Raw genomic sequence first — 54,949 nt, 5'->3', positions numbered from 1 at the left:
ACCATGCTGACCAGATCCGGGGCAAATTCGAGGTGAACGTCGTCGAGGTCAAGGACGTCTCCGATGCCTTGTGTAGCCTTGGGCTCGGCGTCCGAAGCCGGCATATGTGCCGACTCTGTGGCAGCTGATTGTTTTTTGTGAACAACAAATGCCGCATAGCCCAGGATCACGCCGCCGAGAATGAACGGCAGAAAAGGCAGCCCGGGCACCAGCGCAAACAGCACCATCAGGATCGCAACGGTTGCCAGCGCAGCCGGATGACGCCCCAGTTGCGAGAACAAGGCAGTATCGGTTGCACCCTGCGTACCACCGCGGGCCAGCAACAGGGCGGATGCGATAGAGATGATGACCGCCGGTATCTGCGTGACCAACCCGTCACCAACGGTCAGGATCGCATAGGTTTCAAACGCCGAGGCGACCGGCATACTGTGCACGATCACCCCCATGATCAACCCCATCACCAGGTTGAGCAGGGTAATCAGCAGCCCGGCAATTGCGTCGCCCTTGACGAATTTGGATGCCCCGTCCAGCGACCCGAAAAAGGTGGTTTCCTGTTGCTCAAGCTCGCGCCGTTCCTTGGCTTGCTGATGGTCGATGGCGCCGGCAGACATGTCGCTGTCGATGGCAAGCTGTTTGCCCGGCATACCGTCAAGGGCAAAGCGGGCCCCGACCTCGGCCATGCGCGCCGCACCTTTGGTAATCACCATGAAATTCACGATCAGCAGCACGCCGAACACCACGAGGCCCAGGAAGATGCTGCCGCTCATGACGAATTGGGCAAAGCCCTCGATGACGTCACCGGCGGCGTTGGGCCCGGTATGACCCTGCCCGATGATCAGCTTTGTCGACGACACGTTGAGCGACAGGCGCAGCATCAGCGAAGCCAGCAGGATCGTTGGAAAGGACGAGAAATCCAACGGTCGCTCGATGAACAGGGTCAGGGTGAAAATCAGGATGGCCAGCGCGAACGAGGCCGCAAGGCCAATGTCCAGCACCCAGGATGGCATTGGCAGGATCATCATGACGATCACCGTCATCAAGGCCAACGCCAGTAGAACGGTGGGTGAAAACAGGGATCGGGCGTCAAGCTTTGGCACGCGTCACTCCTGATCGAACGCGATGAACGCAGCAGCAGCGGCGGAGGAGGGAACCAATGAGCCCAAGCGGCCCGTCCCGGTTCGGCCACGACCGGGCGGGATCAAAGGCGCGGCCGCCCGGGAAAAAGGATCGCGGCCCGGGGGTCCCGGTTGCGCCAGCCGCACGCCGTCGAGATTGGCGAGGATGGTTTCAAATCGGTCCGTATACGCCTGTGCAAGGCCGGGCGTACGCGAGTGATAGGCGCCAACCGCATGCCCCCACGAACCCTGTTCAGTAAAAAGCGACTTCAGGAACTGCGCCGCGTAGGCAGCGTTCAGATCCGGATCAAACATAGCGTCTATGGACCGGAAGGCTTTGCCATGCCAGCGGTAGTTGATCTGGAAACAGCCAATATCAAAACTGCGCGCACCCGCTTTGAACACGTCGAAGACAAAGGCCTTGGCCTCGGTCTCGGTGGCGAACCAGTACCCTTTGCCCTCGACATTGACGGTCCAGGGCCAGGGTGTCAGGCGGCCCCTCATGCTGCGCCCGGTCTCGGTTCGAGTGACGGCCAACAGGATATCCTGCGGCACACCTTCGGCCATAGCCGCCCGGCGCGCGGCCCGGTCGCAGACATCAGTCGCGTGGCCATCCGACCATGCCAGGGCGGCAGGCGCGGCGGCGGTTAGCCAAACGGCGATCGAGATGAAAAACTTGAGCTCTGGCATTCTGCCGGTCCGGGGATTCTTGTGTCCGGGCCAAGCTAGCCAGTTTTGGGTTTACAGAGGGTTATCGGGACCTCAGCCCCGATCGATGCGGCGGCCGAACACAACGCTGGTGTTGGTCCGCAGCACTCCCGGGATCGCCGCTAGCTCATCAACCAGAATGTCCAGATCCTCGATCCGCGGCGCTTCGGCGGACAGCAACAGATCGAATTCTCCATTGATCGACAGGCACAGCTTGACCTCTGGATAGGCTTCCAGCCGCTTGATAATGCGGGCGGTTTCTTTCTGCTGTACCTCCAGCAGGACAACGACCTGGACCTTGGGCGTGTCCTCGGCCTGGCGCAGGATCACCGAATATCCGGCGATCACACCGTTTCTCTCCATCCGGCTGATACGTTCATGCACCGTAGTCCGGGCCACCCCGAGCGTTGCCGCGATATGGGTGGTCGAGGCGCGCGCATTGTGTTGCAGCGCGGCAATGATGCGGCGATCAAGCTGGTCCATCTATGCTCCGTGCTCCGAAGGGATGGTTCGGGTGTATGCCAGTTTGGCGCCTGCGCTCAAGGCTGATGCGGGTAACGGGGGTGAAGGTCGTCGATGATGATCGGGTGGGCGTGCTCTGCCGATCCGGACAGGTGCGGATGGTCGACCGGCAGGTCCGGATGCTGGTGGATGACCGCGCCCGGCTCGGCGCGAGGCCATGCCAACAGAGCTCCTACCAGACCGCACAGTGACAGAACGGTCAACAAAGCCATGGCCACTGTCGCACCGAACGCTGTTATGACCCATCCGGCCAGCGGGTAGAGAACCAACCAGCAGGCATGCGACAGGGTGAATTGGGCGGCGAAGACGGCCGGGCGGTCTTCGGCGTGGGCCGACCGGGTCAGCAGGCGCCCCGACGGGGTCAGGGTTGCCGAGTATCCGAAGCCGACCAGTGTCCAGATTGCGGACAGCCCGGCAAGGCTCATGGGTACAGCTGCAGACAGGATCGCAGCAAACGCCATGGCCGCGGTGGCAATTGTCGCACCCGCCAGCATCACTTTGCGGTCCTCGAACCGCCGCAAAACCGCCGGCAAGGCAAATGCCGCCAGCATGGACCCGCTGCCGAATCCGGCCAGCGCGATGGCCACGGCACTATCGGACAGCCCCAGGCTTGCACGCACGATGACGACGGTATTGACCAAGACCATCGCGCTGAGCGCTGCGGCGCTCCAGCTCAAAGCCAGCAACCCCTGCAGGCGTGGTGTGGCCAGATAGATCCGCAGACCGCGGGTCGTGCGGTCGAAGATCCCGCGCGGCCGGACGGGCGTGGGTGAGGGAAGGGCAACCGACATGACCAACAAGGCCGAGGCGACGAAGCCGAGGCTTGTTCCCAGAAACAGGCTGTCGAAGCTGACGAAGATCAGTAGGAACGCGGCCAGCATCGGGCTCACCAGACTTTCCAGATCATAGGCCAGGCGCGACAGCGACAGCGCCTTGGTATAGTCCTGTTGGTCGGTCAGAACGTCTGGTATCGTGGCTTGGAACGCCGGGGTGAACCCGGCTGAGGCAGATTGCAGAACGAAGATCAGAACGTAGACCTGCCAGATGTCGGTCACGAACGGCAGGCACAGCGCCACTGCGGCGCGGACGAGGTCCAGCGTCACAAGGAGTTTTCGTCGGTTCAGCCGTTCCGCAAAGGCCGCCGCCACCGGCGCGACCGAAACATAGGCAACCATCTTTATCGTCAGTGCCGTACCCAGAACCAGGGCCGCAGAGCTTCCGGCCAGATCGTAGGCCAGAAGTCCCAAGGCCACCGTGGCAAGACCGGTGCCCGTCAAGGCCACGATTTGCGCAGCAAGCAGGTGACGATAGACCCGGTTTTGCAGAACGCTCAGCATCACAGGTACTTGGTGATGGCCTTGAAGGCGTCGACCGAGTCGGCGTCGCCCGAAGCAAGGCAATGGTCGACATGATCATGGATCAGTGTCCGCTTGGCATTCGTGATCGCCTTTTCCACGGCGAAAAGCTGCTGAGCGATGTCCGGACAGGGCTCCTGGTCGTCCAGCATGGCGATGACCTTGGCCAGATGCCCATGCGCGCGTTTCAGGCGCGCGATGATCTGCGGGTGTGTTGAATTCTTGTGAGGGTTCATGCATTAACCCTATCCTCCCCATGGGGATGCATCAAGCCTGCCTGAGATCAATCGCGGCATCGGTCCGGATGGCGTTGAGTTTGCAGGCCAAACACCCTATTTCGGGGACGATACCGAACGAAGGAAACACGTGTGGCGAACCATCTGTACAAGAACGACCTGCCCGATGGGCTGGATCTGGGCCCGATCGTGGCCATTGATTGTGAGACCATGGGTCTCAACCCGCACCGGGATCGTCTGTGCGTGATTCAGATGTCCGGGGGTGACGGCGATTGCCATATCGTGCAGGTCGAAAAGGGCCAAACCTCGGCGCCAAACCTGAGTGCCATGCTGGAAAACCCGGATGTGCTGAAGCTGTTTCATTTCGGGCGGTTCGACATTGCCGCGATGTATCATGCCTTCGGGGCGTTGGCCGCTCCGGTGTATTGCACCAAGATCGCCAGCCGCCTTGTGCGCACCTATACCGATCGTCATGGTCTCAAGAACCTGTGTCAGGAGTTGCTGGGCGTCGATATCTCGAAACAGCAACAGATGAGCGACTGGGGTGCGGAGACCCTGACCGAGGCCCAACTGGATTATGCGGCCTCCGACGTCCTGTATCTGCACCGTCTGCGTGATGCCTTGAACGCGCGGCTGGCGCGTGAAGGGCGCGCCGAGATGGCGCAGGCCTGTTTTGACTTCCTGCCGATGCGTGCCAGACTGGATCTGGCCGGATGGCCTGAAACGGATATTTTTGCGCACTCATGACAGACAATGAATCCTTTCTGAAGGTTGCCCGTCAGGTAATCACCGACGAAGCCGGGGCGTTGGATGTTTTGGCCGACAGCCTTGACGACCGGTTTGCCGAAGCCGTTCAGCTGATCCTGCAGGCCACAGGGCGGATCATCATCAGCGGCATCGGCAAGTCTGGACACATCGGTCACAAGATCGCCGCAACCCTGGCCAGCACCGGTACGCCGGCCTATTTCGTTCATCCGGCCGAGGCCAGCCACGGCGACCTGGGGATGGTGTCGAAAGGAGACGTGGTTCTGGCGATCTCCAATTCGGGCGAGGCGCCGGAACTGGCCAATCTTCTGGCCTTTACCCGGCGGTTCGGCATCCCTTTGATCGGCCTGTCCAGCAAGCCCGAAAGCTCGTTGATGAAACAGGCGGACGTGCATTTGCTGATCCCCTCTCTGGGCGAGGCCTGCGGCTATGGGATGGTGCCGTCGATTTCGACCACGCTGACGCTGGCCATGGGTGATGCGCTGGCGATTGCGCTGATGAAATATCGCGACTTCAAACCAGAGGATTTCCGCGCCTTTCATCCGGGCGGCAAACTGGGCGCGCAGCTGAGCGCAGTACGCGATCTGATGCACAGTGGCGATGCGGTGCCGCTGGTTTCTGCCGATACACCGATGAGCGACGCGTTGATCGAGATTAGCCAGAAAGGCTTTGGCGTGGTCGGGGTGACGGACGCGGACGGCAAGCTTGCTGGCATCATCACCGACGGCGACCTGCGGCGCCACATGGAGGGGCTGCTGGACAATACGGCCGCTCAGGTCATGACCCGCAATCCGACCACGATCGCACCAGATTCGCTGGCCGAAGAAGCCGTGGCGATCATGAACGCGCGCAAGATCACCTCGTTGTTCGTCGTCGACCCCGAACAACCGGGATTGGCGCAGGGCCTTCTGCATATTCACGATTGCCTGCGCGTCGGGCTGGGCTGACAGGAGGCGCAGGTGGACCGCTATTCCCGAATGGTGCAGTTCCTGAAGGTTCTGTTGCCGCTGGCGGCGATTCTGCTGCTGTCCACGGTATTCCTGCTGTCGCGCAGCATCGAAACAAACGTCTCGGGTCCGTTCACCCAGCAGGATATCGACGAACGGCTTGAGGGGCAGCTTGTGACCCGCCCGAACTATCGGGGGACCACCCGCAAGGGCGAAGATGTCCAGGTCGAGGCGGTGCGGGCCAGCCAGGGAACTGCCGACAGCGATCCAAGAGCAACCGAATTCCGTGGCCGGTTCGGCCTGCTGAACGGTGGGGTGATCACACTGGACTCCAACTCGGGGTCGATCCGACCGGACAAGGCGACGGCCACCTTCACGGGGGACGTGGTGATCACCACCACGGACGGTATCCGGGTGACGACAGACCTGTTGAATACTTCATTGGACGAGATCCGGGGCGATACGCCAGGTCAGGTGCAGGGAACAGGACCAATCGGCAATTTCTCGGCCGGGCGGATGACATTCGGCGCTGAAAAAGACGGTGGACCGGTCCATATTCTTTTTACAGATGGCGTTAAGCTGTTATATGAGCCGAAAAAAGCCGAAAGATAGACTGTGTTTGATTTTCGTTTCGTCCTCGTTTGTTTCGCCCTGGCCGTGGGTTCGGTACCAGCGTCCGCGCAGGAAGCGCAGGTGGCCTTTGGGTCGGTGAAAGCCGATCCCAGTCTGCCGGTCGAAGTGACATCCGAGACGCTGAACGTCAATCAAGAGGACGGTTCGGCCGAGTTTCTTGGCAACGTCATTGTCGTGCAGGGCGAAATGCGCCTGTCCGCCGGTCGCGTGTTGGTGATCTACAACCAGGATCGGTCGGGGATCGAACGCATGGAGGCATCGGAAAACGTCGTGCTTGTCAGCCCGCCGGATGCCGCCGAAGGGGACTGGGCGGAATACACCATCGACTCGGGTGTGATCGTGATGAAGGGCAACGTTCTGCTGACGCAGGGGCCCAGCACGATCAGCGGCGACCAGATGATTGCGAACCTGACAAGCGGAACCGCGACCATGTCGGGGCGGGTCAAGACGATCCTTCAGCAGGGCGGCAATTGATGGCGGGCCCGCAACTGTCCGTTGCCGAAGGGTCTCAGGGTCTGAAGATTCAGAAACTGCGCAAATCTTATCGCAAAAAGACCGTGATCCGGGACGTGTCGATGACGCTGGACCGGTCCGAGGTCGTTGCGTTGCTAGGGCCGAACGGCTCAGGCAAGACGACCACGTTCTATTCCGTTGCCGGGCTGGTGTTCCCCGAGGCCGGAACGGTGACGTTGGACGGTCAGAATGTGACCACGCTGCCGATGTATCGCCGGGCGCGCATGGGCATTGGGTATCTGCCGCAGGAAATGTCGATCTTTCGCGGCTTGAGTGTCGAGGACAATATCTCGGCCGTGCTCGACATTGCGGTGAAGCATGTGCACCGCCGCAAGGAACGTCTGGAAGAGCTGCTCTCGGATTTTTCGATCGAGCATTTGCGACGGGCGCCTGCCCTTGCATTGTCGGGCGGTGAGCGCCGTCGCGTCGAGATAGCCCGCTGTCTGGCCGCCGACCCCAAGTACCTGCTGCTGGACGAGCCATTTGCCGGCGTCGACCCGATCAGCGTGGGCGATATCCGGCATCTGGTGGCGGATCTGAAAAAGCGTGGAATCGGCGTACTGATCACCGACCACAACGTGCGGGAAACGCTGGAAATTGTGGACCGCGCCTATATCCTGCACGACGGGCAGGTGCTGATGTCCGGATCGCCCGACGAGGTGGTGGAAAACGAAAATGTCCGCCGCGTGTATTTGGGTGAAAACTTCAAGATTTCATAGGCTTAGCTGTGATTGCGCCAGGCGCATGACAGAATTCGCGTATATACACTCCTGTTTTGATTGACTCTTCTGCCGCCTCTTGGCTCAATTGGGACATGGCATTTTCGCGGTTCCAGACTGGATCTCGATCTCCCTTCTCCGAAGGGCCCTACCGAGGACAACCGCGAAACATGTCTCTACCCCCCACCCGATAAAAACAAGCATGTCACCTGACGTGACGTCATAATGGGTGTGAATTGTGAAGGAGATCACATGCGTTACCAAATCAGCGGCAAACAGATCGACATTGGTGCAGCCTTGCAGACACACGTGCAGGACGCATTGGGCGAGGTCGTGAGCAAATATGCTCAGCGACCGACGGATGCCAACGTCGTCTTTTCCCGTTCAGCGCATGAGTATGTGTGCGAAACCACCATACATATGTCCACGGGCCTGACAGCCCAGGCCAAGGCACATGCAACCGAAATCTATGCAGCATTCGAGGCGTGCTGCGAAAAGATGGAGAAACAGCTGCGTCGCTACAAGCGTCGCCTCAAGGACCACCATCGTGAACGGGCTCAGCCGGTTGAACTCTTCGGAGCGTCATCTTATATCCTCGCCTCGAACGAATCGGACGTGGCCGACGAACCCGACTCATTGCAGCCCATCATCGTGGCTGAGATGGAAACCAAGATCCCATCGTTGAGTGTCGGCGAAGCTGTCATGCAAATGGAATTGGCCGGCGCCCCGGTGCTGGTGTTCAGGAATGAAAACAAGGACGGATTGAACGTCGTGTATCGCCGGGATGACGGCAATATCGGCTGGATCGATCCGTAACAGGCAAGAATTGGGCGGGGCCCCCGGATTCTGGGGGCGTCGCCGTGGAGCAAAACATGGATTTGTCGAGCATACTGAAGCCCGAAGCGGTGCGCGTGCTATCTGCAGCGTCCAGCAAAAAACGGTTGTTTCAGGAAATCGGTGACGTCGCCGCGGGCGCACTCGGACTTGATCCGCAGACCATCGTAGACTGCCTGCTGGAGCGGGAAAGCCTTGGGCCGACCGGCGTTGGCCATGGTGTTGCCCTGCCACACGCCCGTTTGTCCGAGATCGATTCGGTTGCCGGCGTGTTCGTCATGCTGGAAAAGCCCATCGACTTCGGATCGGTCGACCGTCAGCCCGTGGATCTGGCCTTTGCGCTGTTCGCCCCGGAAGACGCCGGTGTCGAGCACCTCAAGGCCTTGGCGCTGGTATCGCGCACGCTGCGCGACGGCGCGGTCTGCTCGAAGCTTCGGGCCAACCCGGATCCGGTCAAGCTGTATGCGATCCTGACCACAGCCCAGTCCATGCAAGCTGCCTGAGACCTGTTAGAAAGAAAAAAGCCCCCGGTTTTCGGGGGCTTTTTTCGTCTGGGGCCATGCTTAACCGCCGGTTCCCATCTCGAGCGTCCACCAGATCTTCCCGCCGTTTTCCTGGTGCCACGCAAACCCCATCTGGGTTGCTTGCGGGTCCATGATCACCGATCGCGGACCCGGTTCCTGCATCCACGCGGCCAGGGTTTCGGTTTCGGTCTCGTAGGTCTCGGAAATCGCTTCACCCAGGAAACGCCCCGCATAACCGGCACGGGCCACCCGGTCGAGCGGCGAAGATCCGTCCGAGCCGAAATGCCAGGGCCGGTTCTGCCGCGACATGTCCTTGGCGTGCGTCGCCGCCGCTGCGTTCAACTGCGCGTTCAACTGCACCGACTGCAGTCCCGACGCCTGCCGCAGGGCGTTTACGGAATCAAGCATGCGGAACTGCAGTTTTTCGGGATTTCCCCGGATCTTGTAGGCTTTGGGCAGCGGGCGCCCATCCGCACCAAGGGTTGAAGTGCCGCTCACGTCGGTACATGCCGCCAGCGCGACAAGGCAAATCAAGAGCAGGGAAAATATGCGCGTCATGATGAGTCCGGTTTGCTTGTTTCCAATTGGCAATACCCTGCCAGCGGCCCATGAGCAAAGGCTCAAATGCACGAACCCGCATGATTCTGCCGGTTTGATTTGCGACTGAAGCATTCTGGCAATAACATAGAGCGGATTCTTGCACATCTTTCGCAGAGGACCTGTCACCATGGTCAAGAAACGCGTTTTCTCTTCGTCCCGCCGCGGATTCCTCGCAGGCGCATCGTCTTTGCTCGCCAGCCCGGCGATCGCCCAATACATCCCGGGCGACCCACTGCGCCCTGCACCCGAGCCTGAACCGGCCGTTCGCCGCAACGTGTCGGGGTTCAAGGCGCAGCAGTGGCAGCCCTACTTCTCGAATACCCGGAACGGGGCGATTCTGGTCGACACCGTTTCCCGCGCTTTGCACTACTGGTCGGAAGACCAAACCGTCTACAAGCTGTACCCGTCGTCGGTTCCGCTGACCGAAGAACTGACCCGCCGCGGTCGCACAAGTGTCATCCGCAAGGTCGAAGGGCCCAGCTGGTCGCCGACGCCGTCGATGAAGAAAAGAAACCCGGAATGGCCGGATTACATCCCTCCGGGGCCCGATAACCCGCTGGGAACGCACGCGTTGTATCTCAGCTGGAAGTATTACCGGATCCACGGAACCCACGATACGCGGAAAATCGGCCGCCGGTCGTCGAACGGGTGCATCGGGTTGTTCAACGAGAACATCGCAGAGCTGTACGCCATGGCGAAGGTCGGGACGCAAGTGTTGCTAATTTGACGACATTTTCGCGCGCCAACCCGCTTGCACTGCAAGTTGCAATTGCATTCGTTCTGCTTTGCTGATTAGAAAAAACCACGAGGTAAGTCTTAGGTGTGTGGTTCCGCAATTGGGATCGCGCAAACTCTGGAGGTTAATATGAAGAAACTTGTACTCGCTGCTGCACTGACCGCTGCTGCTTCGACCGCATATGCTGGCAACCTGGAAGAGCCGGTTGTTGAGGCACCTGTTGTCGTCGAAGAAACCCAGGGCTCGTCGCAGGGCATCATCCTGCCGCTGATCCTGCTGGTCGTTGTTGCCGCAGCTGTTGCCGCAGGCTAAGTCCAACGGACTACGACAAAAAAGAAAGGCGGTGGATTTCCACCGCCTTTTTTCGTGCTTGTTTCCGGGCCGGTTCAGTCCAGCCAGCCTTTGAGGTTGTCCTCGACAACCTTGCCCAAGGCCGCGATATGCGCGTCCTCGTCGTTGAGGCAGGGAATGTAGGTAAAGCTTTCGCCGCCGGCGTGCTCAAAGCTTTCGCGGATCTCTTCGTTGATCTCTTCCAGCGTTTCAATGCAGTCCGACGAAAATGCCGGGGCGATGACGGCTATGTTCTTTTTGCCCTGCCGAGCCAGTTCCGCGACGTGGTCGACGGTGTAGGGCTTCAGCCATTCCTCGGGCCCGAATCGTGACTGGAAGGTGGTCACCAGTTGATCATCCGCCCAGCCCAGCCGTTCTTTCAGCAGGCGTGACGTCTTGGCGCACTGGCAGTGGTACGGATCACCCTGCATCAGATAGCGTTCCGGCATGCCGTGATAGGAGCACACCAAAACGTCCGGCTTGGTCTCCATCGCGGCATAGGCCGTCTCGACCGACTGCGCGAGGGCGTCGATATAGGCCGGCTCGTCGAAATAGGCGGGCACCGTGCGGCTGGCGGGCTGCCAAGCCTCGTCCATCAGTGCGCGAAAGAACTGGTCGTTCGCGGTGGCGGTCGTAGCGCCGGCATATTGCGGATAGAGCGGGAAGAACAGGATGCGGTCGCAGCCCTCGGCCACCATCTGGCGGACCTTCGACTTGGTCGAGGGGTTTCCGTAACGCATGCAGAAATCCACCATGACCTTGTCGCCATACCGGTCCTGCATCGCCGCACGCATCTTGCCGGTCTGGTCCTTGGTGATGGTCATCAGCGGGCTTTCGCCCTTGTCGTGGTTCCAGATCGACTTGTACGCCGCGCCCGAGCTGAAGGGACGTTTGGTCAGGATGATCGCCTGCAGGATCGGCTGCCATTTCCAGGCCGGATAGTCGATCACCCGCCGGTCGGACAGGAACTCGTTCAGATAGCGGCGCATCGGCCAATAGCTGTAGTCGTCCGGGGTGCCGAGATTGGCCAGAAGAATGCCGACACGGCCCATCTTCACTTTTGGGTGGTCTGCCTGAGCGTGTTCCGGGCGGGTGGCATCGAACATGGTGAGCTTCCTGAATTCTGGTTTAGAGGCTGAAATAATCGGTTCGGTCAGCGGGTCAATCGGACAGTTTGCCTTCTTTCGTGCCTAGGGCGTCGGCCAGTCTCATCTGGGCCGAGCCGGGGCGCAGCGGCTTGGGCTGGCTGGCATCCGGCGCCCAGCCCGTCAGGCAGATCAGCTCGAACGTGGCACTCAGCCGGCCTTCGGGAGATGTGAAATGCGCGGCGTAAATCTCTTGGGCCCGGGAAAAGACCGCGCGGCGCGACGGGTGTTTCAACCGCTGGGTCATGGCGTTGGTTTCACCCATCGCGCGCAGGTCCCGCATCAGGTGCCACAGGTCGCGATACGTCGCCGTCAGGGGCACTTTGTCCGCAACAGGCAATGCAAAACCCGCACGCTGCAGCAGCGCGCCAAGATCTCGCAACTCGGCCATCGGCGCGACACGGGGGCTGAGACCGCCGGTCACCTCGACCTCGGCCTGACCCAGCGCGGCCCGCAATTCGTATAGCGTTTCACCGCCCAGACACACCACCAACAACAACCCGTCGGGCTGCAGCGCGCGGGCACATTGGATCAGCTGTCCCACCGGATCGTTGGCCCAATGCAGGGCCATCGCATGGACCACCAGATCATGCGCAGCGGGTTTGAGGTCCAGCACGTCGGCATCGGCCACGACCCGGGCGCCCGGCAGGACCGGCGCCCAAATCTCGGGGTAGGGGGCTACGATCGCTGGCGCAGTAAAGGATTTGTTAACCATGGAAAGGCGATCCTGCACCTCGTCCATGGCGGCGTGGTGCAGAAACAGGGCCTCGTTGCTGATCCGCGCGCGGTGTGCCGCAAGCGCTTTGCGATCGAACAGCGAGGGTGCATTGGGTGCTGGAAAATCCATAGGCCGCAATTATCGCATATGGCAGCGGATTCAAACCGCGATCGAGGTCGTGTATCCGCCACGCTGCATCGGCTGCGGCGAGATGGCGGCTTCGGATTTCGGCCTGTGCGGGCCGTGCTGGCGCGAGACCCCGTTCATCGGCGGGACGGTCTGCCACAGTTGCGGTGCGCCATTGCCTGGCAGCGATGATGGTCACCGAATCGACTGCGACGATTGCTTGCGCCGCCCGCAACCGTGGGCCGAAGGGCGCGCGGCATTGCTGTATCAGGGGCGGGCGCGGTCACTGGTTCTGGCCCTGAAGCACGGGGATCGTTCCGAACTGGCAAAACCTGCGGCGCGTTGGATGGCGCAGGCCGGTGGTACGCTATTTCGACCGGATACGGTGATCGCACCGGTGCCGCTGCATTGGTCGCGGCTGCTGAAGCGCCGATACAACCAGTCCGCGCTTTTGTCGCTCCAACTGGGAAAGGAGGCGGGCCTGCCGGTCTGTCCGGATCTGTTGATACGCAAGCGGCGCACCCCTCCGCTGGAAGGCAAAACGGCGGCCGAGCGTGCGGATACGCTGCGCGATGCGATCACCGTGCATCCGCGCCGGGCGGACCGCCTGACGGGGCGCCACGTGCTGCTGGTCGATGACGTGATGACATCGGGTGCAACCCTGGCGGCCTGCGCCCGCGCCTGCCGGGCGGCCGGGGCGGATGATATTTCCGTGTTGGTACTGGCGCGCGTTGCCAAGGATGCCTAATTCCCCCTAGATTGCGCGAAATCCAAGGGAACGGACCATGAAACCGGTTGTCATATATACCTCGCCGCTGTGCGGCTTTTGCCACGCGGCCAAACGGCTGCTGAATCAGAAAGGCGTCGCCTTCGAGGAAATCGACGTTTTGATGAACCCCAAACGCAAGCCCGAGATGATCCAGCGGGCGGGCGGGCGGCGCACGGTGCCTCAGATCTTCATCGGCGACACCCATGTCGGTGGCTGCGACGATCTGTACGAACTCGAACAGGCCGGCAAGCTGGACCCGCTGTTGGCCGCCTGATGAGAACCGCCCTGCTGCAGATCACCTCGTCGGACGACCCGGCCGCGAACTTGGACATGGTGCGCGCCATGATGGACGAGGCCGCGGGCAAGGGCGCGACGTTCATCCTGACGCCCGAGGTCACCAACTGCGTTTCGACCAGCGGAACGCGCCAACGCGAGGTGCTGCAGCACGAGGAAGACGACATCACACTGGCGGGCCTGCGCGAACAGGCGGCGGAATTGGGCGTGTGGCTGCTGATCGGATCGCTGGGGCTGAAGACTCATGACGCCGACGGGCGGTTCGCCAACCGGTCTTACATGATCGACCCGCAGGGCGGGATCGTCGCGCGCTATGACAAGATCCACATGTTCGACGTGCAGGTCACCGAGACCGAGACTTTTCGCGAATCGGCCAGCTATCGGCCCGGGTCGCGGGCGGTGATTGCCGAGACCGCCTTCGGCAAGGTCGGCATGACCATCTGCTATGACATCCGGTTCCCGCATCTGCACGCCGCGCTGGCACAGGGCGGGGCCACGATCCTGACGGTTCCGGCTGCGTTCTCTCCGGTGACCGGCGCGGCCCATTGGGAGCCGCTTCTGCGCGCCCGCGCCATCGAGACCGGCTGTTGGGTCATTGCCCCCGCGCAGACCGGGGAACACCCCAAGACCCGCGGCAAGACGCGCCATACCCACGGGTACAGCATGGTCGTGTCGCCCTGGGGCGAGGTGCTGATCGACGCAGGCACTCAGACCGGCATTCACTTTTTTGATCTGGATGATAGGTCTGTTACAGAGGCACGGCGGCGCGTGCCGTCCTTGACACATGTTCGCCCGTTCGACGGGCCCTGATCCAGAACCGGGTAATGACTGACGAAACCAACGCCCTGGCGGTCGCGCTGTTCAGCGAGATTCTGACCGCGGACCAATTGCTGCGGAACCGGCTGAGCCGGGTGCTGCCCAAGGGCATGGAAATCTCGCATTTCTCGGTGCTGAACCACCTGGTGTTCGTGGGGGGCGAGCGGACGCCTGCCCAACTGGCCAGCACATTCCACGTGACGCGCGGGGCGATGACCAACACCTTGGCCAAGCTGGAATGGGCCGGATACATCCACATCCGCCCCGATTGGGACGATGCCCGCCGCAAGATGGTGGCGATCAGCCCGGCCGGCCGCCGGGCGCGGGATCAGGCGATCTCGGCCATCGCGCCTCTGATCAACCGGGTCGTGGGCGAGCTGGGCCTTGAGCGTGTGCGCACGACCCTGCCGGTTCTACGCGACCTGCGCATGAAGCTGGAAGAGGAATAGACCTCAGCCCGGCTTCACGCTGGCGGTGACATAGTTCACGCTCAGATCCCGGTCCGAGATCGACCAGCTCCAGGTGATCGGGTTGAAGACGAATCCCTTGCGGTCCACCGGGTCCAGACCGGCCTGGCGCAGCAGATCGAACAGCTCGTCCGGGGTGATGAACTTGGACCATTCATGCGTGCCGCGCGGCAGCCAGCGCATGACGACCTCGGCCCCGAAAATCGCCATCGCATAGGATTTCGGGTTGCGGTTGATGGTCGAGCAGATTTCCAGCCCGCCGGGTTTCAGCAGCTGTTGTGTGGCGGTCAGATAGGCCAGCGGATCGGCCACATGCTCGACCACCTCCATGTTCAGGACCACGTCGAACTGTTCGCCCGCGTCGGCCATCGCCTCGGCGGTGGTGTGGCGATAGTCGATCTGAAGGCCGGATTGCTCGGCATGGATGCGGGCCACGGGCAGGTTGCGCTCGGCCGCGTCGGCGCCCACGACCTCGGCCCCCAGCCGCGCCATCGGCTCGCTCAGCAACCCGCCGCCGCAGCCGATATCCAGCAGGCGCAGGCCCGCGAACGGTTTCGCTGCCGTCAGGTCCCGGTCAAATTCGCCCGCGATCTGCTGTGTGATATAGTCCAGACGGCACGGATTGAGCATGTGCAGAGGTTTGAATTTCCCGTGCGGGTCCCACCATTCGGCGGCCATGGCCTCGAATTTTGCGATCTCGGACGGGTCAACCGTGTTCGGATGCGCTTGCATTCCTGTCTCCGTGTGCTCTTTTACGCTGTAGGACTATATAGGGCCATAATGGACAAGTACCCGGACCAAAAGCGCGCAGTGCAATATCTTTACCCGCCGGTCGATCCGTTCGACCAGCGCGTGGTGGATATGGGCGACGGGCACCGCATTTATGTGGAACAATGCGGCAATCCCGACGGGATTGCGGTGGTGGTTCTGCATGGCGGCCCAGGCGGCGGCTGCAGCCCGGCCATGCGGCGCTATTTCGATCCCGAGGTCTACCGGGTGATTCTGTTCGATCAGCGCGGCTGCGGCCGGTCGCGGCCCACGGCCTCGGTCGAGAACAACACGACCTGGCACCTGGTGGCCGATATCGAGCGCCTGCGGAAACTGTTCGAGATCGACGACTGGATCGTATTCGGCGGCAGCTGGGGCGCCACGCTGGCGCTGATCTATGCCCAAACCCACCCCGACCGGGTGACCCGCCTGGTTCTGCGCGGCGTGTTTCTGGCCACGCAGGCGGAGCTTGACTGGTTCTATGGCGGCGGGGCCGGCAAGTTCTGGCCCGAGCAATGGGCGCGCTTCACCTCCCTGCTGCGCGACTCGGAACTGTCCGACACAATCGGCGCCTACAACAAGCGGCTGTTTTCGGGCGATCGCGCGACTGAGATCCTGTACGCCCGCGCCTGGTCGCACTGGGAAAACGCGCTGGCCTCGATCCACACGAACGGGGCCGTCGGTGAAAGCCCCGGCGAATATGCGCGCACCTTCGCGCGGCTCGAGAATCACTATTTCATCAACAAGGCGTTTCTGGAACATGACGGCCAGATTCTGGACCGGATGGACCGGATCGCGCATATCCCCGGCCATATCGTGCAAGGTCGGTACGACATGATCTGCCCCCCGCAGGCGGCTTGGAGCCTGGCCGAGAAATGGCCCGAGGCCGAGCTGAAGATGGTGCGGCAGGCCGGTCACGCCCTGTCGGAGCCTGGGATCAGCGCCGAACTGGTGCGCATCATGGACCGAACCGCGCAGGAGGTTGCATGACCCGCATCGACCGCCGTGCTCTGTTCACCTCGGGTGCCGCCGCAGCCCTGCTGGCCGCGACGGGGGCCTCGCTGGCGGATACGCCGAAATCGGGCGGCGTGCTGCGCATCGCCGTGCCGCGCGATGACAGCCTGGACCGGCTGGCCCGGGGTGCGGTGTTCGACACCCTGACCGAGATCGCGCCGGACGGCACTCTGCGCAGCGAGCTGGCGACCGCATGGCAGACCGATTCCGAGGCCCGGGTCTGGACCTTCGACCTGCGTGCCGATGCGGTGTTTCACGACGGTGCGGCGCTGACGGCCGGGGATGTTCTGGCGGTCCTGTCCGAGGTCGGGCGCGCCGAAGCCCTGACGCCGGAGCGCATCCAAATCGAACTGGCCGAGGCCAATCCCGGTCTGCCTTTCCTGCTGGCCGATACCCGGTTCGTCATTACCCGCGACGGGCAGAGCGTTTCGCCGCTGCAGCAGGCAAACGGCACCGGGTGTTACCGGGTCGAACGGGCCGAGGACGGGCGCCATTTCCGCGGCCGCCGGGTCGCGGGCCATTACAAGGATGGACAGGCCGGCTGGCTGGAGGCGGTCGACATCATCGTGATCCCCGACCCGGCCGTGCGCGCCGAGGCGCTGCGTGACCGCTATGTGGACGTGTCGGTGCTGCCGGCGGCGCAAGGGCTGCGCGGTCTGGGTGGCGTGCGGTTCTTCCCCAACGAATCAGAGATGTCGCTGGCAATCTCCGGCACCGTGGGTCTGCCACGCCGGATCGGGCGGGGCGCGCCGTTGGACGATGGGCGCATCGCGGAACGCTGGTGGATGGCCTGAGACCGACCTGAAAACTGACGCGGATTGTCCGTTGGTTGACGGCAGGGGTTGCAGACTCGGGGCGTCCTGCGTATATGCAGTTGCAACAGCGGCGTGTCGGACTTCTGGTCCGAGGCTCCACCGGAAAATTCGACGGGCCGCGCGCCCGTTTTTTTGTGCCCGATTGAAGGGTAGAGCACCATATGACAAACGACCTGATAGCCAAGGCGGCGATCGACCGACGACTGGCCGAGATCATCACTCCGGTGATCGAGGATCTGGGGTATGAGTTGGTCCGCATCCGCCTGATGAGCGGCAAGCAGACTACGCTGCAGATCATGGCCGACAAGCCCGATGGCGGCATCGAGGTGGATGATTGCGCCGAGATCTCGAACGCGGTCAGCGCCACGCTGGACGTCGAGGACCCGATCCTTGACGCCTATACGCTGGAAGTGTCCAGCCCCGGCATCGACCGCCCGCTGACGCGGCTGAAGGATTTCGAGATGTTCGAGGGATACGAGGCCAAGCTGGAAACCACCGAACTGATCGACGGCCGCCGCCGCTTCAAGGGGGAACTGGCCGGTGTCGAAGGGGATGAGGTTCTGATCAACATCCCCAACGGCGAAGAGACCGTGACAATCGGCCTGCAATTCGACTGGCTGAGCGACGCCAAGCTGGTCCTGACCGATGACCTGATCAAGGAAATGCTGCGCCAGCGCAAGGATGCCGGCGCCCTGAACGAAAACGCTTTCGACGAGATTGAGACCGAAGGGTCCGAAGAGGAGACGAACTGATGGCAATCACCTCAGCAAACCAGCTTGAGCTGTTGCAGACCGCCGAGGCCGTGGCCCGCGAAAAGATGATCGACCCCGGTCTGGTCGTCGAAGCGATGGAGGAATCGCTCGCCCGTGCCGCCAAGAGCCGTTACGGCGCGGAAATGGACATCCGTGTGTCCATCGACCGCAAGACCGGCAAGGCGACCTTTACCCGGGTCCGCACCGTGGTCGCGGATGACGAGCTTGAGAACTATCAGGCCGAGATGACCGTCGAGCAGGCCAAGCAATACATGGAATCGCCCGAGATCGGTGACGTCTTCGTGGAAGAGGTCCCGCCGGTGGAAATGGGCCGGATCGCCGCTCAGTCGGCCAAGCAGGTGATCCTGCAGAAGGTTCGTGAGGCCGAGCGTGACCGCCAGTACGAAGACTTCAAGGATCGTGTCGGCACCATCATCAACGGAGCCGTCAAGCGCGAGGAATTCGGCAACGTGATCGTCGATCTGGGCGGGGCCGAGGCGGTTCTGCGCCGCAACGACAAGATCGGCCGCGAAAGCTATCGCCCCAACGACCGGGTGCGCGCCTACATCAAGGAAGTGCGCCGCGAAACGCGCGGTCACCAGATCTTCCTGTCGCGCACCGCGCCCGAGTTCATGGCCGAGCTGTTCAAGATGGAAGTGCCGGAAATCTATGACGGCATCATCGAGGTCAAGGCCGTGGCCCGTGACCCCGGTTCGCGTGCCAAGATCGCGGTCATCTCGTATGACAACTCGATCGACCCCGTCGGCGCCTGCGTTGGTATGCGCGGCAGCCGCGTGCAGGCCGTCGTGAACGAGCTGCAGGGCGAAAAGATCGACATCATCCCGTGGAACGAAGACCAGCCGACCTTCCTGGTGAATGCGCTGCAACCCGCCGAGGTTTCCAAGGTGGTTCTGGACGAGGAAGCAGGCAAGATCGAAGTCGTCGTGCCCGAGGAACAGCTGTCTCTGGCGATCGGTCGCCGTGGTCAGAACGTGCGTCTGGCCAGCCAGCTGACCGGTCTGGACATCGACATCATGACCGAGGCCGAAGAATCGGCGCGCCGTCAGAAGGAGTTCGAAGCCCGCACGCAGCTGTTCATGGACAGCCTGGACCTGGACGAATTCTTTGCCCAGCTGCTGGTCTCGGAAGGGTTCACCAACCTGGAAGAAGTGGCCTATGTCGAGTTGGACGAACTGCTGGTAATCGATGGCGTCGACGAAGGCACTGCAAACGAGCTGCAGGCCCGTGCGCGCGAATTCCTTGAGGCTCAGGCCAAGGCGGCGCTGGACAGCGCCCGCAGCCTGGGTGCCGAGGACAGCCTTATTGAATTTGAGGGTCTGACACCCCAAATGGTTGAGGCGCTTGCCAAGGACGGCGTCAAGACGCTGGAAGACTTTGCAACCTGCGCTGACTGGGAACTGGCCGGAGGCTGGACCACGGTTGATGGCCAGCGGGTCAAGGATGACGGTATTCTCGAACCCTTTGGCGTGACGCTGGAAGAGGCACAGGATCTGGTGATGACCGCCCGGGTCATGCTGGGCTGGGTCGACCCCGCCGATCTGGAGCAGCCCGAGGCGGACGTCGAGGACGAAGCAGCAGACGAGGAGGCCGAGGCCTGATTCCAGGCCTCGGGTGGCACACATGGGTCGCGGTGGCGTCCATAAGGAACGGTCCGAAGGGCCAGAGCGGAAATGCATCGCCACGGGCGAGGTACAGCCTCGGTACGGGCTGATCCGCTTTGTAACCGGCCCGGATGGGCAGGTTTTCCCGGATGTCGCGTCCAAGTTGCCGGGTCGGGGCGTTTATGTCACGGCGGATCGCAAGGCGCTGGACACGGCCGTCGGCAAGAAGCTGTTTGCACGCGGGTTCAAGGCGCAGGTGACTGTACCGCAGGACCTTGTGGACGAGGTGGAGCGTCAATTGTCGCGCCGCGTGATCGAATTGATCAGCCTGGCGCGAAAGTCCGGCGATGCGGTCGCCGGGTATGAAAAGGTCAAGTCCTGGCTTGACCGCGAAGAGGCCTGGGTTCTGATTCAGGCGGTCGATGGTTCCGGGCGCGGCAAGTCCAAGCTGAGCACGCCGCATTTCGGGAAATACATTGGCTGGCTGACCGCAGACGAGCTTGGGGCGGCATTTGGGCGCCAAACGGTGATTCATGCGGCGCTCGCCTCTGGCGGACTCGCCAAACGTGTTGTAGAGGAAGCGCAGCGCCTGCGTGGCTTGCGCGATATGGATGACGGCGGCAAGGGCCGCGCGGAAGGGTAAGAAGCTTTATGAGCGATAGTGACGGCAAAAAGACATTGGGTCTTCGTGGCGGGGCACGCCCCGGGAATGTGAAACAGAGTTTCAGCCACGGACGCACCAAGAATGTCGTGGTGGAAACCAAACGCAAGCGCGTGGTGGTTCCCAAGCCGGGAGCGTCCAAGCCCAGCGGTGGCGCTGCGCCGTCGGGTGATCCTTCGCGCCGGCCGGCCGGGATTTCCGATGCCGAGATGAATCGGCGCCTGAAGGCGTTGCAGGCGGCCAAGGCCCGTGAGGTCGAGGAAGCCGAACGCCGCGAGGCCGAGGAAAAGGCGCGCGCCGAAGAGCGTGAACGCCGCCGCGCCGAACAGGAGGCCAAAGAGCGCGAACAGCGCGAGGCCGAGGAGAAAGCCCGGCAGAAAGCCGAGGAAGAAGAGCGCAAGCAGAAAGAGGCCGAAGAAGCCGCTCAGCGCGCCGCAGCAGAAGCCGCGGCCGCGAAAGAGGCGCCCAAGGCCAAGGCCCCCGCGGCCAGCAAGCCTGCGCCAGCGGAAACGCCGCGCAAGGCGGATCGCGAACAGCGTCAGACGCGCGGCAAGGGCCGTGACGATGGCCGCCGTTCGGGCAAGCTGACCCTGAATCAGGCGCTGTCGGGCGGTGAAGGTGGTCGGCAGCGTTCGATGGCGTCGATGAAGCGCAAGCAGGAGCGTGCGCGGCAGAAAGCCATGGGCGGCTCGGTCGAGCGCGAAAAGGTGATCCGCGAGGTTCAACTGCCCGAGGCGATCGTCGTATCGGAACTGGCCAACCGTATGGCCGAACGCGTCGCCGATGTCGTCAAGTCGCTGATGAACATGGGTATGATGGTCACGCAGAACCAGACCATCGACGCCGACACTGCCGAACTGATCATCGAAGAATTCGGCCACAAGGTCGTGCGGGTTTCGGATGCGGATGTCGAGGATGTCATCTCGGATGTCGAGGACAAGGATGAAGACCTGCAGCCCCGTCCGCCGGTCATTACCATCATGGGTCACGTCGACCACGGCAAGACCTCGCTGTTGGACGCGATCCGCGACGCCAAAGTCGTTGCGGGCGAGGCCGGTGGCATTACCCAGCATATCGGCGCCTACCAGGTGAAAACCGATGGCGGCACCACGCTGACCTTCCTGGATACACCGGGCCACGCGGCCTTCACCTCGATGCGCTCGCGCGGTGCTCAGGTAACGGACATCGTGGTGCTGGTAGTCGCGGCGGATGACGCGGTGATGCCGCAGACGGTCGAGGCAATCAACCACGCCAAGGCCGCCGGTGTTCCGATGATCGTTGCGATCAACAAGGTCGACAAGCCCGAGGCCAACCCGGACAAGGTGCGCACCGACCTGCTGCAGCACGAGGTGATCGTCGAGAAAATGTCCGGCGAGGTTCAGGATGTCGAAGTGTCGGCCATCACGGGCCAGGGTCTGGACGATCTGCTGGAAGCCATCGCGCTGCAGGCCGAGATTCTGGAGCTGAAGGCCAACCCGAACCGCGCCGCGCAAGGTGCCGTGATCGAGGCGCAGCTGGACGTGGGCCGCGGCCCTGTCGCGACCGTGCTGGTCGAGAAGGGCACGCTGCGCCAGGGCGACATCTTCGTCGTGGGCGAGCAGTACGGCAAGGTCCGTGCGCTGATCAACGACAAGGGCGAGCGCGTCCAGGAAGCCGGGCCTTCGGTTCCGGTCGAGGTTCTGGGCCTCAACGGCACGCCTGAGGCCGGTGACGTTCTGAACGTGACAGAGACCGAAGCGCAGGCCCGCGAAATCGCGGAATATCGCGCACAGGTTGCCAAGGACAAGCGCGCCGCCGCCGGTGCCGCGACCACGCTGGAACAGCTGATGCAGAAGGCCAAGGAAGACGAGAACGTGGCCGAACTGCCCATTCTGGTCAAGGCCGACGTGCAGGGCTCGGCCGAGGCGATCGTCCAGGCGATGGAGAAGATCGGCAACGACGAAGTACGCGTGCGCGTGCTGCATTCGGGCGTCGGCGCCATCACCGAAACCGATATCGGCTTGGCCGAAGCGTCGGGTGCTCCGGTCTTTGGCTTCAACGTGCGGGCCAACGCGTCGGCGCGCAACACCGCCAACCAGAAGGGCGTCGAGATCCGCTACTACTCGGTGATCTACGACCTGGTGGATGACGTCAAAGCCGCCGCCTCGGGCCTGCTGAGCGCCGAGATCCGCGAGAAGTTCATCGGCTACGCCGAGATCAAGGAAGTGTTCAAGGTCACTGGCGTCGGCAAGGTTGCCGGCTGTCTGGTCACCGAGGGCGTTGCCCGCCGTTCGGCCGGCGTGCGCCTGCTGCGCGACAACGTGGTGATCCACGAAGGCACGCTGAAGACGCTGAAACGCTTCAAGGACGAAGTGGCCGAGGTTCAGTCGGGTCAGGAATGCGGTATGGCGTTCGAGAACTACGACGATATCCGCCCCGGCGACGTGATCGAGATCTTCGAGCGCGAGGAAGTCACCCGCACGCTGGATTGATCCGGTCGAAATCGAAAGAAACGGCGGTCCCCAGGGCCGCCGTTTTCGCTTTCAGGGGTGGTCGTTCAGAAATGTCCCGTCCTTGAGGATGATGTCGAAATGGTGCGTGCCCGGCTGCAGGTCAAAGCTGACCGCGTGCCCGGTCTTGCGCAACGCTTCGGCATAATCGCGGCTCTGGCGGATGAACTCGGCCGTGTCCCGCTCGCCCACCGTGACCCGATAGCGCGGCCCGGGCGCGGGCAGGTTCAGGGTGGGGGACAGGTCGTGCAGCTCGACCGGGGTCAGCTGCAGGGGATCGTTGACCGGGGTCAGACTGATCGGTTCCAGGTCGTAGACGCCGCTGATCAGGATGACTTCGCGCACCCGCAGGCCGATCCGGGCGAATTGGTCGGCCGAGGTCGCCATGACCATCGCCGCCAGATGCGCGCCGGCGCTGTGCCCGGACAGGGTGACATGCGAGGCGTCGAACCCCAGCGACTTGGCCCGGGTGGCCAGCCACATCAGCGCGGTCCGGCATTCATCGACCATCTGGCCCAGCCGCGCGTCGGGGGCGAGCGTGTAGTTCACCGTCGCAAAGGCCTGCCCGCCTTGGACCAGCGCGGGCGCCATCATCGCCGAGTCGCGCTGGCTGAGCGCCTGCCAATAGCCGCCGTGGATAAACACATGCAGCGGTGCGCCGGGCGCGCGGGCGGGAAAGAAATCCAGCACCTGCGCGGGAGTGTCGCCATAGCCGAGGGTCTCTTGCACCGTCAGTTGCGCCCGCGCCTGCGCGCTGAGCACTGAATAGGCCGCCAGATAGGGCGCAAGGTCGCCGCCGATCATCGAACTGGGCGCGTATTCGCGCTCCAGCTCGGCTTGGGTAAATCCGCGATACAGCATGGCTCAGCCCTGTCCGCCGTACATCAGGTCGGTGCGCACGTCATAAAGGTCGTGGAAGAATCGCAGCTCCAGCGCCTTGCGCAGAAAAGCCACGCCGCTGGAGCCGCCAGTGCCTGGCTGCATGCCGATCACACGTTCCACGGCGGTCGCATGGTCGAACCGCCACCGCTGGAACAGCGATTCCACATCCATCAGCTTTTCGCCCAGCGCATACAGGTCCCAGTACCGGCCCGTGTTCCGGTAGATCTCGGCCCAGATCTTCACGATGCGCGGATCGCCGGAATAAGTCTTTGAACAGTCCCGGTCCAACAGGTCCTGCGGCACGTCAAAACCCTGCCGCGCCAGCATGTGCAACACTTCGTCATACAGCGACGGTTTGACCAGGGCGGCGGTCAGCATCTCCATCACTTCGGGGTCGTGTTCATGCACCTTCAGCGTGGCGGTGTCCTTGTTGCCCAGGATGAACTCGATCTGGCGATAGCCGTAGCTCTGGAAGCCGGATGAATTGCCCAGCGCCTTGCGGAAGGTCATATAGTCGGCGGGCGTCATGGTCAGCAGGGTTTCCCACGCGGCGATCAATTGGCGCTGGATCGCCTTGATCCGGTCCAGGTTCTTCATCGCGGGGCCGAACTCATCCTGCTGCAGAAACCGGCGCACCTCGACCAGCTGATGGTGCATCAGTTTCAGCCAAAGCTCGCTGACCTGATGGATGATGATGAACAGCATCTCATCGGGTTGGGCCGGGTCCTGAAAGGTTTTCTGCAAGTTCAGCAGGGTCTTGAGTTGCAGGAAATCGCCATAGCTTTTGCGGTGCGTGTCCGCGAAATCGGTTACCAGCGTGTCTTCGATTCCCCGTTCCAGCGGGCGGTCGCCCTTGGCTTTGTCGGCCATTTCATTTCCTCCCCGGCATGTGTGCGCACCTGTCTAGAAGGTGCGTTTGCAACTATCCAGAGGGTCAGGCCCAGTCCAGCACCACCTTGCCCGATTTTCCCGACTTCATGGCGGCAAAGCCCTGCGCAAAGTCATCGGCGGCAAAGCGATGGGTGATGACCCGGCTGACATCCAGCCCGTTCTGCAGCATCGCGATCATCTTGTACCAGGTCTCGAACATCTCGCGGCCGTAGACGCCTTTAATGGTGATCGCCTTGAACACGATGCGGCTCCAGTCGACGGGCGATTTTCCGGGCGGAATGCCCAGCAGGGCGATCTTGCCGCCCATCACCAGCGCCTCGACCATCTGGTCCAGCGCCGCCTGCGAGCCCGACATTTCCAGCCCCACGTCGAAACCCTGGCTCATGCCCAGGTCGGAAATCACCGATTGCAGCTCTTCCTCGGCCACGTTCACCGCCCGGACCGAAGGCACGACATGCTGCGCCAGCGCCAGCCGGTCGGGGTTGATGTCGGTGATCACCACATGCCGGGCGCCGGCGTGGCGGGCCACCGCGGCGGCCATGATCCCGATCGGGCCGGCGCCGGTGATCAACACGTCCTCGCCCAGCAGGTCGAAGCTCAGCGCGGTGTGCACGGCATTGCCCAGCGGGTCGAGAATCGCGCCGATTTCGTCGGGGATGTCGTCGGGCAGGGGCACCACGTTGAAGGCCGGCAGCTTGAGATATTGGGCAAAAGCGCCCTGTTCGTTCACCCCGATCCCGCGGGTGCCCGGGTCCAGGTGGAACTTGCCCGCGCGGCTTTGGCGGCTGTCGGTGCCGATCAGGTGACCCTCGCCCGAGCAGCGCTGGCCGATCTTCAACCCGGTCACGTTGCGTCCCAGCTCGACGATCTCGCCTGCGAATTCGTGGCCGGTGATCATGGGAACGGGCACCGTGTGCGACGCCCATTCATCCCAGTTCCAGATATGGATGTCGGTTCCGCAGATCCCGGTCTTCTTCACGCGGATCAAAACCTCGTCGGGGCCGATCTCGGGGACCGTGGCCCGCACCATCCACAACCCTTCCTCGGGCCTGGACTTCTCCAGCGCTTTCATCGTGTTGGGTCGCATCCGGATCACTCCCACAAATCGGTCGACAGGTATTTCAAGCCGCTGTCACACATCACGATGGCGATGCAGCCACCGCGTTCGGGGCCACGCAGCAGGTCGATGGCGGCAGCCAGGTTCGCCCCGGCGGAAAAGCCCGCAAAGATGCCTTCGGTGCGGGCCAACAGGCGGGCGGCGTCGCGCGCTGATGCGCCGGTGACGGACAGATGACCGGCCAATTTCGCTCCGTTCAGATGCGTCAAAACCGACATCGCATAACCACCGCCCTGGATCGGATGATCGGGCGCACGGACGGGTTCACCGGCCAAGGCACGAGCGCCGTCTGGCTCGACCGCATAGCACCGCACCCCAAGGGGTGACAGGTAGTCAGAGACCCCGGCAAGTGTGCCGCCAGAGCCGGCAAAATCACAAAAGGCTGTCACGGCACCTGCTGATTGGGCCCAGATTTCCGGACCCGTCCCGGCGGCATGGGCCTTGGGGTTGCCCGCGTGGCCGAACTGATCGGCGCGGAATGCGTTGCGCTCGGCGGTGATGCGGCGGGCGGCGTCATCCACCAGCGCCAGGTCGGCGCCCGAGACTTCGCCCGGTTTGCCGCCTTCGGCCTGAGGGACGATCACCACCTCGGCGCCCAAGGCGCGCATCATGCGGGCGCGTTCGACCGAGTTCCCTGCGCTCATGACCGCCACGAACGGGTGCCCCAGAATGCCGCAGACAATCGCCAGGCCGGTGCCCATGTTGCCTGAGGTCAGCTCGACCACCGTCTGCCCCGGGATCAGGCTGCCGTCGGCGCGGGCCTGTTCGATGATGGACCGGGCGGCCCGATCCTTTTTCGAAAAGCCCGGCAGCAGATAGTCCAGCTTTGCCAGAATACGGCCGTCCAGATCCAGTATTTGGCAAACCCGGGACAGCTCGATCAGGGGCGTATCGCCGATCGCGTCGATGACCGAGTTCAGAACCATCAGATGACCCCCAACGCCTTGCCGACCTTGCCGAAGGCGGCCAGCGCGCGGTCCAACTCGTCGCGGGTCAGCGCCGCGTTCATCTGGGTGCGGATGCGGGCCTGGCCACGCGGGACCACCGGGAAGAAGAAGCCCGAGACATAGACGCCTTCGTCGAACAGGCGGGCGGCCATGTCCTGCGCCAGCTGCGCCTCGCCCAGCATCACGGGGATGATCGGATGTTCACCCGGCAGCAAGTCGAACCCCAGCTTCTCCAGCCCGGCGCGCCAGTATTTCGCGTTACCGAACAGTTGCTTGCGCAGCATGTCGCCCTCTTCGACCAGGCGGATCGCCTCGAGCCCGGCGGCGACGATGGAAGGCGGCAGCGAATTCGAGAACAGATAAGGCCGCGCCCGCTGCCGCAGCAGGTCGATCACTGGCTGCGGCCCGGCGATGTAACCGCCGATTGCCCCCCCAAGTGCCTTGCCCAATGTCCCGGTCAGAATGTCCACGTCCACGCCGAAATGATCCGGCGTGCCCGCCCCGCGCGGCCCCATGAAGCCGGTGGCGTGGCAGTCATCGACCATCACCACCGCGTCGTATTTGTCGGCCAGTACGCGGATCCTGGGCAGGTTGGCCAGGTAGCCATCCATCGAGAACACACCGTCGGTCGCGATCATGATGTGCCGCGCCCCGTCCTCGCGCGCCTGTTTCAGCCAGGCTTCGAGGTCGTTCATGTCATTGTTCATGTAGCGATAGCGTTTGGCCTTGCACAGCCGGACCCCGTCGATGATCGAGGCATGGTTCAGACTGTCCGAGATGATGGCATCCTCGGGGCCCAGCAGGGGTTCGAACAGCCCGCCATTGGCGTCGAAACAGGCCGCGAACAGGATCGAATCGTCCTTGCCCAGAAACTTGGCCAGCCGCTGCTCAAGCTCGCGGTGGATGTCCTGCGTGCCGCAGATGAACCGGACCGAGGCCATGCCGAACCCCTTGGGCTCCATCGCGTTCTTCGCGGCCTCGATCAGCGCCGGATGGTCGGCCAGACCCAGGTAATTGTTGGCACACAGGTTGATGACCTGACGTCCGCCCACCGTGATCTCGCCGCTTTGGGGCGAGGTGATCATTCGTTCCGTCTTGTACAGGCCTTCCGCCTTGATCTGCGAGAGGGTGTCCGAAACGTGGGACAGGAATGCATCAGCCATGGCGATCTCCTTCTTCTGAGTCGCGTATCTAACATAACGGACGCGCTTCCCAAATAGGAGATTTTCAGTATGGCGGAAAAAAATCCGTGAAGGCGGAAATTGGCCGATATGTGCGGATCAGGCGTTCTTGACGATCAGGAACACGCGGGCGGGTCCGTCCGGCGCCGCGATGGCGTGGGCCACGTCGGCCGCATACCTAGCCGTGTCGCCCTGCTGCAGCTCCATCGTCGCGGCGCCCGAGGTGACGCGGACGGCCCCTTCCAGCACGGTCAGTTGTTCGCGCGCGCTGCGGGCATGGGGCTGGCTGTTCAGCGCGCCACCCGCGTCGAACCGGATATCATAGACCTCGTGGCCGCCGGCCTCCTCGGGCGGCGAGAGGATGCGGATCCGGCAGGACTGGCCCATATTGTCGATGCTGGGCACCTCGGCGCTGCGCAGCACCTCGATCTGGTCGGTGGTCTCGGACTCTTCCAGCAGACCGGCGAAATCGACCTGCAGCGCACGGGTCAGGTTCCAAAGGGTCGAGATCGTGGGGCTGCTTTCGCCGCGTTCGATCTGGCTGACCATCGACCGGGAGACACCGCTGAGATTGGCCACCGCTTCCAGTGACAGCCCCTTGGCGCGCCGGGCCTCTTTCAGGCGGGCGGGCAAGCGTGTCAGGATATCGTCTGAATTTTCCGTCATGGCGGAATTTCTTGCGCGTCCGGGCGCGAATTGTCAATTCCGCCGATGACGGAACGTCCCGCGCGACAGGTTCATGCCGCGGGTGCATACTGCGCGCAAATCCAAGAGGAGAGAGACATGACCGACATCGTGATTCTGGACGGTGCCCGCACCGCAATCGGTACGTTCGGAGGGTCGCTGGCCGCGACCGCGCCGATTGATCTGGCCACCGTCGTGACCAAGGCCGCGCTTGAGAAATCCGGCGTCGAAGGCGAGCGGATCGGGCATGTGGTGTTTGGTCACGTCATCAACACCGAGCCGCGCGACATGTACCTGTCGCGCGTCGCGGCGATGCAGGCGGGCATTCCGAACGGCACCCCGGCGATGAACGTGAACCGGCTGTGCGGGTCGGGCGCGCAGGCCATCGTATCGGCAGTTCAATCGCTGATGCTGGGGGATGCCGAATTTGCCGTGGCCGGCGGCGCCGAGAGCATGTCGCGCAGCCCTTACATCGTTCCGCAGGCGCGTTGGGGCGCCAAGATGGGCGACATCAAGTCGCTGGACATGATGCTGGGCGCGCTGAACTGCCCCTTTGGCACCGGGCATATGGGCGTCACCGCCGAGAACGTTGCCGATGAACACCAGATCACGCGCGAGGAGATGGACGCGTTTGCGCTGGCCAGCCAGCAGCGCGCGGCGGCTGCGATCGAGGCGGGCTATTTCGACAGCCAGATCGCGCCGGTGCAGGTCAAGGTCAAGCGCGACATGGTCGATTTCAAGGTAGACGAGCATCCCAAGGCCACCACGGCCGAAGCCCTGGCCGGGTTGCGCCCGGTGTTCCAGAAGGACGGGCGTGTGACCGCGGGCAACGCCTCGGGCATCAATGACGGCGCGGCGGCGATGGTTCTGGCCACGGCCGATGCCGCCGAGAAAGCCGGCCTGACGCCCAAGGCGCGCATCCTAGGCTATGCCCATGCCGGCGTTCGCCCCGAAGTGATGGGGATCGGCCCGGTTCCGGCCGTGCGCAACCTTTTGGAGCGAACCGGCCTGTCGGCGGGCGATTTCGACGTGATCGAAAGCAACGAGGCCTTTGCCGCCCAGGCGCTGGCAGTGAACAAGGAACTGGGGCTCGATCCAGCGAAGGTGAACCCAAATGGCGGGGCCATCGCCCTGGGTCATCCGGTGGGGGCCACCGGGGCGATCATCACGCTGAAGACTTTGTACGAGTTGGAGCGCATCGGTGGGTCGAAAGGGTTGATCACCATGTGCATCGGTGGCGGGCAGGGGATTGCCATCGCCATCGAACGGCTCTGATCCGAGGCTGGGCCGGGGGGCTGTCTGCCCCCCATCGCGCCGGGGCGCGATTCCCCCCGAGGATATTTTTGGCCAGATAAAGCGGCGGCGTCTGTCAGCCCAGGCCCGCAAGGATCAGGACGGCCACTGCCCCGGCGGCTGCTCCGATCGCGGCGGGAATGGCCTTGGGCCAGAAATCTGACCCGGATGGATCATCCTTGCGGGTCTGAGCGATCAGGGCATTTTCGACCAGATCAGGCAGGCGGGGCCCGAACCGTGCAAGAACCAGCGCTGTTTTTCCTAAATCACGAAGGGCGGCACGGGGGCCGATGGACTGCTTGATATAGTCCTCGACCACGGGGCGGGCGACCTCCCAGATGTTCATATGCGGGTCGAGCGAGCGGGCGACGCCTTCGACCACCACCATCGTGCGTTGCAGCAGGATCAGTTCGGTGCGGGTTTCCATGCCGAAGCGTTCGGTCACCTCGAACAGGTAATTCAGCAGGCGGCCCATCGAGATATGGGTGGCATCCATGCCGAAGATCGGTTCGCCCACTGCGCGCAGGGCGCGGGCGAATTCATCGACGTCCTGGTTAGCCGGGACATAGCCGGCCTCGAAATGCACCTCGGCCACGCGTTTGTAGTCGCGGCGGATGAAGCCGAAGAGGATCTCGGCATAGACGCGGCGGGTGTATTCGTCGATATGGCCCATGATGCCGAAGTCATAGGCGATGATGTCGCCGTTCGCGGCGACCTTGAGGTTGCCCTGGTGCATGTCGGCGTGGAAGAAGCCATCGCGCAGGGCGTGCAGCAGGAATAGGCGCAGCACACGCTCGGCCAGGTCGCGGCGGTCGTGATTTGCGGCGTCCAGCGCGTCGTTGTCGCCCAAGGGGATGCCGTCTGCCCAGCTGAGCGTCATGACCCGGCGCGCGGACAGCGACCACACCACGGGCGGCAGCCAGAAGCCTTCGTCATTCTGCGTGTTGGCGGCAAATTCCGAGGCTGCCGAACTTTCGAGCCTGAGATCCAGTTCGCCGCGGACGACGCCGTCGAAATGCTCGATCACGTCCATCGGGCGCAGTCGGCGCGCACCGGGGGCGAAAAGCTGGACGATCCGGGCGGCGAAATAGAACGCATCCACATCCTTGCGGAACGCGCGTTCGATGCCGGGGCGCAGGACCTTGACGGCCACATCCTCGCCTGTGCTGGCCAGTTTGGCCTTGTGGACCTGCGCGATCGAGGCGGCCGCGATCGGTTCGCTGAACTCCCAGAACATCTCGTCCAGAGGTTGGCCCAGCTCCTTTTCGACCTCGGCCATGGCCACGTCGCGTGGAAAGGGGGGCAGCTTGTCCTGCAGGACGCGCAGCTGTTCGGCCAGCTCTTCGCCGACGACATCGGGGCGCGTGGACAGGACCTGACCGAACTTGATGTAGGCCGGGCCCAGGGCGGTCAGCGCCCGGGTCGCCGGCGGCATGGACGGGTCGCCCTTGTAGCCCAGCCATTGGAACGGTTTGCCCAAGGTGTGGGCCACGATCCGCAACGCGCGCGGGGCTTCGAAAGCGTCGAGCACCACGTTCATTGCGCCCGTGCGCTCCAGCGTGGCGCCTGTGCGGATCAGGCGGATGATGTTGTGGGGGCCGCGCATGCGTCAGATCTTCCAGCCGGAATGCAGGGCCGCGATGCCCATGCTGAGGTTGCGGTATTTCGCGTTTTCGAATCCGGCGGCGCGCACCATGCCCAGAAAGGTATCCTGATCGGGGAACTTGCGGATCGATTCGACCAGGTATTGATAGCTGTCGTAGTCGTTCGCGATCAGCTTACCCATGCGCGGGATCACGTTGAAGCTGTAGAGGTCATAGAGTTTCTGCAGCCCGTCATTGGGCAACTGGCTGAACTCCAGCACCATCAGGCGGCCGCCGGGCTTGAGCACGCGGTAGGCCTCGTTCAGGGCTTCTTGCGGGCGGGTCACGTTCCGGATGCCGAAGGAAATGGTGTAGACGTCGAAGGTATTGTCCTCGAACGGCAGGGCCATCGCGTCGCCCACCACCCAGTCCAGGCTGTCGGCCATCTGCGCGGCCTCGGCGCGCTTGCGCCCCTCGACCAGCATCGGCTCGGTCAGGTCCAGCACCGTGGCATGGCCGTGGCCCGCCCGCTTGAGGAAGCGGAACGAGATGTCGCCCGTACCGCCCGCCACGTCCAGCAGGCGCTGGCCGGGGCGCGGCGCCAGCCAGTCCATCATGGCGTCCTTCCAGACCCGGTGGATGCCCATCGACATCACGTCATTCATCACGTCGTATTTCGACGCGACCGAGTTGAATACGCCCTGCACGCGCCCGGCCTTTTCGGCCTCGGGGACGGTTTCGAAACCGAAATGAGTGGTCTTGTCGCTGTTGTCGGACATAAGCCTTGCCGTTCGTCGAATTTCGTCTCTGTTATAGGGCCTGGAAACCGGGGCACAATGCGGCCCTTTGGAATAGGAGCCGTCTAATGCCCGAATTGCCCGAGGTCGAGACAGTAAGACGCGGCCTTGCCCCGGCGATGGAAGGCGTGGTGATCGAAAGGGCGGACGTGAACCGCCCCGATCTGCGCTGGCCGTTCCCCGAGCGGATGGCCGAACGGCTGACCGGCCAGCGGGTCGAACGCCTGCGGCGGCGGTCGAAATACATCCTGGCCGATCTGAGCGGCGGCGAGACCCTGTTGATTCATCTGGGCATGTCGGGCCGCATGACTGTGTCCGGCGATCCGCTAGGCCAGTTCGTGCATCATCACCCGATGCCGCAGAAGCATGACCACGTGGTGTTTCACATGGCCAATGGCGCGCGCATCACCTTCAATGACCCGCGCCGGTTCGGGGCGATGGACCTGCTGCTCACGGCCACCGCCGAGCAGCACAAGCTGCTGGCCGTTCTGGGGCCGGAGCCGCTGGGCAACGATTTCAACGAGACCTATCTGATTAACGCCTTCCGCGGCCGGGCCACACCGGTCAAGGCGGCGCTGCTGGATCAGAGAATCGTTGCCGGGCTGGGCAACATCTATGTCTGCGAGGCGCTCTACCGCGCCAGAGTGTCGCCACGTCGCAAGGCGGGTCAGATCTCGGCCGGGCGGGTCGAGGCCTTGGTTCCGGTGATCCGGACGGTGCTGGCCGAGGCCATCGAGGCCGGCGGATCCTCGCTGCGTGATTTCCGGCAAGCCGATGGAGAGCTTGGATATTTTCAGCACAGTTTCGACGTCTACGGGCGCGAGGGCCAGCCCTGCCGGACCGAGGGCTGCGGGGCCGAGATCCGCAGAATCACCCAGTCGGGACGCTCAACCTTCTATTGCGCGCAATGCCAAAGATAGCTTGATCCGAGTTTTCCGCGTGGTAAGGAATTGGACCTGAACGGAACAACCGAAAGCTCAGACCTCATGGCTTTTGAGACGATCATCGTCGAAATCGAAGACCACGTCGCCCTAATCAAGCTCAACAGACCCGATGCGTTGAACGCGCTGAACACTCAGCTTCTGGGTGAGCTGTGCGAGGCGCTCGAGGACGCGGACACCAATGACAAGGTGCGCTGCATCGTCATCACCGGATCGGAAAAGGCATTCGCCGCGGGCGCGGACATCAAGGAGATGTCCGAGATGAGCTTTGTCGATGTCTACACCACCAACCTGTTCGCCGACGCCAACGACCGGATCACCGCGATCCGCAAGCCGATCATCGCGGCGGTGGCGGGCTATGCGCTGGGCGGCGGGTGCGAGCTGGCCATGATGTGCGATTTCATCATCGCCGCAGACACCGCCAAGTTCGGCCAGCCTGAGATCAATCTGGGCGTCATCGCCGGGATGGGTGGCAGCCAGCGCCTGACGCGGTTCGTGGGCAAGTCCAAGGCGATGGACATGAACCTGACCGGGCGTTTCATGGATGCCGAAGAGGCCGAGCGCTCGGGCCTCGTGTCGCGCGTGGTGCCGGCCAAGAAGCTGATCGAAGAGGCGACCGGCGCAGCCCAGAAGATTGCCGAGAAATCGCTGCTGACCGCGATGGCCGCGAAAGAGGCTGTCAACCGCAGCTACGAGGTGCCGCTGAGCGAGGGCATGCTGTTCGAGCGGCGCGTGTTCCATTCGATGTTCGCGACCGAAGACCAGAAGGAAGGCATGGGCGCATTCCTTGAAAAGCGCGCGGCCCAGTTCCGCGACAAATAACCGGCGCCGACAAGACTGCAGGATCAGGCGGGCGTTGCCCGCCTTTTTTCATGGCGGGCAACAAAGCCAAGAATCGGCTTGGCAAAGTCTGAAAACTTGGCTATTGACCGCCACCATACATGCGCGTGCGGCCCGCTTGGCCCGATTCACACTCGTGATTTCTGATCCGGTGCGGGTAATTCCGTGACGTGCAACCCTAGACAAACGTACCGAACAAAGGTCAGAGACACATGGCAAACTCGCCCCAGGCAAAGAAGCGCGCTCGTCAGAACGAGAAGCGTTATGCAATCAACAAAGCACGTCGTTCGCGCATCCGCACCTTCCTGCGCAAGGTCGAAGAAGCTATCGCATCCGGCGACAAGGACGCGGCAACCGCCGCTCTGCGCGCGGCCCAGCCCGAGCTGATGCGCGGCGTCACCAAAGGCGTGTTCCACAAGAACACCGCAGCCCGCAAGATGTCGCGCCTGTCGGCGCGCGTCAAAGCGCTGGGTTGACCTAGCGTCAACATTTGCTGGTTCATTCCGGTTTCGAAGGCGTCGCCCCGTGCGGCGCCTTTTGCGTTGTTGCCAGAATGCCGCGCCTTCACGAGCCCGAGAGATTCTTTCGCCCAAAGACCCGAGTCAATATCAGAGTTTCGTTGCCCGGCCCCATTGCCTCTTGCTACGACAGTTCCAGCGATTCACTCGCTTGGGGGGACAGGCTGTTCCTGCGATCGGACTGACGGGCATCAGAATGATCCAGGGGCGAATGTCGGCAACCGGTGCCAACCGGTTTGACGATCTGCTGCGGATCTCGGCTACTCCGATGATCTTGGCCCTGTCGAAAACTGGAACTGCGTGGCGCAAACCGCGGTTTGGGCGGCTGTACTTTTTGGTCGTCGTCAAACAGGCAAGCGTCGTGACCACTGATATTCCCGCCGACTCCTGGGGTTTCGGCGATCGAATATCTGCGCGCGAGTGAACGCATAAGAACCGGGATACCGGTCACAATCATAAGGCCGATTAGGTCAAAAATATTGGGATGCGTGAGGCGCTGGATGACACAAGAAAAATGGGGACAACTGCGTAACAAATTGCTGAAGGCCGTGGGCCGGAACAATTTTACGACCTGGATTGAACCACTGGAATTTCAGGAATTGAAGGGAGGCGTGGCCGTTTTTTCGGTTCCGACCAACTTCATGGGGAACTACGTCAGTCAAAATTTTGCAGACCTCATTCTGTACGAGCTGAACACGGCCGGAGAGTCGGTTCAGCGCCTGGCCTTCCGGGTGGCCGCCAACTCACCGGCGCGTCCCGCCGCCGCGGTCCAGCCGGTCGAAGACCAGCCCGAGCCGGTCAATATCGAGCTGGCACCGGAAAGCAACGGAACCAATGAGGCGCTCGAGTCGCTGCAGGCCGCACCGTTGGACGCGCGCTTTACCTTCGACACCTTCGTCGTCGGCAAGCCGAACGAACTGGCCCATGCCGCCGCGCGCCGTGTTTCCGAAGGCGGCCCCGTCACATTCAATCCGCTGGTTCTGTACGGTGGTGTTGGCCTCGGTAAAACGCACCTGATGCATGCCATCGCCTGGGAGCTGAAGACCAAACGCCCCGAGCTCAATGTGCTGTACCTGTCTGCCGAACAGTTCATGTACCGCTTCGTACAGGCCCTGCGCGAACGCCGGATGATGGATTTTAAACACCTGTTCCGCTCGGTCGACGTGCTGATGGTCGATGACGTGCAGTTCATCGCCGGCAAGGATTCGACGCAGGAGGAGTTCTTTCACACCTTCAACGCGCTGGTGGATCAAAACAAGCAGATCATCATCTCGGCCGACCGCGCGCCGGGTGAAATCAAGGATCTGGAGGAACGGGTCAAGTCGCGTCTGCAATGCGGACTGGTGGTTGACCTGCACCCGACCGATTACGAGTTGCGCCTGGGCATTCTGCAGAACAAGGTGCAGCAATACGCCAAGACCTATCCCGACCTGAAGATCGCCGATGGCGTGCTGGAATTCCTGGCCCATCGCATCTCGACCAACGTACGCGTTCTGGAAGGGGCGCTGACCCGGCTGTTCGCCTTTGCCTCGCTGGTCGGCCGTGAGATCGACATGGAACTGACGCAGGACTGTCTGGCCGACGTGCTGCGCGCCTCGGAACGCAAGATCACCGTCGAAGAGATCCAGCGCAAGGTTTCCGACTATTACAACATCCGCCTGTCCGACATCATCGGGCCGAAACGTCTGCGGTCCTATGCCCGCCCGCGTCAGGTGGCGATGTATCTGTGCAAGCAGCTGACCAGCCGGTCGCTGCCCGAGATCGGCCGCCGCTTTGGCGGGCGTGACCACACCACCGTCATGCACGGCGTCAAACGCATCGAAGAGCTGAAGCTGACCGACGGTCAGATCGCCGAAGATGTGGAAATGCTGCGCCGGGCGCTCGAAGCCTGAGCCCCTGCAATTCGAAAAGCCGTCCCGGCTCTGCGCGGGGGCGGTTTTTCTGTGCGCATTTTTCCACGATTTCCACGGAACTGGGGCGCAGGGCCGCTCGGGACCTTGACGGTTTGCGCGTTCCGACCCAGAAATCGGTAAAAAATCCTTGTGCCTCAGGGCTGAACCGCTAACTTGCCAGTCCCGCCCATGTAAGCACTCAAATCAGAGGAATTGAGGGTATGAAGATCAGCATCGAACGCGGCACGCTGCTCAAGGCCGTTTCGCAGGCCCAATCCGTTGTGGAACGCCGCAACACGATTCCAATCCTGGCCAACGTGCTGATCGAGGCCGAGGGCGATCAGGTTCTGTTCCGCGCGACCGATCTGGATATCGAGGTGGTCGACAAGGCCCCCGCGCAGGTCGAAAAGGCGGGTGCAACCACGGTTGCGGCAACGACTCTGCACGAGATCGTGCGCAAGCTGCCCGATGGCGCGCTGGTCACGCTGACCGCCGACAGCGCGGCTGGCCGGCTGACGGTCGAGGCGGGGCGGTCGAACTTCTCGCTGGCGACCCTGCCGAAAGAGGATTTCCCGGTGATGGCGTCCTCGGAGTACCAGTCGAACTTCACCGCTTCGGCGGCTCTGCTGCGGCGGCTGTTCGACAAGTCGAAATTCGCCATCTCGACGGAAGAGACCCGGTATTACCTGAACGGCGTCTACATGCACGTGACGGATGGCCCCGAGGGCGGCAAGGTGTTGCGCTGCGTGGCCACGGACGGGCATCGTCTGGCGCGGATCGACGCGGATTGCCCCGACGGGGCCGCCGATATGCCTGGCGTGATCGTTCCGCGCAAAACGGTGGGCGAGTTGCGCAAGCTGCTGGAAGATGACGACATGGACATCGCGGTGTCGGTCAGCGAAACCAAGGTGCGCTTTGCCACACCCGACATCACGCTGACCTCGAAGGTGATCGATGGGACTTTCCCCGACTACACCCGCGTGATTCCGCAGAACAACACCCGCAAGATGGAAGTAGACGCGGCCGAGTTCGCCCAGGCCGTCGACCGGGTGGCGACCGTGTCGTCCGAGCGGTCCCGTGCGGTAAAGCTGCAGTTGGACGGCGACAAGCTGGTCCTGTCAGTGAATGCGCCTGACAGCGGCGCGGCCGAGGAGGAACTGGCCGTGGCCTATGGCGACGAACGGTTGGAAATCGGGTTCAACGCCAAGTACCTGCTGGAAATCGCAAGCCAGGTGGACCGCGAGAACGCGGTGTTCCTGTTCAATTCGGCAGGCGACCCGACCCTGATGCGCGAAGGCAATGACCAGAGCGCGGTCTATGTCGTGATGCCGATGCGCGTCTGATCGCGCGGGCGCGGGATGCGTCCGGCGCGCGTGTTTGTACAAGAATGAAGGGAGGGGTCATGGCTTTGGCCCTGACCGAATTGACGGTCTCGCATTTTCGGTCGCACAAGCTGGCGCGCATGGCGCTGGACGGGCGGCCGGTGGCCTTGTTCGGGCCGAACGGGGCCGGCAAGACCAATATTCTCGAGGCGGTATCCCTGTTTTCACCCGGCCGCGGCATGCGCCGGGCCAGCGCCGCCGAGATGACGCGCCGGCCCGAGGCGCTGGGCTGGAAGCTGAGCGGTCTTCTGGACGTTCAGGGCTGCCGGTCCGAGATCGAAACCTGGTCCGAGGGGGGCGCAGCGCGGCAGGTCCGGATCGACGGAAAGGCAGCCAGCCAGATCGATCTGGGCAAGCTGGCGCGGGTCGTCTGGCTGATGCCCGCGATGGACCGGCTTTGGATCGAAGGCGCCGAAGGCCGACGGCGCTTTCTGGACCGGGTGACGCTGAGTTTCGATCCGAGCCATGCCGAGGCCGCGTTGATCTATGAAAAGGCCATGCGCGAACGAAACCGCCTGCTGAAAGAGCAGGTGCGTGACGCGCATTGGTACGCGGCGCTCGAGGCTCAGATGGCCGAAACCGGGCATCGCATTCATACCGCGCGGCTGGGTGCACTGGCGCAGTTGCGCGCGGCGCAGGAACAGGCCGAGACCGCCTTTCCCTCGGCGGAACTGGAACTTGTTCAGTCCGAAGGGGACATGCCCGAAAGCGCGCAGGATCTGTTGGAGGCGCTGGCCGCAAGCCGGTTCCGCGACCTAGCGGCGGGGCGCACATTGGTGGGGCCGCACCGGTCGGATCTGTATGGGGTTTTTGCCGCAAAAGGCGTTGCGGCCAGTGAATGTTCGACCGGAGAGCAGAAGGCGCTGCTGGTGTCGTTGATTCTGTCCAACGCGCGGGCGCTGGCCGCGCAGGTCGGAGCGCCACCGATCCTGTTGCTGGACGAGGTTGCGGCCCATCTGGACGCGGACCGCCGGGCGGCGTTGTATGACGAAATCTGCGCGCTGGGGGCGCAGGCCTGGATGACCGGAACAGGCCCCGAGTTGTTCGCCGAACTGGGCGACCGGGCGCAGTCTTTCGTGGTCAATGACGCGGGTGACGGCTCGACCGTCACCCCCGCCTGAGCGGATCAGGCCGGCTCGCCAACCTTGCGTTCCCACAGGAAGGGACGCATCACCTCGTCCACCGGCGTCTGGGCCATGTGGTTGACGTAGTTCGACATGGTTTTCTGCGCCAGGCCCAGGATCACGTCCAGAACGGCGCGGTGCGAATAGCCCGCATCAAAAAACGCCTGCAACTGCGCGTCGGTGACGTTGCCGCGCTGGTTCATCACCTGCACCGTGAACGTACGCAGTGCTTCGAGCTTGGGCGAGGGCAGCGGGGTTTCATTGCGCAGCGCTTCGGTGATCTCGTCGGACACCTTCATCATCTTGGCGATGCCGGTATGGGCCGGAACGCAATAGTGGCATTCGTTTTCCACGTTGATGGTCTGCCAGACGACCGTTTTCTCGTCATTGTCGAAATCGGTCTGCAGGAACAGGTGGTGCAGAACCTGGTAGGCCTCAAGGTGCTGTGGGCTTTCGGCCATGACCTTGTGCAGGCCCGGCAGGCGGCCAAACGCGGCCTGCGATTTCTCGAGCAGGGGTTTCGAACCTTCAGGTGCGGTGTTCAGGTCATGTGAGGGAAAATCGGCCATTTTGGTCTCCTTTTTTGGCGGCTGAGTCCGAAATAGGCTTTATTGAGCGATCACTCAAGTATATATTTGAGTGATCGTTCAAGAATTGGTGATCACATGCCCCGCAAACCTGCCTATGACCGTGACGCGCTGATCGCGCAGGCCAGAGACCTGTTCTGGCGCCAGGGCTGGGCGGGCACGTCCCTGAAGGATCTCGAGAATGCGCTGAAGTTGAAGCCAGGCAGCTTTTACGCCGCCTTCGGGTCAAAGGACGCCTTGTATGCCCTGACGCTGGAACGCTATGCGGATGAAGGTGTTGCCCGGCTTGAAGCCTTGGCCGAGGAGCTTGGGCCGCTGGGTGCGCTCAAGACCCAGCCGCGTTTGGTTGTCGAGGCCGCGAACGCGCCCGCAAAGGCCTGTATGCTGGCCAAGACCTTTGCCGAGTTGAGCGCAAAGGATCACGACCTGGCGCAACTGGCCGCGACCCATCTGTCGCGAATGAAAGCCTGTTTCGCCGATCTGTTCCGGCAGGCGCAGGCGCAGGGGCAGGCCGGCGCCGACCATGATCCCGAACGGCTGGCGACGCGCTATCAGTCCGACCTTTTGGGCCTGCGCCTGTCGGCCGAGCGCGGCGATGTCGATGCCCGCCAAATCGCTGCTGATATCGCCGCCGATCTGGATAGATTGTGACCGTCTGAGGTCGGCCGATCAGCTCGGCTCGCGCCTGAAAGAACCGGCACAAAATCTGGGGGGATGACGTGACATTCCCCACCAGAGAACGTATAACTTACCAAAATAATATAGGTACTGACGGCATGTCCGAAGACGCACAGGCAAATCAGGAATACGGCGCAGATTCCATCAAGGTTCTCAAGGGGTTGGAGGCTGTCCGCAAACGCCCCGGTATGTATATCGGTGACACCGACGACGGGTCCGGTCTGCACCACATGGTGTACGAGGTCGTGGACAACGGCATTGACGAGGCTCTGGCCGGTCACGCCGACCATGTGACCGTCAAGATTCACGCCGATTCCAGCGTCTCGGTCAGCGACAATGGTCGCGGGATTCCGGTGGACATCCACCCCGAAGAAGGCGTCTCGGCGGCCGAGGTCATCATGACCCAGCTGCACGCCGGCGGGAAATTCGACTCGAACTCGTACAAGGTGTCGGGCGGTCTGCACGGCGTGGGCGTTTCGGTGGTGAACGCTCTGTCCGATTGGCTGGAGCTGCGCATCTGGCGCAACGGCAAAGAGCATTTCGCCCGGTTTGAAGGCGGCGAAACCTCGGAGCATCTGAAAGTGGTCGGCGAATGCGGCGACCGGACCGGGACCGAGGTGCGGTTCCTGGCTTCGACCAATACGTTTTCGAACCTGGAGTATTCGTTCGAGACGCTGGAGAAGCGGTTGCGCGAACTGGCCTTCCTGAACTCGGGCGTTCGGATCATTCTGATTGACGAACGGCCGGCCGAGCGGCTTGAGACCGAACTGTTCTACGAGGGCGGCGTCAAGGAATTCGTGAAATACCTCGACCGGTCGAAAACTCCGGCCATGCCCGAGCCCATCTATATCAAGGGCGAGCGCGACGATATCGGGGTCGAGATCGCGATGTGGTGGAACGACAGCTATCACGAAACCGTCCTGCCATTTACCAACAACATCCCCCAGCGGGATGGCGGCACGCATGTCGCTGGCTTCCGTGGAGCGCTGACCCGCACGATCAACAACTACGCACAGTCCAGCGGGATCGCGAAAAAGGAAAAGGTCAGCTTCACCGGCGATGATGCGCGCGAAGGCCTGACCTGCGTGCTGTCCGTCAAAGTACCTGACCCGAAGTTTTCCAGCCAGACCAAGGACAAGCTTGTCAGCTCGGAAGTGCGACCGGCTGTCGAAGGGTTGATGAACGAGAAACTGGCCGAGTGGTTCGAGGAGAACCCCAACGTGGCCAAAACCATCGTCGGCAAGATCATCGAGGCCGCCTTGGCGCGCGAAGCGGCGAGGAAAGCCCGCGAACTGACCCGACGCAAGACGGCGATGGACGTCAACTATCTGGCCGGCAAGCTCAAGGATTGCTCTGAGAAGGACCCGGCCAAAAGCGAAGTTTTCCTGGTCGAGGGGGACTCGGCCGGCGGATCGGCGCAGACCGGTCGCGATCGTCTGACGCAGGCGGTTCTACCTTTGCGCGGCAAGATTCTGAACGTCGAACGTGCGCGGTTCGACCGAATGCTGTCCAGCCAGGAAATCGGCAACCTTGTGATGGCGCTTGGCACCGGTATTGGCCGGGACGAGTTCGACATCTCGAAGCTGCGCTACCACAAGATCGTCATCATGACCGATGCCGACGTGGACGGTGCACATATCCGGACCCTGCTGCTGACGTTCTTCTACCGTCAGATGCCCGAGTTGATCGAGGGTGGATATCTCTACATCGCGCAGCCGCCGCTTTATAAGGTTTCACGAGGAAAGTCAGAGGTTTACCTGAAGGATCAAGCGGCGCTTGACGACTATCTGATCAACCAGGGTGTCGAGGGCGCCGTGCTCAAGTTGGGCTCGGGTGAAGAGATCGTGGGTCAGGATCTGACCCGTGTGGTGGACGAGGCGCGTCAGCTCAAGCGCGTGTTGGATGCCTTCCCGACGCATTACCCGCGGCACATCCTTGAACAGGCCGCCGTTGCCGGGGCGTTTGTGCCCGGGGCGGTGGATGCCGACCTGCAGGGCGTGGCCGACAAGGTCGCGGCGCGGCTGGACCTGATTGCGCTGGAATACGAGCGCGGCTGGCAGGGCCGGATCACTCAGGATCACGGTATCAGACTGGCGCGCATCCTGCGCGGCGTCGAGGAAGTCCGCACGCTGGACGGTCCGATGCTGCGTTCCGGCGAGGCACGCAAGACAGGCAGCTTTACCCAGAGCCTGCAGGACGTCTACAACCTGCCGGCCACATTGGTCCGCCGCGACCGGTCGCAGGTCATCCACGGCCCGCTGGATCTGCTGCGCGCCATTTTGGAAGAGGGCGAAAAAGGCCTGTCGCTCCAGCGCTACAAGGGCCTGGGTGAGATGAACCCCGATCAGCTGTGGGAAACTACGCTGGATCCGGATGCGCGGACATTGCTGCAGGTACGTGTCGATGACATGGTCGAGGCCGATGACTTGTTCACCAAGCTTATGGGCGACGTGGTCGAGCCGCGCCGTGAATTCATCCAGAAAAACGCGCTGAGCGTGGAAAACCTGGATTTCTAGTCGCTTCGCAAGACGGCTGGACCGGTCCAACAGACGGCAGTTTTTTACTCAGGACGCTCCTACGGCTAAAAAACGTGGCTTGGGAGCGGACCTGAGTGAGCGGTTCTGAGTGGCGCGGATCAAGGAAGTTGGACCCAATGCGGGCTTGCTTTGCTAAGTCATCCCTACGGGGTGAGTTCCGTACAGTAGCGATCAAAGCTCAGGGATATTGAAAACGTACAGGCGCGATTTCTCGGCATCGTCGGTGAGGATGTAGAGAAGCCCTTTGGCCTCATCCAAGGCGATCCCTTCGGGGTGCTTCACGACCTTTCGGTCTCCATTTTTCATATACGTCAGTTCGATCGTATCTGCTGTTCTCGTCTCTGGATCGTACAAAAAGATCTGGCGTCCCTTGTCGCTGAGAATCCACAGCACACCCGACACGGACCAAGCCAAACCGCTTACATCCAGTTCATCGTCATTCACGCGATCCGAGACAAAGCCAGATCCACGATCCAAAGGGATGACTTCCTGAATTTCAGTCAGGTCCGGTGACACGACCAGCAACAGACGCGGTTGTCCTTCAATGACAACGAATACTCGCCCAGTGTCCGGGTCGACGGTGATGCCCTCAGGCCCCTTGTTCAGCGGGTTGCCGACCAGCAGTTCGGCAGCGGCCGGGTAGCCCTTGAGGGAGGCTAGTGGGACCCTTGTCAGTTGGATAGGGTCGGTTGGGTGAACGACCAATATTGATCGATTGGTTTCCTGAAGGAGCAAAACTGACCCGTCTTTTCGCGACGCGACGCCCTCCAAATCTGATCCGGCCAAAGGCGGCAACTGGAAGGACTTTCCCAATACTCCGTCGATTCCAAGTAGGTGCAGTTTTGGCTCAGCGTCGCTTACAGACCACAGGAAGCCTTCGGCGTTGGACAGCGACAAACCGGAAGGTTCGGAAAATCCCTTTGATTTGTCCGCCACCTTGAATCTATCGACCAAAACCAGATCAGTGTTTTTTGCAAAGGCAGAGCCAGACCAAGGCAAAAACGCTGCCGCGAGGAAGGTGGCCGCAAGAGTGGGTCTTCCAAATTTGCACAAGCGCCGTGAAATTTCAGGCTTTGACGGAAACACGTGCTTTCTGCCCTTCGATTTTCTCGTGTGTGTGACACACCCCTTTATCGCATTCGTATCACAACTTGTCTGCGATGTCGGGAGAATGCGCTTTGAACTCTTTACCTGATCCTCCTTGTTGGGATTGACTTGTAAGGGGCGCGAATTGCGCGTGATGACGTGTACTGTCTGGGCACAAGCAGGAAGGACGATGAATTGAATACGATTTTCCCGTTTGTGACTGTGTTGTTGATGCTGCTGTTGCCCGGTGCCGCGATGTCGCAAATCGACCCGGCGACGATGCTAGCCGGGGCTTCGGAATCGGAGATTCTGATCGAACGCAGATGGACGCAGTTTCGCGGCAAACAGGAACTGTATTTCTTTTCTCTTGATGTGCTGGTCACGATCGTTCTGGCTGGCTTGATCGTCTATCATCCGGTGCGGCGCAAAGCCCGTAGAAGTGTCGGCGACATCGTCATGCCCAGGCTTTTCTTCCTATATGCGCTGATCGGCATGGCGGTGGGGTTCCTGGTCGTCCAGCACGGGTCAATGATCGGGTTCGTTATCTTCGGCATCGGAGCGTTGCTCAGGTTTCGCTCCAATTTGGATGATCCGATAGACACTGTCGAATTGATCGTCGTAACCGTTCTGGGGCTTGCGGTCGGGTTGGGCCTGCCGCTGATGGCCACATTGGTGGCGGTTGTCTGTTGGTGTTTCATTTGGTTCGGAGGGCGAAACAAGGGCATTGAAATATCGCTTAAGGCTTCGGACGAGGAGCACTCATTGAACGTCAGCAGCGCCATTGAAGCGATGGCCGCCGACGCCGGCTGGAAGCTGATCAGAAAACACCATGTACCCGGCAAATCCCGAATTTCATTGCTTTTCATTACCTCGGGTGGACTTTCCGAGGCCCGCATCGAAGAGATGATAAACGATTTGGTCCCCGAAAAAGTCGAGTTGAAACTCAGCTTCTAGTCATTTCACAAGGTCTAAACGTTTCAACACCGCATTCGGGGATCTGATCTCTTTCGGGAGCGACTTGAAGTCGACAGACCTTTCGAAATCCGGCCCTCGATATACTGCTATCCCAAACTCTCCGTTCGGCTGGAAGGTGACATGCGTGAAACTGTGAGGTGACCTGGCGCGATCACCGATTAGCCGCCGCGGGCCACCACCCAAGCAAGCTTGCGAAACATAGGCCACGCCGTCTTTCCAGCCAGGGTAAAAAGCATGATGGTGTCCAGACAGGTGCAGAACGACGCCGCTTTGCAGATAGATTCTTTCAAGCGTCGGGTCACCGATGATTTCGCGTTCGCGCTGGATCGCAAACGGCCACAGCGGGAGGTGGCTGAACGTGACAATCGGGTCTCCACCTGCCCCAAGTTGCACAAGTTGGTCCGGCTGATCGCCGGATAGTGGCCCAAGGGTCGTGGCATCCAAAGACGCAAAGGTTATCCCCTGCATTTCAAACGCGTAGAAGAACGGATAGTCATCCGACATCAGGAAGTTGACGTTTGGTTTTCTCGGGCCCCATTCCTCGGCGTATATTTTTCTCTCGCGCTCGAACCCGCGATAGGCCGACGCATCATGGTTTCCCGGCGTGACCGCAAATGGAATTCCGGCAGCCTCCAGCGGGTCGGATACCGCCATGTGAAACGCCTTCCACATCTCTCTGACCTGTTTGTCTGAAAGGTTGGGGATGCGCTGTCCGGCGACCATATCGCCCGTCGAAATCACCAGATCGGGATCAATCTCGATTATCCGCCTGATCGCCTTTTCGATGCGGGCATCGTATTTGACCGAGCCATAGCTGCCGTTCAGATCCGATATGACGATCACGTCCAAAGCGGCCGCTTTGCAGGCGAGCACGACCGTCCAAACGACCGCCGCGACAGTGATCGAACGCTTACGGATCATTGCAGTCCAGGCCCTCCGCCTCGGTATTTTTGTTCAAAAAGAATGTGACAGGGTCCAAGTCAAACACCAGATCGCCTTTGGCACAATTGCTCTTGAGGATGGATGTTGCCAGCGCAGTGTTTTTGACGACCTGCGCAACCTGACGGTCCGACAACCCAAAGCTTTGTGACAACCAGCCGTAAACCGGGCCTTGCGTTTGAAGGTCACTGTTCAACGCAACCAGCCGCCGGTATGTGTTTGGAGAGAAATGCCGCATTTTCTCCAGCATCTGAGTGGATTTCGCGAAGTTGGCATATTCGACCCGCCCACCGGCATCGTTGTCGTTCAGATTGCTGCGACGGATCAATATCGCATCGGCGGGAACGTCTCCATCATTCGGCTGATGGTGTTTCGTTTTCTTGTGTTTGAGTTTTCCGTCTTCGACCCAATACCAGTAGGGCGTGAAATCAATATTTCCCACACGGTCCTGCTGGCTGAAGATGAAGTCGAGCAGAACAATCTCGGTAAGCTCCTGCATCCAGAATGCCATCTGCCGGTCGCTGACATCGGGCCCAAGGTCCTTGTTGATCTGCCGATCCTTTCGGCCTTCCCTGACACCCTCTGCAATGGCCTCGGGCAAGCGTTTTGACGACCGCAAGGCCAGGAAAGCGGGTGTTTCCTGAAAATCGCGATTTTGGCCTTTGCCCCAACCGGACTTGCGGGTGCCGTTGATTTCCGAGCCGTAGCGATGACCGGGGCTATCAAGCAGGACACCGTATATCTGCGTTCGATCCGCGGTGAACAGATCATCCGTCGGTTGGTACGAGTTCGGGTCGGCATCCGCAGCCACGAAAACCCGCCAGCCTTCATGGTTCATGCGCCCGCCATGAGATCCGCCGGAAATCGCAAGGCCGGGCTCTGCAACCTCGGTAAGATGCGCCTGAGCGTCCATGCTGCGCCAGACCGCCACCGGAACTTTCACCGTCGCGTCGAAATACCTTGAGAAATGATAGTAGAGCAGTGACGAGGTGGAAAATGTTCCGCTTGTACCCTTCTGGTTCATGGTGGATTTGAATTTGGCCACTCTGCCATTGGCCAGTTCTTTTGCCGACTTGCCCTCCTTGCAAGCGTTTCTCTCGAACTCAGAGCGGTTCCCCACGTAGGGTCCTTCCGAAATATCGTAGACGGCCATTCCCGGGCTGGTGCTCCAAGTTTTTGGGCAAATGGCGATTTCGGGCGCATAGAAATCGATCTCGCAATAGGCAGTTTCTTCCTCAAGATCGCTGTTCTTGTACTCGCCCGTTGGGACTTTTTCGATCCGAATGCAGCGTTCCGTAACACCATTGGGACTATCAAATGTCGTGGCTTCTCCGCGAACATCGTCGCTCGCCCACAAGGCTGTGGGTGCAATGAGAGCCAGTGACCCCAGAAGATTGAATCTCATTTGGATAGTCCTCCGGATGTCATTTGGGGCAAATCGCGGCCTGTTGTTCGGCGGAGATCTTCAAAGTGGGGTCGACACTGAAGTTTGAGAATTTCGAGTCAATCCACTGGTCACACCCGCCCGAACATGGGGCCCCGTTTCGGGCATCATTCCAATAGGCCTTGGCCCTTTCCTCCGTCCAACCGCAAAACTGAACAAGTGCCATTGCCGACAAGGCGCCTGAGGAATGAACGCCCCACATGCAGTGCACCAGGACAGGACCCTTTCCAGGGTCCTCAATCACCTCGTGTACGGCGGCCATGACACTGCCGGGGCGGGACGATCTGGCGTTCTGATAGTCAAAGGATCCGTTTCCACAACTGGTTCGGCCGTATTCAGTGTTCTTGCCGAAATCCGCGTAAAACCCGGCTGAAAACCCTTCATCGCACAGTGTTTCGCGCTGAGCGTTGCTCAAGCCCGTCCGACCCTTGTCGCCGCCCCTGAAGCCAGAGCGATACAAAACGCCGCTTAGGACTGGGCGAAAGAAAGCGACGCCGTCGACGCCTCCGTCGCTGCCCTTTGAGAGCATCTGGCTGTTGCTTGGGCCACCGTTTCGACTGGTGACGTCAGAATTCGCCGCAGTTGCCAGAACACCGATGAATATGAGGGACGTCAAAAACCGCATGCGTATTCCTTTCTGTTTTCAGCCGGCGATGCTCACGCTTTTCCTGCCGGCAATCCCGCGGAGAGGCGTGTTCACGGTAATCAGGTCAGGTCGGCGTTTGGGTTCCCGCCCTGAAGCCTTAGATCGGCCACACCAGATTGATGATAAATATGACCACGAAGTAGGCCAGAAAAACTTTCCAGTTCCATTGGTGTTTGTTTTCTTCGTTGATCACGCCAGCCGACTTCAAGGCCAGGTTGGTGATGATCAAGGCGACAACGGTAATCGCCGCATGTGCCAGGTCGAAATGCAAGTTGGAGCTCCTTTTTGCAGATTTGGGATTGATAAATGTGTGTCAGCAGTCACCTGACGGCAGCATCGCTACGTCCGAGTATCTTCCCTCAGATGTCGTGATCCGAGCACAGGCACCGGTCTCCTTGTTGAACCAGTACGAGGTCAGCCCTTCGCTTCGGATGAGTTCAAACCCAAGACTTTGAATGCCCATTTCAGCCTGACCTGCTCTTGCCCCTTCAAATGACGACAGATCGCTGGAACTGCCCACAATCGGTGCACTTGCTTCCACTGATCCGCCACTTTCGTCGCATCCTGCAAGCACAGAGGCACTGACCGCGCCGATCGCCACTAAGGTCTTGGATTTCATCTGTTCTTCCTGATTGTTTTGGAAATGCGGTTCAGGGTTTCAGGTCGATCACCTACTCAATTCCAAAAATGACGTTGTAGTCGACGGCAGAGTTGCCGCGGTTGATGACCTCGACAACATGATCGCCGGATTGCCACAGCTGTCCGCGATACTCCTTGTCCGCAGACATCAATCCCAGCAATTCAGACCCATCGGGGTTGCGAATGACGTAGTCCAAGGATCCATTTCGGGGAGCAACGCGGACGTAAAGGAACTGTTCGTTCTTCGCGCCAAGAACGTATTGCTGCGATTCCCCTGGCGCGAGTTGGCCGACGAGCTCGGCGCCGGTGGATCCGGCATCGAATGTGACGCGCTGGCTACCTGTAGACCCGGAAGCGCCGTCCATGGCTCCGCCACCATCATCCATCGCCTCGACAACCGACATCTCGCCAATGCTTCCGTCCTTGTACGCAATGCAGCGCCAAAGTGTTCCGCCGGCGTCACGCAGCATGACGAGCGTGCCGGCTTCCGAGAACTGTGAGCTTTCGATCGTACCGGATTGACCGTCCGGTCCACCGACCTGTCGCAGATGGTCGATACACGCGTCGTCGGCGTCTGACATGGCCAGGGCGGCCGTTCCGCTGATCGCAAGTGCGGGTGTGAAAAAATTCCAAAAACTGCGTTTCATAAGCAGGTCCTCTGTCGGTCTATCGTAAATGTTATGTTTCCGGTGAGCAGAAACCTCACTTCGCTTCCCGCAACTTTGCCAGAAATTCATCGCATGCCTGTGCGCTGCCGACGATCTCGTCCGTCGTTTCAATTCCTTGCAATGATGCCATCTCGGAGTTCACGCGATTGAGGATCTGATCTGCTTGCTCGGCAGTGATCAGGTTCTCGGCCTGAGCTCCCTTCAATGTGGTGCACACACCGGCGGACAAGCCTGTCGCAACGCCGACACCCATCGCGGCCCCGCCGCCCAAGGTCATCGCTCCAACCACGCCGAGGATGAGCCCGATCACAAGCCCCAAGATCACTTTTCCCATGTTTTCCTCCCATTTTGCGGGAAAGAGTTCCGCCTTCATTCCTGGCGCAAACCACGTGCCCATCTGCATATCAAAACCAGTGCCAACAGGTTGAGCACCGGTGCAATCGCCGCGAGCCACGGTTTGGCCGACTCTGAGAAAAGGTCCACCGCAAGGACCCAAGGCAGACCCAGCGGCAAAAGGAATACGCCGGACAATGGGTCTCGTTCCTGTCCAAACCAGCCAAAAGTGCCCGTCACAAACGCAAACAACGCCAACAGGTAAAGGGTCGCGAACGCGATGATGGTTATTCTGCAGACCAAGCCGGACCTCAGCGTATCAAGCCAGTGCTGCGCAGCCGATTTCGGCTACGCATCAAACCGGTCACAACGCGCCTTCGTCGCCCAGGAACTCGATACCAGCTGTCGCGCCATCACTGTAGGCAATACAATTCCACGGAGCCCGATCCTCTCCAACCCCAACGGTAACTTGTGTTCCAGCCTCGCTGAACGCGGATGAGAGCACGACCACTTGCGAATTGTTTGTTGTTTTGGCCACGTCTCGCAGACACGCCTGTTGGGCGGGGGTCAGTTCGGCAGGTGCGCTTGACGTGCTGGTGTCGTCACACGCCGCTAGCAGTACGAAACACGTCGCGCCTGAAATCATCATAGCTTTGTTAATCATTTTCTTCTCCTCACAGATTTGTTGATACTTTTGGAATAGGTGGTCTTATTTTGCGCGCTCACGTCTAAGCGGTCCCCGATTTTGCGGCCAATGACATGGCTGGCAGACAGATATTCTGCCGATCCCCGGGACCGTGAACAAAGCGTGCTGATGTTATGACATTATGGGTAAAAACCGGTGCGAACTTTCGCGGAAGGGTTCGTAAATTTAATCCCGGCACTGCGTCCTCCCAACGCTGATCTTCGTAAAATGCCTTCCGACCGCCAGCACTCACTCCAGCAGTCGGAAGGGCCCGACGAAACGGGCGACAGCGACAACAACGGAGGTAAAGCTAAAGTTGTGTCGAATTCGTATGTTTGAATCAATCACAGGATAAATCAATGATTTTTCCGCGCGTAAATTTTGTACGCTTTCCAACGATAGGCTTCTGCATTCAAAGGGAAAAGGCGAGGCCGCTCACGGAGGCTTGGCAGTCGGCCCGCTTGCGCCGCCGTGTTTCGGGACCTTCCGAGCTATCTTAATCCAGTTGGTCAAAACGACGTGATTCGCGGCCCGGTCTGTCGCTCAGGTGGTGCCGAAGGGTCGCCTGGATACCTCCATTACGCACCCGCCCAGAACGTCGTTGACAGTGCAACCCGACTCATGGATGAGATTTGCGCTGATGGTTCCCGATCGTTTCGGCGGTCGGGCAAAAGGGAATACGGTGCGGCGCCGTTCTGACGCCAATTCCGTGACTGCCCCCGCAACTGTAGGCGGTGTGCGACCCCCGGATGCCACTGGGCCGATAGGTCTGGGAAGGCGGGGCAAGCCATACATCGCGAGTCAGGAGACCTGCCATCATCAAACGCAACTCAACCCGGGCGGGGTGTCCCGGAAGGAGGCCAAGATGGCATTTTCGGCTTGCGCCGCTGACATGACTGGTTCCCTTTCCGTCCCGCGATTTCGCGGAGGGCGAAGTGAGCCGACAATCAACACATCACATCACGGTTTGCCTATCTTGCCGACCCAAGGGCGCAGCCGTACGCCCCGGGCCTGACCTGATCGGACGATTGCGCGCCGCGCTGGCCGAAGACGACGGTTTGGCAGGTTTTGACGTTTCCGGTGCGGCCTGCATGGCCGGGTGCACCCGACCCTGTACCGTCGCCTATCACGCGCCGGGCAAGGCATCTTACCTGTTTGGCGGCCTGACGTCTGAAGAGACCGGGGCATTGGTGGAATTCGCCCGGCTGTACCAGCAGTTGCGCGATGGATGGTGCAGCTCGGTCGACCGCCCGGCCGGGCTTCGCCACGCGACGCTGGCCCGCATTCCAGCCGCGATGGCTGCGTCTTCGGAAAATGCGGATTGCGCCTCATGAGCGCGCCTTTGCTGTCGGTGGATACCGTCACCTGGGCGCCGCGAAAACGAGCGCCGTTGGTGCTGCACGAGACCAGTTTTGCGCTGATGCGCGGGCAGGTCATGGGGGTTGTGGGGCCGAACGGTGCCGGCAAGACAACCCTTCTGCGGATGATCTACGGCTATCACCGTCCGTCCTCGGGCGACATTCTGGTGGACGGCGTGTCCGTCAAAAGAATGGCCCCCCGGGCGCTGGCGCGTCAGGTTGCCGCCGTGCTGCAGGAGCAGCCCTCGGATTTCGCGCTGACCGTGCGCGACGTCGTGGCGTTGGGACGTGTGCCGCACCGGTTAGGCCTGTCCACGCCCGGCAGTCGTGACCACCAGATCATCGAGTCCGCGCTTCACCGAATGGATCTGCACGGGTTTGCCGACCGTGGGCTGGCCACTCTGTCCGGCGGCGAGCGTCAGCGTGTGATGGTCGCCCGCGCCCTTGCCCAAGAGCCCCGGATTCTTGTGCTGGACGAGCCTACCAACCACCTGGACATCCGCAACCAGCTAGAGGTGTTGCGGCTGATCCGGGACCTCGACCTGACGATCGTCACCTCGCTGCACGATCTGAACCTGGCCGCCGATGTCTGCGACCGTGTTCTGATTCTGAAGAACGGTCGACCCTGCGGCTTTGGCCCAACCCAGACAGTGCTGAGTGACAGGCTTGTCTCTGACACGTTCGATGTCACCGCCCGGCAAGAGCAACTCAGCCTCAGTCACAAACCTCACCTGACCTATCAACTCCCCAATCCCCAACCAGAAGGAAGCTTGGAATGAAACCGACCACCCTAGTCCTGGGCTTGGCTTTGGCCGCCAATACCGCGATCGCGGAAACCACCATGCAAAGTTGCAATCGAACCGTCACCTTTGACGAACCGCCCAAGGCGGCGATCTCGAACGACGTGAACCTGACGGAAATGATGCTGGTGCTGGGCCTGGCCGACCGAATGGTGGGATATACCGGCATTTCCGGCTGGAAGACGTTGGACGAGGACATGCGCGCCGGAGTGCAGCAGCTGCCCGAGCTGTCGGCCAAGTATCCCAGCAAAGAGGTGCTGGTCGGCGCAGATGCCGATTTCTATTTCGCGGGCTGGAACTACGGGATGAAAGTGGGTGGCGAGGTGACGCCAGAGACGCTCGAACCTTTCGGGATCAAAGTCTACGAACTGACTGAAAGCTGCATCCATATCGGCGACAAGCCCAAAGCCAGCATGAGCGACATGTACAACGATCTTCTGAACCTCGGTCGTATCTTCGGTGTCGAAGACAGGGCGCAAAAGCTGGTCCAGGGATATAAGGCCGAACTTGCTGAGATCACATTCAGCCTGAATCCTTCGGACGAACCGCTGCGTGTCTTTGTCTATGACAGCGGCGAGGATACGCCGTTCACTGCCGGCCGCTATGCCATGCCGACCGCTCTGATCGAGGCCGCAGGCGGCGTCAACATCATGGATGATTTCGAGAAAAGCTGGGCGACCGTCACCTGGGAGGAAGTCGTCGATCGCAACCCCGAAGTCATTGTGATCGTCAATTATGGCGACGTCGCCGCCGAGCAGAAGCGGGACTTCATGGTCAATAATCCTGCATTTGCAGATCTGGACGCGGTCAAGAACGATCGTTTCGTGGTCCTGGAATATGTCGAGGCCACACCCGGACCGCGCAACATAAAGGCGGTTCGGAAGCTCGCCCATGGCTTTTGGGGCCCGGCTGCCTCGGTCGGCAACTAAATGCGCGTAGTGCAGGCGCGCCGGGTACTTCCGCTCTGGGCAGCGATGCTGGTGGGGCTGGTCGTGTTGGTCGTGTCCTTGTCCTTTGCGATCTTGGTGGGGGCCATTTCGGTGCCCACCAAGACCGTCTGGGGAGTGTTGCTGCACGAAGCCGGCCTATCCTCGGACGAGCCGACATGGTCAAAGGGCCGCGCCGCGATTATCTGGGAAATCCGTTTTCCGCGCGCCTTGCTAGCCGTCATGGTCGGGGCCGGACTGGCGATAGTCGGGGCCACCCTCCAGGCGGTCACAAGAAACCCGCTGGCCGATCCGCACCTGCTGGGCATTTCGGCCGGCGGCGCGTTTGGAGCCATTCTTGCCTTGTTGCATACCGGCTTGTTTCTGGGGCTTCTGACCGTGCCGGTCATGGCGTTTCTGGGTGCCCTGGCGGCCACGCTGACGGTCCTGAGCGTTGCCCGCTGGGCCGGCGCCACAAGCGCGGACCGCCTGGTCCTGACCGGTGTGGCGGTGTCTTTCGTCATCATGGCTGGCGCCAACATTCTGATTTTCCTCGGCGATCCCAAGGCGGCCCATACGGTCGTGTTCTGGATGTTGGGCGGGTTGGGGTTGGCTCAATGGTCATACCTGATCTACCCGCTGGCGATCCTGCTGCCATGCGGCACCTGGTTGTGGCTTCAGGCCGCCAGGCTGAACGCGATGACCATCGGGGATGAGACTGCAAGCTCGTTGGGTATTGCGGTGGCGCGGTTTCGGCTTGGTGTCTTTGCAGCTGGCGCGCTGATCACCGGAGTCATGGTGGCCTTCTCGGGCATGATCGGCTTCGTCGGTCTGATGGTTCCGCATATCGTGCGGTTCCTTGTTGGCGGAGACTATCGACGCGTCGTCCCTCTGTCAGCAATTCTTGGGGCTTTGTTCCTGCTCTGGGCGGATGTAGTCGCCAGAACTGCAATGGCCCCGGAGGACATCCCAGTTGGCGTCGTCACGGGTCTTTTGGGAGGGATCTTCTTTATTCTGTTGTTGAAACGCTGAGTGTTGAGGCCCGTTGGCGGATCATCAGCCAAACGGTGCTTGAAGCTGGCGGAGCACCGGCGAAGGCGCGCGGCAAAGGAGTAGAACTTGCAAGCAAGCCCTTCACTATCTTAGCCGTATTAATGGGTAATGGCGGAGACGAAGGGAAACTCTGCTGCCTTTCCAGAGGTTCTTGAAAGCATTGAAAATTATGGCTAATCAGCTCTGTGCGTGTGGGGGAAACGTGTGGGGAAATGCCGAAGTACATAGAGAAGCGAAGACGTCGTTGGTACGCTGTTCTGGATGTTCCGAAAGACCTTTTAGCGGTTGTCGGAAAGAAGCGGCTTGTTCAATCTCTGGGAACAGAAAGCAAAACCGAGGCTGAGCGTTTGGTACTGCCGGTAGTCGCTCGGTGGAAGACGGAGTTTGAGGCGCTGCGTACAGGAGATATGTCTCCGTTGGACAAGGCGAAGATGTACCGAGAAGACCTCGAGAGGGCAAAAGAGGAAGCCGAAAAACTAGGTCGGTCTGAAGCTGCTGCAGTTGAAACCAACTATGACATCGGAATGGAG

61 protein-coding genes and 1 riboswitch (2 of these 62 only partly in view) are annotated in these 54,949 nt (G+C 61.3%); of the genes, 35 read left to right on the top strand and 26 right to left on the bottom strand.

The annotated features are described in order from the left end of the window. From flhA to ACR0LD_RS15265, 5 genes are all read right to left on the bottom strand, one after another. On the bottom strand, positions 1-1,037 hold the 5' portion of the coding sequence (gene flhA / locus ACR0LD_RS15285; protein WP_480637855.1) for a flagellar biosynthesis protein FlhA. Its footprint begins 991 nt before the window's first position; the window shows 1,037 of its 2,028 coding nt (coding positions 1-1,037); the start codon lies at positions 1,035-1,037; its stop codon lies off the left edge, out of view. Positions 1,038-1,100: 63 nt separating this feature from the next. Further along, complete coding sequence (locus ACR0LD_RS15280; RefSeq protein WP_170372457.1) at positions 1,101-1,805, bottom strand: lytic transglycosylase domain-containing protein; 705 nt, start codon at positions 1,803-1,805, stop codon at positions 1,101-1,103. 72 nt (positions 1,806-1,877) lie between these two features. After that, positions 1,878-2,306, bottom strand: a complete 429-nt coding sequence (locus ACR0LD_RS15275) for an Lrp/AsnC family transcriptional regulator (RefSeq protein ID WP_093963783.1) — start codon at positions 2,304-2,306, stop codon at positions 1,878-1,880. Between the two features lie 56 nt (positions 2,307-2,362). After that, positions 2,363-3,682, bottom strand: coding sequence for an MFS transporter (locus ACR0LD_RS15270; protein WP_480637765.1), 1,320 nt, complete (start codon positions 3,680-3,682; stop codon positions 2,363-2,365). Beyond that, positions 3,682-3,936 carry a metal-sensing transcriptional repressor gene (locus ACR0LD_RS15265; RefSeq protein ID WP_170372452.1) on the bottom strand — a complete coding sequence of 85 codons (255 nt, stop codon included), beginning with the start codon at positions 3,934-3,936 and terminating at the stop codon, positions 3,682-3,684. The genes ACR0LD_RS15270 and ACR0LD_RS15265 overlap by 1 nt, the downstream gene beginning before the upstream one ends. A gap of 132 nt (positions 3,937-4,068) precedes the next feature. Between ACR0LD_RS15265 and ACR0LD_RS15260 the strand changes: the two genes are divergently transcribed. The 7 genes from ACR0LD_RS15260 (at position 4,069) to ptsN (ending at position 8,850) form a co-directional block, all read left to right on the top strand. Beyond that, entirely contained in the window at positions 4,069-4,683 is a 615-nt protein-coding gene (locus tag ACR0LD_RS15260; RefSeq protein WP_170359906.1) for a ribonuclease D, read from the top strand. Continuing rightward, positions 4,680-5,648 (top strand): KpsF/GutQ family sugar-phosphate isomerase, encoded by a 969-nt coding sequence (locus tag ACR0LD_RS15255; RefSeq protein WP_170530135.1) that lies wholly within the window; start codon positions 4,680-4,682, stop codon positions 5,646-5,648. Before ACR0LD_RS15260 ends, ACR0LD_RS15255 begins: the two co-directional genes overlap by 4 nt. Positions 5,649-5,660: 12 nt before the next feature. Next, on the top strand, positions 5,661-6,260 hold the full coding sequence (gene lptC, locus ACR0LD_RS15250; protein WP_170359908.1) for an LPS export ABC transporter periplasmic protein LptC: 600 nt from the start codon (positions 5,661-5,663) through the stop codon (positions 6,258-6,260). A gap of 39 nt (positions 6,261-6,299) precedes the next feature. Continuing rightward, entirely contained in the window at positions 6,300-6,755 is a 456-nt protein-coding gene (locus tag ACR0LD_RS15245) for an LptA/OstA family protein (protein WP_170342617.1), read from the top strand. Beyond that, positions 6,755-7,513, top strand: coding sequence for an LPS export ABC transporter ATP-binding protein (gene lptB / locus ACR0LD_RS15240; RefSeq protein ID WP_093963638.1), 759 nt, complete (start codon positions 6,755-6,757; stop codon positions 7,511-7,513). The genes ACR0LD_RS15245 and lptB overlap by 1 nt, the downstream gene beginning before the upstream one ends. Before the next feature lie 252 nt (positions 7,514-7,765). Beyond that, positions 7,766-8,329, top strand: coding sequence for a ribosome hibernation-promoting factor, HPF/YfiA family (gene hpf / locus ACR0LD_RS15235; RefSeq protein WP_170342438.1), 564 nt, complete (start codon positions 7,766-7,768; stop codon positions 8,327-8,329). A 56-nt stretch (positions 8,330-8,385) separates the two neighbouring features. Next, positions 8,386-8,850, top strand: a complete 465-nt coding sequence (gene ptsN / locus ACR0LD_RS15230) for a PTS IIA-like nitrogen regulatory protein PtsN (protein ID WP_170343139.1) — start codon at positions 8,386-8,388, stop codon at positions 8,848-8,850. 60 nt (positions 8,851-8,910) lie between these two features. Here the strand turns inward: ptsN and dalA are convergent, their stop codons facing one another. Next, entirely contained in the window at positions 8,911-9,429 is a 519-nt protein-coding gene (gene dalA, locus ACR0LD_RS15225; protein WP_093963636.1) for a divisome-associated lipoprotein DalA, read from the bottom strand. 169 nt (positions 9,430-9,598) lie between these two features. Here dalA and ACR0LD_RS15220 point away from each other — a divergent pair, with 169 nt between their 5' ends. Both ACR0LD_RS15220 and ACR0LD_RS15215 read left to right on the top strand, forming a co-directional pair. Continuing rightward, complete coding sequence (locus ACR0LD_RS15220) at positions 9,599-10,198, top strand: L,D-transpeptidase (RefSeq protein ID WP_170365582.1); 600 nt, start codon at positions 9,599-9,601, stop codon at positions 10,196-10,198. 138 nt (positions 10,199-10,336) lie between these two features. Beyond that, positions 10,337-10,519: a hypothetical protein gene (locus ACR0LD_RS15215; protein WP_005979327.1), complete on the top strand. Its 183-nt coding sequence runs from the start codon at positions 10,337-10,339 to the stop codon at positions 10,517-10,519. Positions 10,520-10,593: 74 nt separating this feature from the next. Here the strand turns inward: ACR0LD_RS15215 and hemH are convergent, their stop codons facing one another. Together hemH and ACR0LD_RS15205 are read right to left on the bottom strand one after the other, a co-directional pair. Next, a complete protein-coding gene (gene hemH / locus ACR0LD_RS15210) occupies positions 10,594-11,643 on the bottom strand; it encodes a ferrochelatase (protein ID WP_480637759.1) in 1,050 nt (349 codons plus the stop codon). A gap of 55 nt (positions 11,644-11,698) precedes the next feature. After that, a complete protein-coding gene (locus ACR0LD_RS15205; protein ID WP_480637757.1) occupies positions 11,699-12,529 on the bottom strand; it encodes a methyltransferase domain-containing protein in 831 nt (276 codons plus the stop codon). A gap of 40 nt (positions 12,530-12,569) precedes the next feature. Here ACR0LD_RS15205 and ACR0LD_RS15200 point away from each other — a divergent pair, with 40 nt between their 5' ends. The 4 genes from ACR0LD_RS15200 to ACR0LD_RS15185 are packed head-to-tail and all read left to right on the top strand — an operon-like array spanning position 12,570 to position 14,854. Then, positions 12,570-13,274 carry a ComF family protein gene (locus ACR0LD_RS15200; protein WP_342355398.1) on the top strand — a complete coding sequence of 235 codons (705 nt, stop codon included), beginning with the start codon at positions 12,570-12,572 and terminating at the stop codon, positions 13,272-13,274. 37 nt (positions 13,275-13,311) lie between these two features. Next, the gene (gene grxC, locus ACR0LD_RS15195) at positions 13,312-13,569 is read left to right on the top strand and encodes a glutaredoxin 3 (protein ID WP_170342430.1); all 258 of its coding nucleotides are present in this window, start codon (positions 13,312-13,314) and stop codon (positions 13,567-13,569) included. Then, a complete protein-coding gene (locus tag ACR0LD_RS15190) occupies positions 13,569-14,399 on the top strand; it encodes a carbon-nitrogen hydrolase family protein (RefSeq protein ID WP_480637754.1) in 831 nt (276 codons plus the stop codon). Before grxC ends, ACR0LD_RS15190 begins: the two co-directional genes overlap by 1 nt. Positions 14,400-14,413: 14 nt before the next feature. Continuing rightward, complete coding sequence (locus ACR0LD_RS15185) at positions 14,414-14,854, top strand: MarR family winged helix-turn-helix transcriptional regulator (protein WP_170343133.1); 441 nt, start codon at positions 14,414-14,416, stop codon at positions 14,852-14,854. A gap of 3 nt (positions 14,855-14,857) precedes the next feature. Here ACR0LD_RS15185 and ubiG read toward each other — a convergent pair whose 3' ends face one another. Continuing rightward, positions 14,858-15,604, bottom strand: coding sequence for a bifunctional 2-polyprenyl-6-hydroxyphenol methylase/3-demethylubiquinol 3-O-methyltransferase UbiG (gene ubiG, locus ACR0LD_RS15180; protein ID WP_170343132.1), 747 nt, complete (start codon positions 15,602-15,604; stop codon positions 14,858-14,860). Between the two features lie 48 nt (positions 15,605-15,652). Here ubiG and pip point away from each other — a divergent pair, with 48 nt between their 5' ends. From pip to infB, 6 genes are all read left to right on the top strand, one after another. Further along, a complete protein-coding gene (gene pip, locus ACR0LD_RS15175) occupies positions 15,653-16,630 on the top strand; it encodes a prolyl aminopeptidase (protein ID WP_170359916.1) in 978 nt (325 codons plus the stop codon). Continuing rightward, positions 16,627-17,448: an ABC transporter substrate-binding protein gene (locus ACR0LD_RS15170; RefSeq protein ID WP_480637751.1), complete on the top strand. Its 822-nt coding sequence runs from the start codon at positions 16,627-16,629 to the stop codon at positions 17,446-17,448. The genes pip and ACR0LD_RS15170 overlap by 4 nt, the downstream gene beginning before the upstream one ends. 182 nt (positions 17,449-17,630) lie before the next feature. Further along, on the top strand, positions 17,631-18,221 hold the full coding sequence (gene rimP, locus ACR0LD_RS15165; RefSeq protein ID WP_170342422.1) for a ribosome maturation factor RimP: 591 nt from the start codon (positions 17,631-17,633) through the stop codon (positions 18,219-18,221). Next, a complete protein-coding gene (gene nusA / locus ACR0LD_RS15160) occupies positions 18,221-19,840 on the top strand; it encodes a transcription termination factor NusA (RefSeq protein ID WP_093963624.1) in 1,620 nt (539 codons plus the stop codon). Before rimP ends, nusA begins: the two co-directional genes overlap by 1 nt. 22 nt (positions 19,841-19,862) lie before the next feature. Beyond that, positions 19,863-20,486: an RNA-binding protein gene (locus ACR0LD_RS15155; RefSeq protein ID WP_170367539.1), complete on the top strand. Its 624-nt coding sequence runs from the start codon at positions 19,863-19,865 to the stop codon at positions 20,484-20,486. Positions 20,487-20,494: 8 nt separating this feature from the next. After that, on the top strand, positions 20,495-22,975 hold the full coding sequence (gene infB / locus ACR0LD_RS15150; protein WP_480637749.1) for a translation initiation factor IF-2: 2,481 nt from the start codon (positions 20,495-20,497) through the stop codon (positions 22,973-22,975). A 51-nt stretch (positions 22,976-23,026) separates the two neighbouring features. Here the strand turns inward: infB and ACR0LD_RS15145 are convergent, their stop codons facing one another. The 6 genes from ACR0LD_RS15145 to ACR0LD_RS15120 form a co-directional block, all read right to left on the bottom strand. Next, on the bottom strand, positions 23,027-23,854 hold the full coding sequence (locus ACR0LD_RS15145; RefSeq protein WP_480637746.1) for an alpha/beta hydrolase: 828 nt from the start codon (positions 23,852-23,854) through the stop codon (positions 23,027-23,029). A 3-nt stretch (positions 23,855-23,857) separates the two neighbouring features. Next, on the bottom strand, positions 23,858-24,745 hold the full coding sequence (locus ACR0LD_RS15140; protein WP_480637744.1) for a tryptophan 2,3-dioxygenase: 888 nt from the start codon (positions 24,743-24,745) through the stop codon (positions 23,858-23,860). Between the two features lie 64 nt (positions 24,746-24,809). After that, entirely contained in the window at positions 24,810-25,838 is a 1,029-nt protein-coding gene (gene tdh / locus ACR0LD_RS15135) for an L-threonine 3-dehydrogenase (protein ID WP_170421144.1), read from the bottom strand. A gap of 20 nt (positions 25,839-25,858) precedes the next feature. Then, positions 25,859-26,809 (bottom strand): PLP-dependent cysteine synthase family protein, encoded by a 951-nt coding sequence (locus tag ACR0LD_RS15130; protein WP_170365564.1) that lies wholly within the window; start codon positions 26,807-26,809, stop codon positions 25,859-25,861. After that, positions 26,809-27,993 carry a glycine C-acetyltransferase gene (locus ACR0LD_RS15125; protein ID WP_480637742.1) on the bottom strand — a complete coding sequence of 395 codons (1,185 nt, stop codon included), beginning with the start codon at positions 27,991-27,993 and terminating at the stop codon, positions 26,809-26,811. The genes ACR0LD_RS15130 and ACR0LD_RS15125 overlap by 1 nt, the downstream gene beginning before the upstream one ends. Before the next feature lie 117 nt (positions 27,994-28,110). Next, a complete protein-coding gene (locus ACR0LD_RS15120; protein WP_480637740.1) occupies positions 28,111-28,677 on the bottom strand; it encodes a helix-turn-helix domain-containing protein in 567 nt (188 codons plus the stop codon). 117 nt (positions 28,678-28,794) lie between these two features. On the opposite strand from ACR0LD_RS15120, the gene ACR0LD_RS15115 reads away from it, so the two are divergent. Continuing rightward, positions 28,795-29,970: an acetyl-CoA C-acyltransferase family protein gene (locus ACR0LD_RS15115; RefSeq protein WP_480637738.1), complete on the top strand. Its 1,176-nt coding sequence runs from the start codon at positions 28,795-28,797 to the stop codon at positions 29,968-29,970. 94 nt (positions 29,971-30,064) lie between these two features. Here ACR0LD_RS15115 and ubiB read toward each other — a convergent pair whose 3' ends face one another. Next, positions 30,065-31,594: a 2-polyprenylphenol 6-hydroxylase gene (gene ubiB, locus ACR0LD_RS15110; protein WP_480637736.1), complete on the bottom strand. Its 1,530-nt coding sequence runs from the start codon at positions 31,592-31,594 to the stop codon at positions 30,065-30,067. A 3-nt stretch (positions 31,595-31,597) separates the two neighbouring features. Further along, positions 31,598-32,350 (bottom strand): bifunctional demethylmenaquinone methyltransferase/2-methoxy-6-polyprenyl-1,4-benzoquinol methylase UbiE, encoded by a 753-nt coding sequence (gene ubiE, locus ACR0LD_RS15105; protein ID WP_170367545.1) that lies wholly within the window; start codon positions 32,348-32,350, stop codon positions 31,598-31,600. An 86-nt stretch (positions 32,351-32,436) separates the two neighbouring features. On the opposite strand from ubiE, the gene mutM reads away from it, so the two are divergent. From mutM to recF, 7 genes are all read left to right on the top strand, one after another. Continuing rightward, on the top strand, positions 32,437-33,288 hold the full coding sequence (gene mutM / locus ACR0LD_RS15100; RefSeq protein WP_480637734.1) for a bifunctional DNA-formamidopyrimidine glycosylase/DNA-(apurinic or apyrimidinic site) lyase: 852 nt from the start codon (positions 32,437-32,439) through the stop codon (positions 33,286-33,288). Positions 33,289-33,354: 66 nt separating this feature from the next. Continuing rightward, the gene (locus ACR0LD_RS15095; RefSeq protein WP_170367547.1) at positions 33,355-34,131 is read left to right on the top strand and encodes an enoyl-CoA hydratase; all 777 of its coding nucleotides are present in this window, start codon (positions 33,355-33,357) and stop codon (positions 34,129-34,131) included. Positions 34,132-34,361: 230 nt separating this feature from the next. Next, the gene (gene rpsT / locus ACR0LD_RS15090) at positions 34,362-34,625 is read left to right on the top strand and encodes a 30S ribosomal protein S20 (protein ID WP_093963612.1); all 264 of its coding nucleotides are present in this window, start codon (positions 34,362-34,364) and stop codon (positions 34,623-34,625) included. A 238-nt stretch (positions 34,626-34,863) separates the two neighbouring features. Further along, positions 34,864-35,091 (top strand): hypothetical protein, encoded by a 228-nt coding sequence (locus tag ACR0LD_RS15085; RefSeq protein WP_170343116.1) that lies wholly within the window; start codon positions 34,864-34,866, stop codon positions 35,089-35,091. Between the two features lie 76 nt (positions 35,092-35,167). Then, positions 35,168-36,559 carry a chromosomal replication initiator protein DnaA gene (gene dnaA, locus ACR0LD_RS15080; protein ID WP_170342394.1) on the top strand — a complete coding sequence of 464 codons (1,392 nt, stop codon included), beginning with the start codon at positions 35,168-35,170 and terminating at the stop codon, positions 36,557-36,559. A gap of 221 nt (positions 36,560-36,780) precedes the next feature. Further along, positions 36,781-37,902, top strand: coding sequence for a DNA polymerase III subunit beta (gene dnaN / locus ACR0LD_RS15075; RefSeq protein WP_170342392.1), 1,122 nt, complete (start codon positions 36,781-36,783; stop codon positions 37,900-37,902). Between the two features lie 59 nt (positions 37,903-37,961). Then, complete coding sequence (gene recF / locus ACR0LD_RS15070; protein WP_480637730.1) at positions 37,962-39,062, top strand: DNA replication/repair protein RecF; 1,101 nt, start codon at positions 37,962-37,964, stop codon at positions 39,060-39,062. Between the two features lie 5 nt (positions 39,063-39,067). Here recF and ACR0LD_RS15065 read toward each other — a convergent pair whose 3' ends face one another. Next, positions 39,068-39,634 carry a carboxymuconolactone decarboxylase family protein gene (locus ACR0LD_RS15065; RefSeq protein ID WP_170343112.1) on the bottom strand — a complete coding sequence of 189 codons (567 nt, stop codon included), beginning with the start codon at positions 39,632-39,634 and terminating at the stop codon, positions 39,068-39,070. A 96-nt stretch (positions 39,635-39,730) separates the two neighbouring features. Between ACR0LD_RS15065 and ACR0LD_RS15060 the strand changes: the two genes are divergently transcribed. Next, positions 39,731-40,303, top strand: coding sequence for a TetR/AcrR family transcriptional regulator (locus ACR0LD_RS15060; protein ID WP_480637728.1), 573 nt, complete (start codon positions 39,731-39,733; stop codon positions 40,301-40,303). Positions 40,304-40,428: 125 nt separating this feature from the next. Further along, positions 40,429-42,846, top strand: coding sequence for a DNA topoisomerase (ATP-hydrolyzing) subunit B (gene gyrB, locus ACR0LD_RS15055; RefSeq protein ID WP_170343110.1), 2,418 nt, complete (start codon positions 40,429-40,431; stop codon positions 42,844-42,846). Between the two features lie 192 nt (positions 42,847-43,038). Here the strand turns inward: gyrB and ACR0LD_RS15050 are convergent, their stop codons facing one another. Next, positions 43,039-43,953 (bottom strand): SdiA-regulated domain-containing protein, encoded by a 915-nt coding sequence (locus ACR0LD_RS15050; protein WP_480637726.1) that lies wholly within the window; start codon positions 43,951-43,953, stop codon positions 43,039-43,041. A gap of 195 nt (positions 43,954-44,148) precedes the next feature. On the opposite strand from ACR0LD_RS15050, the gene ACR0LD_RS15045 reads away from it, so the two are divergent. Beyond that, positions 44,149-44,907 carry a DUF4956 domain-containing protein gene (locus tag ACR0LD_RS15045; protein ID WP_480637724.1) on the top strand — a complete coding sequence of 253 codons (759 nt, stop codon included), beginning with the start codon at positions 44,149-44,151 and terminating at the stop codon, positions 44,905-44,907. Here the strand turns inward: ACR0LD_RS15045 and ACR0LD_RS15040 are convergent, their stop codons facing one another. From ACR0LD_RS15040 to ACR0LD_RS15010, 7 genes are all read right to left on the bottom strand, one after another. Then, the gene (locus ACR0LD_RS15040; RefSeq protein WP_170435946.1) at positions 44,908-45,849 is read right to left on the bottom strand and encodes a metallophosphoesterase family protein; all 942 of its coding nucleotides are present in this window, start codon (positions 45,847-45,849) and stop codon (positions 44,908-44,910) included. Then, on the bottom strand, positions 45,839-47,272 hold the full coding sequence (locus ACR0LD_RS15035; protein ID WP_480637722.1) for a hypothetical protein: 1,434 nt from the start codon (positions 47,270-47,272) through the stop codon (positions 45,839-45,841). The genes ACR0LD_RS15040 and ACR0LD_RS15035 overlap by 11 nt, the downstream gene beginning before the upstream one ends. A gap of 782 nt (positions 47,273-48,054) precedes the next feature. Next, entirely contained in the window at positions 48,055-48,228 is a 174-nt protein-coding gene (locus ACR0LD_RS15030) for a hypothetical protein (RefSeq protein ID WP_170420946.1), read from the bottom strand. A 42-nt stretch (positions 48,229-48,270) separates the two neighbouring features. Then, a complete protein-coding gene (locus ACR0LD_RS15025) occupies positions 48,271-48,576 on the bottom strand; it encodes a hypothetical protein (RefSeq protein ID WP_480637720.1) in 306 nt (101 codons plus the stop codon). A gap of 52 nt (positions 48,577-48,628) precedes the next feature. Continuing rightward, a complete protein-coding gene (locus ACR0LD_RS15020) occupies positions 48,629-49,243 on the bottom strand; it encodes a hypothetical protein (RefSeq protein ID WP_480637718.1) in 615 nt (204 codons plus the stop codon). A 55-nt stretch (positions 49,244-49,298) separates the two neighbouring features. After that, a complete protein-coding gene (locus ACR0LD_RS15015; protein WP_170445390.1) occupies positions 49,299-49,598 on the bottom strand; it encodes a hypothetical protein in 300 nt (99 codons plus the stop codon). Between the two features lie 363 nt (positions 49,599-49,961). Continuing rightward, entirely contained in the window at positions 49,962-50,261 is a 300-nt protein-coding gene (locus tag ACR0LD_RS15010) for a hypothetical protein (RefSeq protein WP_480637716.1), read from the bottom strand. A gap of 645 nt (positions 50,262-50,906) precedes the next feature. Next, a riboswitch (cobalamin riboswitch) is annotated at positions 50,907-51,114 on the top strand. A 103-nt stretch (positions 51,115-51,217) separates the two neighbouring features. Here ACR0LD_RS15010 and ACR0LD_RS15005 point away from each other — a divergent pair. From ACR0LD_RS15005 to ACR0LD_RS14985, 5 genes are all read left to right on the top strand, one after another. Continuing rightward, entirely contained in the window at positions 51,218-51,616 is a 399-nt protein-coding gene (locus ACR0LD_RS15005) for a DUF1636 family protein (protein WP_170359959.1), read from the top strand. Then, positions 51,613-52,419, top strand: coding sequence for an ABC transporter ATP-binding protein (locus ACR0LD_RS15000; protein ID WP_170359961.1), 807 nt, complete (start codon positions 51,613-51,615; stop codon positions 52,417-52,419). The genes ACR0LD_RS15005 and ACR0LD_RS15000 overlap by 4 nt, the downstream gene beginning before the upstream one ends. Then, the gene (locus ACR0LD_RS14995; RefSeq protein ID WP_480637713.1) at positions 52,416-53,369 is read left to right on the top strand and encodes an ABC transporter substrate-binding protein; all 954 of its coding nucleotides are present in this window, start codon (positions 52,416-52,418) and stop codon (positions 53,367-53,369) included. Before ACR0LD_RS15000 ends, ACR0LD_RS14995 begins: the two co-directional genes overlap by 4 nt. Continuing rightward, positions 53,370-54,398 (top strand): FecCD family ABC transporter permease, encoded by a 1,029-nt coding sequence (locus tag ACR0LD_RS14990; RefSeq protein ID WP_480637712.1) that lies wholly within the window; start codon positions 53,370-53,372, stop codon positions 54,396-54,398. 233 nt (positions 54,399-54,631) lie between these two features. Next, positions 54,632-54,949, top strand: partial view of a tyrosine-type recombinase/integrase gene (locus ACR0LD_RS14985; protein ID WP_480637710.1) — the 5' end (the start) only. It continues 981 nt past the right edge of the window; 318 of the gene's 1,299 nt are visible here — the first part of the coding sequence; its start codon is at positions 54,632-54,634; the stop codon falls past the right edge of the window.

It is taken from the genome of Ruegeria sp. BF8 (assembly GCF_056538625.1).
The sequence above is the reverse complement of the archived record's forward strand: the minus strand, read 5'-3'. Positions and strand labels throughout refer to the sequence as shown.

Excerpts from the sequence above, each read along its gene's own strand:
- ACR0LD_RS15280 (WP_170372457.1), bottom strand. The coding sequence starts at position 1,805 with ATGCCAGAGCTCAAGTTTTTCATCTCGATCGCCGTTTGGCTAACCGCC.
- ACR0LD_RS15275 (WP_093963783.1), bottom strand. The coding sequence starts at position 2,306 with ATGGACCAGCTTGATCGCCGCATCATTGCCGCGCTGCAACACAATGCG.
- ACR0LD_RS15270 (WP_480637765.1), bottom strand. The coding sequence starts at position 3,682 with ATGCTGAGCGTTCTGCAAAACCGGGTCTATCGTCACCTGCTTGCTGCG.
- ACR0LD_RS15265 (WP_170372452.1), bottom strand. The coding sequence starts at position 3,936 with ATGAACCCTCACAAGAATTCAACACACCCGCAGATCATCGCGCGCCTG.
- ACR0LD_RS15255 (WP_170530135.1), top strand. The coding sequence starts at position 4,680 with ATGACAGACAATGAATCCTTTCTGAAGGTTGCCCGTCAGGTAATCACC.
- lptB (WP_093963638.1), top strand. The coding sequence starts at position 6,755 with ATGGCGGGCCCGCAACTGTCCGTTGCCGAAGGGTCTCAGGGTCTGAAG.
- hpf (WP_170342438.1), top strand. The coding sequence starts at position 7,766 with ATGCGTTACCAAATCAGCGGCAAACAGATCGACATTGGTGCAGCCTTG.
- ptsN (WP_170343139.1), top strand. The coding sequence starts at position 8,386 with ATGGATTTGTCGAGCATACTGAAGCCCGAAGCGGTGCGCGTGCTATCT.
- dalA (WP_093963636.1), bottom strand. The coding sequence starts at position 9,429 with ATGACGCGCATATTTTCCCTGCTCTTGATTTGCCTTGTCGCGCTGGCG.
- ACR0LD_RS15220 (WP_170365582.1), top strand. The coding sequence starts at position 9,599 with ATGGTCAAGAAACGCGTTTTCTCTTCGTCCCGCCGCGGATTCCTCGCA.
- ACR0LD_RS15215 (WP_005979327.1), top strand. The coding sequence starts at position 10,337 with ATGAAGAAACTTGTACTCGCTGCTGCACTGACCGCTGCTGCTTCGACC.
- hemH (WP_480637759.1), bottom strand. The coding sequence starts at position 11,643 with ATGTTCGATGCCACCCGCCCGGAACACGCTCAGGCAGACCACCCAAAA.
- ACR0LD_RS15205 (WP_480637757.1), bottom strand. The coding sequence starts at position 12,529 with ATGGATTTTCCAGCACCCAATGCACCCTCGCTGTTCGATCGCAAAGCG.
- grxC (WP_170342430.1), top strand. The coding sequence starts at position 13,312 with ATGAAACCGGTTGTCATATATACCTCGCCGCTGTGCGGCTTTTGCCAC.
- ACR0LD_RS15190 (WP_480637754.1), top strand. The coding sequence starts at position 13,569 with ATGAGAACCGCCCTGCTGCAGATCACCTCGTCGGACGACCCGGCCGCG.
- ACR0LD_RS15185 (WP_170343133.1), top strand. The coding sequence starts at position 14,414 with ATGACTGACGAAACCAACGCCCTGGCGGTCGCGCTGTTCAGCGAGATT.
- ubiG (WP_170343132.1), bottom strand. The coding sequence starts at position 15,604 with ATGCAAGCGCATCCGAACACGGTTGACCCGTCCGAGATCGCAAAATTC.
- pip (WP_170359916.1), top strand. The coding sequence starts at position 15,653 with ATGGACAAGTACCCGGACCAAAAGCGCGCAGTGCAATATCTTTACCCG.
- ACR0LD_RS15170 (WP_480637751.1), top strand. The coding sequence starts at position 16,627 with ATGACCCGCATCGACCGCCGTGCTCTGTTCACCTCGGGTGCCGCCGCA.
- rimP (WP_170342422.1), top strand. The coding sequence starts at position 17,631 with ATGACAAACGACCTGATAGCCAAGGCGGCGATCGACCGACGACTGGCC.
- nusA (WP_093963624.1), top strand. The coding sequence starts at position 18,221 with ATGGCAATCACCTCAGCAAACCAGCTTGAGCTGTTGCAGACCGCCGAG.
- ACR0LD_RS15155 (WP_170367539.1), top strand. The coding sequence starts at position 19,863 with ATGGGTCGCGGTGGCGTCCATAAGGAACGGTCCGAAGGGCCAGAGCGG.
- infB (WP_480637749.1), top strand. The coding sequence starts at position 20,495 with ATGAGCGATAGTGACGGCAAAAAGACATTGGGTCTTCGTGGCGGGGCA.
- ACR0LD_RS15145 (WP_480637746.1), bottom strand. The coding sequence starts at position 23,854 with ATGCTGTATCGCGGATTTACCCAAGCCGAGCTGGAGCGCGAATACGCG.
- ACR0LD_RS15140 (WP_480637744.1), bottom strand. The coding sequence starts at position 24,745 with ATGGCCGACAAAGCCAAGGGCGACCGCCCGCTGGAACGGGGAATCGAA.
- tdh (WP_170421144.1), bottom strand. The coding sequence starts at position 25,838 with ATGAAAGCGCTGGAGAAGTCCAGGCCCGAGGAAGGGTTGTGGATGGTG.
- ACR0LD_RS15130 (WP_170365564.1), bottom strand. The coding sequence starts at position 26,809 with ATGGTTCTGAACTCGGTCATCGACGCGATCGGCGATACGCCCCTGATC.
- ACR0LD_RS15125 (WP_480637742.1), bottom strand. The coding sequence starts at position 27,993 with ATGGCTGATGCATTCCTGTCCCACGTTTCGGACACCCTCTCGCAGATC.
- ACR0LD_RS15120 (WP_480637740.1), bottom strand. The coding sequence starts at position 28,677 with ATGACGGAAAATTCAGACGATATCCTGACACGCTTGCCCGCCCGCCTG.
- ACR0LD_RS15115 (WP_480637738.1), top strand. The coding sequence starts at position 28,795 with ATGACCGACATCGTGATTCTGGACGGTGCCCGCACCGCAATCGGTACG.
- ubiB (WP_480637736.1), bottom strand. The coding sequence starts at position 31,594 with ATGCGCGGCCCCCACAACATCATCCGCCTGATCCGCACAGGCGCCACG.
- ubiE (WP_170367545.1), bottom strand. The coding sequence starts at position 32,350 with ATGTCCGACAACAGCGACAAGACCACTCATTTCGGTTTCGAAACCGTC.
- mutM (WP_480637734.1), top strand. The coding sequence starts at position 32,437 with ATGCCCGAATTGCCCGAGGTCGAGACAGTAAGACGCGGCCTTGCCCCG.
- ACR0LD_RS15095 (WP_170367547.1), top strand. The coding sequence starts at position 33,355 with ATGGCTTTTGAGACGATCATCGTCGAAATCGAAGACCACGTCGCCCTA.
- rpsT (WP_093963612.1), top strand. The coding sequence starts at position 34,362 with ATGGCAAACTCGCCCCAGGCAAAGAAGCGCGCTCGTCAGAACGAGAAG.
- ACR0LD_RS15085 (WP_170343116.1), top strand. The coding sequence starts at position 34,864 with ATGATCCAGGGGCGAATGTCGGCAACCGGTGCCAACCGGTTTGACGAT.
- dnaA (WP_170342394.1), top strand. The coding sequence starts at position 35,168 with ATGACACAAGAAAAATGGGGACAACTGCGTAACAAATTGCTGAAGGCC.
- dnaN (WP_170342392.1), top strand. The coding sequence starts at position 36,781 with ATGAAGATCAGCATCGAACGCGGCACGCTGCTCAAGGCCGTTTCGCAG.
- recF (WP_480637730.1), top strand. The coding sequence starts at position 37,962 with ATGGCTTTGGCCCTGACCGAATTGACGGTCTCGCATTTTCGGTCGCAC.
- ACR0LD_RS15065 (WP_170343112.1), bottom strand. The coding sequence starts at position 39,634 with ATGGCCGATTTTCCCTCACATGACCTGAACACCGCACCTGAAGGTTCG.
- ACR0LD_RS15060 (WP_480637728.1), top strand. The coding sequence starts at position 39,731 with ATGCCCCGCAAACCTGCCTATGACCGTGACGCGCTGATCGCGCAGGCC.
- gyrB (WP_170343110.1), top strand. The coding sequence starts at position 40,429 with ATGTCCGAAGACGCACAGGCAAATCAGGAATACGGCGCAGATTCCATC.
- ACR0LD_RS15040 (WP_170435946.1), bottom strand. The coding sequence starts at position 45,849 with ATGATCCGTAAGCGTTCGATCACTGTCGCGGCGGTCGTTTGGACGGTC.
- ACR0LD_RS15035 (WP_480637722.1), bottom strand. The coding sequence starts at position 47,272 with ATGAGATTCAATCTTCTGGGGTCACTGGCTCTCATTGCACCCACAGCC.
- ACR0LD_RS15025 (WP_480637720.1), bottom strand. The coding sequence starts at position 48,576 with ATGAAATCCAAGACCTTAGTGGCGATCGGCGCGGTCAGTGCCTCTGTG.
- ACR0LD_RS15020 (WP_480637718.1), bottom strand. The coding sequence starts at position 49,243 with ATGAAACGCAGTTTTTGGAATTTTTTCACACCCGCACTTGCGATCAGC.
- ACR0LD_RS15015 (WP_170445390.1), bottom strand. The coding sequence starts at position 49,598 with ATGGGAAAAGTGATCTTGGGGCTTGTGATCGGGCTCATCCTCGGCGTG.
- ACR0LD_RS15010 (WP_480637716.1), bottom strand. The coding sequence starts at position 50,261 with ATGATTAACAAAGCTATGATGATTTCAGGCGCGACGTGTTTCGTACTG.
- ACR0LD_RS15000 (WP_170359961.1), top strand. The coding sequence starts at position 51,613 with ATGAGCGCGCCTTTGCTGTCGGTGGATACCGTCACCTGGGCGCCGCGA.
- ACR0LD_RS14995 (WP_480637713.1), top strand. The coding sequence starts at position 52,416 with ATGAAACCGACCACCCTAGTCCTGGGCTTGGCTTTGGCCGCCAATACC.
- ACR0LD_RS14990 (WP_480637712.1), top strand. The coding sequence starts at position 53,370 with ATGCGCGTAGTGCAGGCGCGCCGGGTACTTCCGCTCTGGGCAGCGATG.